Genomic DNA, 55,950 nt, shown 5'->3' with positions numbered 1-55,950 from the left:
TTGCAATGGAGATCCGGGAACTGCGCGAACCGGCGCCGCTGCAGCGCGCGGCAGGCTTCGACGCGCTCGCGAACGGCGGCCGACGCTTCGCCCTGCGGCAGCGCGAGAAAGTCTTTCGTGCGCAATGCTCCGACCTCGATGTGAAGGTCGAACCGGTCCAGGATGGGCCCCGAGATGCGCCGCATGTAGTTCTCCTTGGCGGGCAGCGTGCACGTGCAGCGGTCGGGGTCCGCATCGGAGGCGTGTCCGCAAGGACACGGATTCATCGCGCCGAGGAGCATGAAGCGGGCGGGCATGGTGGCGCGATCCTTCGCGCGCACCAGAGACACCTTGCCGTCCTCCAGCGGCTGTCGCAGCGCCTCCAGCGCCGCGTGCCCGAACTCCGGCAGCTCGTCGAGAAAGAGCACTCCTCGATGCGCCAGAGAGATCTCGCCCGGCCGCAGCGGCGATCCCCCGCCGATCAGCCCGGCCACCGAGATGGTGTGATGGGGGGCGCGAAAAGGGCGCGCGGGCATAAGGCCTTGCCCGGGCGTGAGCCGGCCGGCCACCGACCAGATGGATGTCGCCTCCACGGCTTCCTCGAACGAGAGCGCCGGAAGCAACCCGGAAAAGCGGCGGGCCAGCATGGTCTTTCCGGCCCCCGGCGGTCCGATGAAGAGAGCGTTGTGGCCGCCCGCGGCGGCCACCTCGAGCGCCCACTTCGCGGTCTGCTGCCCGCGCACGTCGGCCAGATCGAGCGCCGTCGCGGGCGCCGTCTCCTGCGGCGCGGTTGCGGGAGGGCGACCTCCCGTCCCGCAGAACGTCTCCGCTGCCTCGGCCAGCGTGCGGGCGCCGTACACGCGGATCCCTTGCACCAGCGCACCCTCCGGAGCGTTCTGCTCGGGCACGATCAGGCCCTCGAACCCGCGCTTGCGCGCCTCCAGCGCGACGGGCAGTACGCCGCGCACCGCCAACACCTCGCCGGAGAGCGCGAGCTCGCCGACCACCAGCGGCGTGCGCTCCGGCAACGGAGTCAGCCCCGCGGCAGCGAGGATCCCGAGCGCGATGGCGAGGTCGAAGCCGACCCCCTCCTTGCGCAGGTCTCCTGGAGCGAGATTGACCGTGATCTTCTTCTGCGGCAGCTGGTACCCGGTATTGCGCAGCGCGGTGAGGACGCGCGTGCGCGCGTCGTTGCACGCGTGGTCGGGCAAGCCGACCAAGTGGAACCCGGGTAGTCCCAGCGCCAGGTCCACCTGCACCTCGACGAGGCGCGCGCCGGCGCCGGCGATGGCCGCGCAGTAGAGCGACGAATGCACGGAGCGCGCTTCTGCGAACGGCGTGCCGTGCGCGCGCCAAAGGACGCCTCAGCAGGCGCGCTCGAAATGGGACTCCTGTTTCGAGCTGCTGGGCTCGAAACGAGACAGCCTCACCACCACCAGCGGCGATATCGCGGCACGTTGGGGGTGAACAGCACCAGCAGGAGGAAGCCGATCACGAACCCAGCACCTTGCAGCATCGGATGCCGCCGTGCCCCGAACGCCAGCAGCGCCGCCCCGACGAATGCCCCGGCCGCGACGGCCCCGGCGACGATTCTCGCGCGCGTCGTCGGCAGCATCGACAAGAGCCGGAAGCCGATCGGCGTCGCATCCGGCAACCCGCCGTTCGACCACCACCAGGAGAGGCGCGCTCGCTCGCGCTCGCCGACCTCCCGCGCCAGCGCCGCGCCCAGCAGACGGTTCTGCTGGAGAAGCTCCCGCTGCGTCTGCTCCCGGGCAGTGTGCTCGCCAGCGAGCTGCGCCTGCCGGTCCGCCCACAGCTTCTCGTTCCAGGCTCGGACGTCGTCTCCGGTGAGCGGACCCTGACAGTTCGTGCAGAGCTGCGCGTAGCGCGAGTTGTCCGCCTCGCACCGCGGGCAGCGCACGAAGGGCTGCTCCCCGAAGTCCCGCTGCAGGCCGAGAGTGGAGGGTTCGCCGGTGAAACGACCCGTCGTCGCCACTTCGTGGTGCGGCGCTTCCCCGGGCCGGCGTGGGCGCTCCAGGTTCAGAAAGCGCGTCAGCCGTCCAGCCATCAGCGCACGACCGCCAGGCGTTGGGCCGTGGAGGCCGGGCGCGTCCGGTTCTTCGACCACTCGCGCAGGCGGGAGATCTCCTCGCCCATGGTCGACGAGAGCGGAAACGCCTCCTGGACGGCCCGCATCACGTGCGCCTGGCGGAGCTCGGTGGACTCGTCGAACGCATAGTAGAGCCCGGCGATCACCGCCTGCTCGATCTCGGACCCGGAGAAGCCCTCGGCCGCCGTGGAGAGCGCGTCGAGGTCGAACGCCGCCGGGTCTCGCTGCCGGCGCGCGATGTGGATGCGGAAGATGTCCCGCCGCTCCGCCGCGCTGGGCAGGTCGATGAAGAAGATCTCGTCGAACCGCCCCTTGCGCAGCAGCTCGGGCGGCAGCGCATCGATGCGATTCGCCGTCGCGACCACGAAGACCGGAGCGGTCTTTTCCTGCAGCCAGGTGAGCAGCGATCCGAAGACGCGCGCGGAGACGCCGGAGTCGGTCACCGCGGCGCCGGCGTTTCCCGCGAGGCCTTTCTCGATCTCGTCGATCCAGAGCACCGTCGGCGCGACGCTCTCGGCGACGCGGATGGCGCGGCGCAGGTTCTCCTCGGAGGATCCGATGAGGGAGGAGAAGATCCGGCCCAGGTCCAGGCGCAAGAGCGGCAGCGACCAGACGGATGCGATGGCCTTCGCCGTCAGGCTCTTGCCGCATCCCTGCACGCCCAGCAGCAGAAGGCCTTTCGGCGCGGGCAGGCCGAACTTGCGCGCCGGCTCGCTGAAGGCGCCCATCCTGCCGTTCAGCCATCCCTTCAGCTCGTCGAGGCCGCCGACGTGCGCCAGCTCCTGCTCGACGTTGACGAACTCCAACAAGCCACTCTTGCGGATCACCTGCCGCTTCTCGTCGAGCACCAGGCGGATGTCGTCCCTGTCGAGCACGCCGTCGTTGGCGATGGCCTTGGCAAAGGCGTTTTCCGCCTCGCTCAGCGTCAGACCCTGCGCCGCCTTGATGATCTGCTCGGCCTGCTCCCGGGTCAGCTCCACGCGCGCCTTGTTCCCGCGGCGGACGACCGTGACGATCTCCTTCAGGAGCTGGTACAGGTCGCGGAACGAGGGAAGGGGAACGTCGAGAACCGAGACTTCCTTCTCCAGCTCCACGGGGATGGTGAGCACCGGAGCGAGCAGGATCACCGTCGTGAAGGTAGACTTGAGGTCCTGCGCCAGCTCGCGCATTCCCCGCACGACGGCGGCGCTGTCGAGAAAAGGGTGGAAGTCCTTCAGCACGACCAGCGACGGCTCGGTCAGCTTGCCGATGGCCGCGAGCGCCTCCACCGGATCGCGCGACTGCTCGCTGACGGCGACCGTGCGGCCTGCGGAGACGCGGCGCATCCCGCGCGTCACCGACCACTGCAACAGAGCCTTTCCGTGGGTCTGCGCGACGTCCTGCAGGATGGCGTCGAGGCGCTGCTCTTCCCAACTCACCAGGTAGATGAGCGGGTAGCGGGCGCGGATCAGCGTGTCCAGATCGGAGACGAACTTCGGCGTCCCGACGGGCGCGGATTCGAACGTCTCCACGGCCCGCGATTCTACCAGAAGATCAGAGTCTGTCCGCGGCGCGGCGCAGGCGTGCGGCGGCTTCCGGAACCTGGGCAAGCGGGAAGTCGAGATGCGTCACGGCGCGGATGCGGGTACCGCTGACGGCGTTGATCAGCACCCCTTCCTTTTTCGCCGCGTCGACCAGCGCCGGCGCGTTGGCGACGTCGGCGAGCAGGATGTTCGTCTCCGGGGCATGCCAGGAAAACGGAACGCTCTCCGCGAGCTTTCGGGCGCTCTCATGGTCCTCGGCAAGCCGCTGCAGATGATGGTCGAGGGCGTACATGCCCGCAGCGGCGAGCACCCCTGCCTGCCTCAACCCACCTCCGACGCGCTTGCGCAGGCGCCGCACCGCTTTCATCCGCTCGCGCGTGGTCGCCACCAGCGACCCCGCCGGCGCCCCCAGACCCTTGCTCAGGCAGACGGAGACCGTGTCCGCCTTCGCGCACCACTGCTGCAGCGGGATCCCGGTCGCCACGTGCGCGTTCCAGATCCGCGCTCCGTCGAGATGAACGGCGAGGCCGGCGGCACGCGCGACGCCGGCGACCGCCTCGAGCTGCGCGAGCGGCCAGATGCTTCCGCCGCCGCGGTTGTGCGTGTTCTCGATGGCGACCGCCTTCTGGCGGGGATCGTGGTCGCCCTGGCTCGCGCGGATGACCGCCTTCACAGCCTCGGCGGTGAAGATCCCGCGAGGTCCGTCGACGACCAGGCTCTGCACTCCCCACAAGGCGGAGATGGCTCCGCCCTCGTAGTTCACGACATGGCAGTGCCGGTCGCAGATGATCTCGTCGCCCATCCCCGCGAGCGACCCCAGCGCGATCTGGTTCGCCATGGTGCCGGTGGGCACCCAGACAGCCGCTTCCTTGCCCAGCATGGCGGCGACGCGGTCCTGAAGCGCGTTGATGGTCGGGTCTTCGCCATAGACGTCGTCGCCGACTTCCGCCGCCGCGATTGCTTTTCGCATGCCGGGTGTAGGGCGGGTCACGGTGTCGCTGCGCAGGTCGATGAAGTCCATTGGATGCTCCGCGCCGAGGCGCTCCGCCCGTCGCGGGCGGAGCCCGCTCCTCCGGGATGGGGCATGATAAACGCGGCTGCGGTGGCCCGCGAATCGAAAGCAGAGCGCGCGCGCAGGTTCGCACGGATCGTCCGCCGGCTGGAGAAGGAGATGCCGGAGGCGAAGATCGCCCTGGAGTACCAGGACGAGCTGCAGCTGCTCGTCTCGGTGATGCTTTCGGCGCAGTGCACCGACGCCGTCGTGAACCAGGTGACGCCGGCGCTGTTCGACCGCTACCCGACCGCTGCGCATTACGCGCGGAGCACGCCGGAGGTCATCGGCGAACAGATCAAGCGCGTCGGCCTCTGGCGGGGCAAGGCGAAGAACCTGCACGAAACGATGACCCGGATCGCCCGCGACCATGGCGGGCACATTCCCCGCAAGCGCGAGGAGCTGTGCGAGCTGCCGGGCGTCGGCTGGAAGACGGCGGGCGTGGTGGTGAACCACGCGTTCGGCACGCCGGCGCTGCCGGTCGATACGCACGTAGGCCGCGTCTCGCGACGGCTGGGCCTCACCCGCCAGGAGGATCCGCGCAAGGTGGAGCACGAGCTCTCCGCGCTCTTGCCGGAGCAGCTCTGGGGGCGCGCCCACCAGCTCCTGATCTGGCACGGGCGAAGGACCTGCGAGTCGCGGCGCCCTCATTGCTCGCGCTGCGCAGTCCTCGATCTGTGCCCGCGCCGCGGCGTCACGGAGAGCGACTGAAGAGCAATACGTCGTTTCCGTCCTGCAGCAGCGCTTCGTAGCGCGCCCATCCTCCTGGCGCCCGGGCCTCGTACCGGGACCAGGTCAGCACGGTCAGCGCCGAGTCGGAATCGGCGAAGCGATGGATGAACGATTCCACCGTCTGCCGCATCGGGCACTCGAGCTTGCGGCCTTCGGCGAGGATCGAGGCCGCCTGCAGCCAGGGGCAGATCTCTCCTGGATCCGGACTGCGCGCCGCCGCGATCACGTAGAGCAGGTCGGCCGGAAGGTGGCGCAGGATGCCCGCGGCGAGCCCGAGGACGTGGTGGGCAGGCGCTCGCGCGATGTCCGGCTCCGGCCCACAGGAGCCGTCGGCGCGGAAGGGGAGGGTGGCGGCCAATAGAGCGTCGTGCCAGAGGACGGCTGTGGTGAGCTGATCCGCTTTGACGTCGACGCCGTACACGTGGCGGTAGACGTCCGCGAGCGCGCGCGCATGGCGCAGCGTGGCGAGTGTGTGGACGGCGAGCCCACCTGGGTATCCGTGGTGGCCGCCTTCGCAGGAGCCGCCGGCGGAAGCGAGGAAGTCTCCTTTCTTTGGAGGCGGCAGCTCGAGCCGCGGGTCGTCGAGCAGCTTACGCGCCTCGCCGAGGTGGGAGTACGCCCACGCCTCAGGAGGTAGCCACGGAGCGAGCAGCAGCGTCTCGGTCGCGGACCGCAGCGCCGGGTCGCCGATCGCGGCGGCCTCCCGGCGAACCTCGAGGTACGCGCGGTAGGCAAAGGGGAGTCTGGCGGCGACCTCGCGCGCACGCGCCGCCGGAGTCTGGGCCGCCGCGAGCAGGAACAGGAGCGGAATTGTTGCCATGTGAACGCCTCGGGCTAGCGTAGTTAGCGATGCGGAACGGCCTTCGCGAGCGGATCGAATCCGAGCTGTCGGACGCCATCGAGTGCGGCCTCGCCACCGAGGAAGCCCTCGCGGAGGCGGCCGGACTTCTCACTGAGGCGGAGGAGCTCGTCTCGCGGCTGTCTGCTCCGCCGCGCCCGCGCCGCAAGCGCACCCGCAAGCGCCGCAAGGAATGCTAGCCGCTGCGGCACCGACGGCGCGGCTTTGTGGCTATGTCTTGAGGCTGTACACGTCATGGGATGCGTTCTAGAAGCGAACGCATGGCCCTCTACGCCTTCGTCGCGCTGAAGTACGAAGCTCCGCTCGAACGCATCCAGCAGACAGTGGACCGCCACCGGGCATATCTGCGCGAGCTCCTCGGCCAGGGAAAGATGGTCTGCTCGGGGCCATTCGTCCCCCGCGAGGGAGGCGCGCTGCTGCTCCGGATCGAAGATCGGTCGGAGATCGGCCCGCTGCTCGCGAAAGACCCCTACCACGTCGAGAACCTCGTCTCCGACACGATCTACGTCTGGGATCCGAACATCGGCCGGGAAGGTCTCGACTCGCTGGCTCCTCGCCCGCGCTGACCTGTCTGAACACGAAGTGCGCCACGGCGGGTTCGGCTTCCCACGTCTCTTCGCCGAACCCCGCGCCCGCCGTCACCGCGAAAATCATGGCGGGCAGCGCGGTCCGGTTTCCGGCGAGGTAGTGGTACGCGGGATCCCGGGCGACGCTTCGGGGCTCACGGCCGGCCAACGCGGGCGGCGAGCACCGGCCGTCCCGCCCACCCGGGCGGGACCACCAGCTCGAGCGCGCCCGCGGGCACCCAGCCGGTCAGTCCGTTTGCCAGCTTCACGCGCCTGAAGCCGGCTTCCTCGTCCTCGATCCCGACGGTGGTGCCCTCGTGGATCTCGAAGCGGCTGACGCTCCTCTCGGCAGGCCCTTCCCGCGCTGGAACGGCCTGCGCCACGACGACGGCGCGGCGCATCGCCAGATCGCGCCCGGCGACAGCGCCCCCGACGACGAGCGCCGACAGCAACGCCCCGCCGAAGCAGATCGCGGCGACCAGGCCCGTCCACGCCGGTGCGCGCACCAGGAGGCGAATCCCCAGCAGGACCCAGGCCGCCGCCCAGAGAACGACCAATGCAAAAGCGCCCTCGGGACCCGGGAGCGGCGCCAGCAGGCGCGCTACGGCCTGGCTTCCGCCTTCGTCCGAATCACCCTCGAGGCGGTCGACGTTTCCGCGGCGCACTTCGACGAGATCCACCCGGGCGTCGTCGTCGCCGGGCTCCAGGAACAGCGCGCGTTCGAAATGCAGCACCGCCAGCCCGCGCTTGCCTTGGCGTAGATAAGCGGCGCCCAGGTTGGTCTCCAGCTCCGTGGAGGCGACGCCTTCGGAGACGAGCGCCTCGTACGCCGCGACGGCGCGCGAGACGTCTCCGGAGAGATACGCGGCGTTCGCGTCGGCGAAAAGCTGCACGCCTCCCGCCTCCGCGGCGAGCAGCGCTGCGAGCAGCACCGTCAAGCGCTCCTCCGGTCCAGCTCGCTCAGCACCTGGTCGGCGCGTCCAAGCATCGCTTCGCGGGCGGGGGCGTCGCCGCTGCCCGGAGCGAACCGCGCCCGGTCGCAGTCGTCGAGGACGCGGACGAGCCTGCGAACGGTTTCCTCGGAGTGGCCTCGCCCGACCAGCGCCGAGGAGAGCTCCTCACGGGTGAGTCCCGCCGCCGCGACGCCCTGCTTGTCGGCGAGATAGCCGGTCACGGCCCGAGCGATCTCCGCATAGAACGCGACCGGCTCGCCCCGCTCCAGCAGGGCGCGCGCTCCGCGCAGGCGCCTCTCGGCGGCGTTTCGCGCCAGCCGGACGCGCCGGCGAGCCGGATCCACGTGCAGCATCCGCCGCAGGCCGGCGAACGCGAGGAACAGCGCAAGGCCGAACGGCGGCAATCCCAGGGCGGGCCAGAACCACGGGTCTGCCCACGGCGGTGTGGCGCGCTGCGTGGACCCCAGCCGCAGCCGGATCGGTCGCAGCCCGCCGCCGCCGAGCAGGTTCTGCGAGATCGGCTCCGCGGCCGGCTGGCCCACCTGCGCCGCCGAGATCCGCAGCGGGATGGCCTCGGTCCGCACCGTCCGATACTGCTTCTGGATGGGGTCGAAAACGTCCATCGCCAGTGGGGGAATCTCGACCGCACCGGTCCGCTCGGGAACGAGAAGCTGCTCGACGGTGCGCGTCCCGGTGATCACTCCGCGCTCGACCGACTGTTTGTCCGCGGTGGTGGCGTCGTACGCGCGCATGCCGGGGACGGCGGGAAGCCTGGGCAACCGCAGGTCGCGAATGTTGCCGCGTCCGCTCGCCACCAGGCGGAACGTGATCGGCTGTCCGACGGGCGCGGTGGACGGCTCCGCTGAAGCGGTGAGCGTCCACTGGCCTACGTTGCCGACGTCGAATCCGGCAGGCTTTCCGGGCGGCAGCGGCTGCACGTCGATCTGCAACGCCTGCGACGTGCGCCGGGAGCTGCCGCGCGAGAAGAGCATTCCGAAGCCCGTGAGCACCTGGACTTCGGCGGCCTCGATGGTGGCCTTCCCGGGTCGGAGCGCGAACAGCGCGCGCCGCCTCAACAGATATGCGGTGTACGGGACGCCGTCGAGGATGCGCTGCTCGGGGACGAGCTGCTGCGGGGCCTCGACGTCCTCGCTCCAGAAGCCGTCCAGGCGCGGGATCTGCAGCTTCTCGATGCTGCTCACGTTGGTTCGCGCGAGCAGGTAGAGCGAATACGAGATCTGTTGACCGACGAATGGCCGCTCGTTGTCCACCGCCGCCCGCAGCACCAGGTCGCGCTGCCCTGGATGCACGTCGGCAAAGGGATCGAGGTTGTCAGGGAGCCTGTCATCGGCGGAAGCGTCGGGCGACTGCGTGCCTCCGCGGGCGGCCTGGCCGGCGGGGACGACCCGGATCCGGATCCGCTCGGTCTGGAAGCTCTTGCCATGGAACTCGAGCCGCGCGGGCTCGATGCTGAGCTCGCCCACGCGCCTGGGCGTCAGCGCGAGCGAGGTGATCACCGTCCTGCGAAAGCTCGGCGCGCTGCTCGAGAGCGTAAAGGTCACCTGTTCCGAGTGCGACCGGCTGACGACGTCGAAGTCGGCGAACGCCGGCACCACGAGATCTCCGGTCTCCGCCTTCGAGGCGTAGGTGGCGGAGATCCGCAACGTCACGGTGCCGTCGAGGGCGATTTCCGTCGCGTCCGCCGTCGCGGACAGCTCCACCTCCGCCGCCGCGAGCGCGGGCAGCGCAAGGAGAAACGCCAGAGCAAACGCTTTACCAGTCCTTCTCGGGATCACTTCGCTTCCTCGCCTCCGTCTTCTTCTTCGCGAACCGCCAGATCTCCAGATTTTTTTCGCTCGTGCGCAGGGCGTCGAGCAACCGCTGCGCCTCGCTGCGATCGACCGGCTTGTCCTGGGCGGCCCGCGGGCCGGTCTGCGGCTGTGACTCGGGCTCCTTCCTGCCTTCCTGCTGCGCGGAGTCGTCCTGCCGCTGCTGCGCGTCGCTCTGCTTCTGTCGTTCGCCCGGGTCCTCCGGGCGCGATTGGTCCCGTTTCTGTGGAGCTTCGCCCTTCTGCGGCTCGGGCTTCGGTTGATCGCCCTGTCGCGGGGGTTGATCGGGTCGCGGTTGGCCGGCGGGATTCTGCCGCCGTTCCTGCTGCGTGCGCAGGAGCAGCTCGAGGTTCACCTTGGAGTCCGTATCCATCGGATCCAGCGCGAGGGCGGCGCCGTAGTGGCGGACGGCCTCCTCCGCATGACCCATCGCCTCGTTCGCGAGGGCGAGATGGTAGGCGGCCTTCGGCTTGAGGTCCGCATCTCCGCGCTGGAGGGCCTGCGTCGCCTCGCTGGCCGCTTCCGCTGCCTTCGATGGATCGAGCTTGAGGAGCACGGCCGCGCGGTCGAAGGCGAGGCGGGCATCTTCCGGCAACCGCGCGCGGGCGCGGTCGTATTCGCGCAGCGCGCCTTCGGGATCGTCCTGCGCGGCCAAGGCGTTTCCCTCGGCGACGTCGTCGTCCTCCCGCTCGTACAGGCGACGCGCGGAACGCGCGAGCGACTGCCGCAGCCGCGTGACGACGCCGGGGGGCTCGCTCTTCTTCGCCACGATCACCACGCGTTCCGGCGCGGCGAGCAGGACGGCGAGGAGGAGCGCGCTCATGCCGGCCTCCGCCGCAGCGGGCCCTCGCCGAGCGCAGCGGCGGCGCAGAGCAGCGCGAACGCCGGCCAGGCGAACCAGGCGTACTTGTCGTCGTACTGGACGGAGAGGCGCGACTCGATTTCGCCCTTCTGGATCTTCTCCAGCTCCGGCAGGAACTTCAGCACTCCGAGATCGGCGCCCGAAGCGGTGAGCAAGAGGCCGTTGCCGCGCGCGGTCAGATCGCGCAGGCCCGCCGCGTCGGTGCGGGTGAGGACGGTGCGGCCCTCCTTGTCCTTCTTGTAGCCGGTCAGATTGCCCTCGCGGTCGAGCACCGGGATGGGTTCGCCCTCCGCCCCCCCGACCGCCACCGCGAAGATGCGGATCCCGGCGTCGGCCAAGGCCGAAGCGGCGGCGATCGCATCGCCGCGGTGATCTTCGCCGTCGGTGATGAGCAGCACCGCCTTGCCCGCCTCGCCGCGCCCGCCGCCCTCGAGGACTTCCCGGGCTTCATAGAGAGCGTCCGCGATGGCGGTCCCCTGCGTGGCCATGCTGACGGGTGCCACGGCGCGCAGGAACAACCGGGCGGCGGAGTAATCGGTGGTCAGCGGGCATTGGATGAACGCGTCGCCCGCGAACACCACCAGGCCGACCCGATCTCCCTTCAGCCGATCGAGCAGCGCCGTCACTTCCAGCTTCGCGCGCTCGATCCGCGAGGGCTTCACATCGCGCGCCAGCATGCTGTTCGACGCGTCCAGCGCCACGACCAGATCGATCCCGGTGCGCTTCACCAGCTCCGTCCGCTCGCCACACTGCAGGCCGGCGGCGGCGACGAAGAGGAAGAAGAGTCCAAGCCCGAGCAGCGAACCCTTCGCGATGCCCTGGCTGGAACCGCCGCCCTGGATCACGTGCCCGAGTCGCGGACCCGGGACGAGCGCCGCGACGCGCTGCTGGCGCTGCCAGGATCGGACGGCCGCCAGCACACCGGCGATCAGCCCCAGGGGCGCAATCCAGAGCAAGAGCGGCGTGAGCACGCGGATGTGCTGGCCCAACAGGGTGGTCTGGATCCCCGTCATGGCGCCCCCTGCATGCGCGTGCCGCGCAGGGCGACGCCGAGAAGCCCGAAGAGCGCCGCCGGCACGAAGAAGCGCGCGTACCACTCGTCGTAGCGGGTGCTTCCTCCCACGTCGTAGATCTTGCTCTTCTCCAGGCTGTCGAGCACGTCGCTGAGGCCTCTCTCCAGCGATTCCTTGTCGGTCGCCGCGTAATAGGAGCCACCGGTGAGGTTGGCGATCTGCTGGAGCAGCTCGGGATTGACGTCGATCTCCACCGGCTCGTACGTGGTGCGGCCGAACAGATCGGTCCCGGTGGGATAAGGGACGCGGCCACCCTTGCCGATCAGGATGGTGAAGACCTTGATCCCGAGATCCTTGGCGATCCCCGCCGCCTGCAGCGGCGAGAGGTTGCCGGCGTTGTTGTCGCCGTCCGTGATGAGGATGATCACGCGGCTCTTCGCCTCGGATTCGCGCAGCCGGTTCACCGCCGTTCCCAGCGCGTTGCCGATGGCGGTGCCGTCGACGATTACGCCGGTGCGCACCTGATCGAGCAGCGACTCGAGCACCTTGTAGTCGAGCGTCAGCGGGCATTGGGTGTATGCCTCGCCCGCGAACACCACGAGCCCTATCCGGTCGTTCTGCCGCGAGGCGATGAAGCTCTTCAGCACCTCCTTCGCGACGGTGATCCGGTCCTTGGGGCGGAAGTCGGCGGCGAGCATGGAAGTGGAGAGGTCGAACGCGACGACGATGTCGATGCCTTCGACCGAGAGATCCTGCCGGCGGGAGGCCCGCAGCCGCGGTCCGGAGACGCCGATGCTGGTCAGCGCCACCGCAGCGAGGAGCAGCGCGCCCGGCAGCCACCAGAGCCGCGCCCAGGTGGACGGCGCGACGCTTCGGGCGCCTTCGCCGTCCGGCACCCGCAGCCGCGGCAGCGTGGTTCGCCTCCGCCGGAGCAGCCAGGCCGCCGGAGCGAGCGCGAGAAGACCGAGAAGCGCCCAGGGGTGCGCGAAGCTGAGCGCGCCCGAGGTCATGCGGCCTTCACCGGCAGCGATCGCAGCGGACGGGTGTGACGAATCACCGACTCGGCGAGGTCGATTCCGCGCAGGCACTCTTCCGGCGTCGGTTCCAGCTTCGCGAACTTGACCAGGTCTTCCCAGCGCAGCTGCTCGATGAGGCCGGCCAGATCGAGCCCGATCAGCCTGCGCCGCCGCAGCTCGGCGACGAACTCCTCGCTGGTGAGATCCAGGGCGTTGAACTGCAGCCGGGAGCCGAGGTAGGCGCGGACGATCTCCGAGAGAGCGAAGATCGCCGAGCGGCCCTGGCTCCGCGCCCAGGGGGCGTCGGCGCGGAGGGCCGCGAGTCGCTGCAAGGCGGCGTCGTCGAAAAGGATCTCGGGCAGCGCCTCCGGCTTTCGCTTCCGCCAACGCTCGAGCAGCCGCTTGCGCATCGCGATCAGGGCGCCAGCAACGGCGAGCGCGGCGAGCAGCCAGGCCCAGAGAAAGCTGCGGACGATCACCGGAACCGGTGGCTTCGGCCCGTGATGCGCGCGCTCGGGCGAGCCTTGGGCCTCCTCCGCCACCACGCTGCGAAACTTCAGGGGTCGTCCTCGCACGGACAGCTGCCGCGGCCCATCCGGACCGCTGACCGCCAGCTTGAGATCCGGGACCCGCTTGCCACTGCCCAGCTCCTCCCGGCGGGATTGTGGCGGGGGGGTCCCCGGAGGGACTGCGAGCGGCGCCGGGTCGACGGCCTCGAGCGAGTAGACGTCGCGCGCGTCGTGCTCCACGGCGATCCGGACCGAGACGTGCTCGCCGAGCGTGACTTCTTCGGGCTCCACGCGCAGCTCGAGCGCGAGGGGGGTGGCCTCGCCGACCGGCGCCGCCAGCGCGAGGAGCAGCGCCGCGATCATGCCGTGCGCCTCCGCGTGCGGGCGCGGAACAGCGCAGCGAGGGGAGCGACGTAGTCGTCGCCCGGGCGGACGCGCACGGCATCGAGCGAGAGGCGCCGGAACATCCGGTCGCGCGTCTCCACCCGCTCGCGCGCCCGCGCCTCGTAGGCGCGGCGCGTGCGGACATCGGAGAGATCCAGGAGCACCATCTCGCCGGTCTCGGCGTCCGCCACCGGCCAGAGCCCGCCGATCTGCGGCAGCTTCTCCTCCACCGGATCGCTCACCACCACCGGAACCACGTCGTGCCGGCGCGCCAGCACGGCCAGCGCGGCCTCGTATCCCCCGGCGAGGAAGTCGCTGACGACGAACACCACCGCGCGCCGTCGCTGCGCGGTGGTCAGATGGCCGAGCGCCGCGGCCAGATCGGTGCCCCGACCGCGCGGCCGGAACGCCAGCGTCTCGGTGATCAGGCGCAGGCCGTGCTTGATTCCGCGGCGCGGCGGGACGTAGCGCTCGATCCGGTCGGTGAACAGCAGCAGCCCCGCCCGGTCACCATTCTCCAGGGCGGAGAAGACCAGCAGCGCGGCGATTTCCGCGGCGACTTCCGCCTTGGCCTGCGGCGCGACGCCGGCGTCCTGCGAAGCGCTGCGGTCCACGGCGATCAGCGCCGTCAGCTCGCGCTCCTCCACGAAGACCTTGACGAAGGGCTCGCCCATCCGCGCCGTCACGTTCCAGTCGATGGAGCGGATCTCGTCGCCAGGCTGGTAGGGGCGGACTTCGGAAAACGCCATTCCGCGCCCCTTGAAGACGGAATGGTAGCCGCCGGCGAGCGTGTCCTGCACCGCGCGCCGGGTGGTGATCTCGATGCGCCGGATCCTGCGGATGAGCTCTGCGGGCGCCGCCATTCGAACTCACGGGACCTCGATCTTCTCGAGGATCTTCTGGATCACCTTCTCCGGCGTCAGGTTCTCCGCCTCCGCTTCGTAGGTGAGCGAGATCCGGTGGCGGAGCACGTCGTAGGCGACGGCCTTGACGTCTTCGGGCGTGACGAAGCCGCGGTGACGGAGGAAGGCGTGCGCGCGCGCCGCCAGGTTCAGGTAGATGGTCGCGCGCGGCGAGGCGCCGTACTCGATGGTTCCGGCCATGTCGTTGAGGCCGGCCGCCGGGGCGTCCCGCGTCGCCAGCACCAGGTTGACGATGTACTCCTTCACCTTGGGATCGATGTAGATGTCGCTGACGACCTTCTGCGCGCGCAGGAGCTGCTCGGGAGTCACGACCGCCGCGGGGCGGGGCAGCTCCCGGCCTGCGACCCGATCCATGATCAGCAGCTCCTCCTGCCGCGTGGGGTAGCCGACCTTCACCTTCAGCATGAACCGGTCGACCTGCGCCTCCGGCAGCGGATACGTCCCTTCCTGCTCGATGGGGTTCTCGGTCGCCAGCACGAGAAACGGGGCAGGGAGCGGGAACGTCTGGTCTCCGATGGTGACCTGCCTCTCCTGCATCGACTCGAGGAGCGCGGACTGGACCTTCGCCGGCGCGCGGTTGATCTCGTCGGCGAGGATCAGGTTCGCGAACAGCGGCCCCTTCTTCACCGTGAAGCTCTGCGTCTGCGGCTGATAGATCTGCGTGCCCACCAGGTCGGCCGGAAGGAGATCCGGCGTGAACTGGATGCGCTTGAAGGAGAGTTGGAGGCAGTCGCCGAGCGTCTTCACCGTCAGCGTCTTGGCCAGCCCGGGAACGCCTTCCAGCAGCACGTGCCCGCCGGTGATCAACCCGATCAGGAGCCGCTCGATCATCTGCCGCTGCCCGACGATGACCTGCGCGGCCTGCTGGATCAGCGCGTCCACGAACGCCGATTCCTGCTGGATGCGATCGTTGAGGAGGCGGATGTCGGTCGCAGGCTGGGCGCTCAAGGTGCCTTTCCTTTGCGGCTGCCGCAGGCTACCAGAACCCCCGGAGCCGACTAAACTTCCCGCTCACTTCGGGTCCCGCTCATTTCGGGTTCCGGAGCGCGTCGCAGGCCTGCGTTTCCCCGCCGTCGCACCCGCGCTGCAACAGCTCGCGTCCCTTCTTCTCGTCGATCCCGCTCTCCAGGAGGAGAAAGCCGTGGCCGGCACACCCGTGCGCCATGCCCGCATCGCACGCGTGCTTGAAGTAGACGATGGCGCGCACGGTGTCGTTCGTCCGCGCATAGAGGTCGCCGAGGTGCGCGTAGCCGACCGGATCCCCGAGATCGTCCGCCGCCTCCGCTAGCTGCTCCGCCCGTTCCGCATCGCCGGCGCGGTACGCGAGGGTGGCGAGATTCGAGCATGCGCGCGCGTCCCGCTTGTTGCAGGCATCTTCGAGCAGCTTCTCCCCGCGCAACGCATCCTGCGGCCCGCCGAGGCCGCGCATGAACAGCGCGCCGAGATTGCCGCAGGCCCGGGCCTGTCCCTGCTTGCACATCTTTTCCAGCTTGGGAATCGCGGTCCGCGGATTCGGCGCTTGCCCTTCGCCCACCGCGAGCGCGAAGGCGTCGTCCGCGCAACCGTCCTGGTTGTTGCCCTTGCACGCCTTGCGGAAGAGGTCGGCGGCGCGCGCAGGATCGCGCCGTACGCCAATGCCGTCGTGGATCCGTATGCCGAACTGGAGACAGTCGCCCGCGTTGCCGGCGTTGCACGACTTCTCCAGGTTCAAGGGGCTGACGACGGCGAGCAACAGCAGGGCGAGGACGGTCGGCGGCATGTTCTGGATCAATCCTCTGCGCTCATCTCGCGCGACCCCACCGATTCGTCGCTCACTTCCGCAGGCACGGAACCGTCCTCGGGAAAGAAGCGGTCCAGCGCTCGCCGCACGTCCTCTTCGGTGTGCAGATCGGGAGCGATCCGGCGGAACGCGAGCCCGCCGCGCCGGCCGCGCGTGTACCACAGCAGGTGCTTGCGCAGCTCGCGGATCGCCGCCAGCTCGGCCTCGCGCGTGTCGAGCGCATGGTGCTCGTGTCCTCCGTTGGGCCGGTACGGGCGCGCCCGCGGGGACCCGGCGGCGGGCACGATGCGGTGCTTGCCCTGCTTGTCCTCGATCGCCATGCGCACGTGGCGGAGGATGGTGGCGCGCCATTCCTGCACCGTCACCGGCGCCGGCGTCTCCCCGCGCTCGAGCGCGAGCAGCTCGCGGAAGATCCAGGGATAGCCGCATGCTCCGCGGGCGATACGCGCGGCGTCGGCGCCGGTCTCTGCGAGCATCCGCAGCGCCGCCTCGGCGGTGAACAGATCGCCGGAGCCCCAGACGGAGATCCCCACCGCTTCCTTGGTGCGCCGGATCAGGTCCCAGTCGGCGCGTCCGCGGTACATCTGCGCGCGCGTCCGCGGATGGAGGCCTACGGCCACGGCGCCGCCCTGCTCGCAGGCCCGGGCGATGTCGGGAGCGTTTCGCGCTTGATCGTCCCAACCGGCGCGGAGCTTGACCGTGACCGGCAGAGGAGCGACAGCAGCCGCGACGTTGCGGACCGTCCGCTCGACGAGATGCGGATCCTTCAGCATGGCGGCGCCGGCGCCGTGGCAGCAGACCTTCTTCACCGGGCAGCCCATGTTGATATCGACGGCGTCGATGGGGCCGTAATTCTCGACGGCGATGCGGGCGCCCGCGGCGAGCACCTCGGGATCGTGTCCGAAGACCTGGATGGCGAACGGCCGCTCCGACGCGGGCCGCTCGAGATAGCTGAGCGTCTGATCGCCGCCGTGCACGAGGCCGTGGCTGCTGATCATCTCCGTGTGCGCGATGGCGGCGCCCATCTCCCGGCAGAGTAGCCGGAACGGCCAGTCCGACACGCCCGCGAGCGGCGCGAGGAAATACCGATTCGGTAGCACCAGCGGTCCCAGCCGGACCGGCTGAATCGGACGGCAAGGGCCGGTCGCCGGCGCGCGCGGCTGTGCGCGGGCGGCAAACGGCGCGGCGTGGCTGAGCGCTTCCACTGACATCGCGCACGCTTGTATCGGCGGCCAGCCCGCAGAGCAAGGTTGTCCTTCGCGCCCGCCCTCTGGTAGCAGATCCGCCCCGTGCGCTCGTTGCTCCTCGTCTCGCTCGCGGTGGCCTGCGCCGCGCCGAAAGCGCCGGCCCCCGCGCGGGCCGCCGAAACGCAGCAGGCAGGGCCCGGGCCGGTCGATCGGGTGACCCTCGTCTTCTCGGCCTCGGTCGCCGGCCAGATCGTTCCCTGCGGTTGCGCGCCCGATCAGCGCGGCGGCCTTCCCCGCGCCGTGGCGCTGATGCAGAGCCTGCGAAGGTCCGATCCGAACCTGCTCTTCGTCGATGCGGGCGACCTCCTCTTCGAGAGCCCGGCGCGCCCGCCGGCGCAGATGCTGACGCAGCGGCAGCTCAAAGCGCGCACGTTGGCCAGGGGCGACCAGATGCTCGGAGCCGCGGCTCGCGCCGTCGGCGCACGGGACCTCGCGCTGGGCGCGCCGTTCGTCTCGGAGACGGCTCTGGGGGTTCCGCTGCTCGATGCAGGTGTCGCGCCGCTTCCCGGCGCCCGCGCGACGCTGATCGCCGATGCCGGACCGGTGAAGGTGGGCCTGTTCGCCGCCGGATTCGAGACGGATCCCGGGGCGACGATCGCAGCGCGCAGCCGCGGCTTGCGCGAGCAGGGCGCGCGAATCGTGGTCCTTCTCCTTCACCCGCGCGGAGCGAGCGCGTTCACCGCTGCGCAAGCGCTCCTTCCCGCGGCGCGGGCGGCCGGCGTCGATCTGGTCATCCTCGGCCGCCGCGACGATCCCGCCGCCGACCCGAACGCCAAGGATCCGGGTCTCCCGCCGCTGCTCGCGGTCGAAGGGCACGGACAGAGCCTCCTGCGCGTCGACGTCCATCTCGGCGATGGCCCGCCGGCACTTCTGCCTTCGCCGGAGGACCGCGAAGAGGAGATCAGGGGTCTCGATGCGCGCATCGAACGCTTTCGCGCGCAGATCCGGTCGGCGCCGCAGCGCCGCGATCAGCTGGAGGCGAAGATCCGCGAGCTGGAGGAGCGCAAGCGCGCGCTCACGGCGGCGCCCGCGCCGCAGCCGGCCGCGGGAACGTCGTGGGTGCGCGCCTCGTTCCTGCCTCTCACCGGACAGGTCGGGTCGGACAAGGATGCGCAGAAGCTCGTCGATGCCTACGACCACCAGGTGACGGAGCTCAATCTTGCGGAAGCGCAACGGCAGCCGGAGACCTGCCCGCCGCCGGCGAAGGGCGAGCGCGCTTTCCTCGGGGTCACCGGATGCGTCCAATGCCACGAGGACGCGGTCGCCTTCTGGACGCAGACCAAGCACGCCCGCGCATACGCCACGCTGGTCGCGGTCGAGAAGCAATACAGCCTCGATTGCATCCGCTGCCACGTCACCGGGTGGCAACAGCCGGGAGGCGTCTGCCGGATCGATCGCACCCAGCTCGGCGGGCCCGGCATCGAAGGAAAGGGAGTCGGGAGACGCGACGTGCAGTGCGAGGACTGTCATGGGCCGGGGAGCCATCACGTGAAGGACGCCGCGGGTGCGTTCATCCAGCGCGAGGTTCCCGACACTGCCTGCATGCGCTGCCACGAGGCCGCCAACTCGCCTCACTTCGACGACGCGAAATACCGCCCGTACATCGTCGGACCCGGACACGGCCACCCCCTGGCGAAGGGGGAGAAGGCGCATCCCAGGCCCGGCGGCCCAGCGCATGAGTGAGGAGACGTTGGCCGAGGCCCTCGAACGACATCCGGAGCCGCGCCGCCTCTGGCTCGCCCTCGCCTCGCAGCGCAAGCGTCTGGGGCTGGCGGCGCGCCGCGTGCTCGCGCAGGGAGGTCAGCTCGCGTTGCGCGGCGTCCCCGATCTCTCGCTCGATCTGCTGATGCGTCTCGCGCACGGAGCGATGCTAGCGCAGGGCGCCGAGAGCTGGACGGCGTCGCTCCACGGCTACCGCGTGCATCGCTACGCGTTCGCAGGACATGGGGTCGGACCAGCCGCCCTGCTCCTGCACGGACTGGGAGGGTCCGCCAGCTCCATCGCGCCGCTGGTACCCGCCCTCGTCCCGCGGTCGCCCCGCGTCGTCCTCCTCGAGCTGCCAGGCCACGGCCGCTCGCCGCAGCCCGCCAGCGGCCCGTTGAGCGCGCGCGAGTACGGGGCGGTGGTGATCGCCTGCGCCGAAGAGATGGCTCGCGAACACCGCGGCAAGGTCGTTTTGATCGGCAATTCGCTGGGAGGAGCGCTGGCGCTCTATGCCGCGCACGAGCGCCCCGATCTCTGCGCGGGCGTGGTGGGAATGAACCCCGCCGGCGCGGAGCTGTCCGACGAGGCGATGACGGCGCTGCCGCGCGCGTTCGACGACCCGAACCTGGGCGCGGCCCACATGGCGCGGCTGCTCTTTCACCGGACGCCGTGGCCCTTCTGGCTGGTGGCGCGCGATTTCGCGCGGCATTGGGGCACTCCGACCGTGCAGCGCATCCTCGACGATGCCCGCGCCGGCAACGATCGCTCGCTCGGTCTCGACGTGCTCACCGACATCCACGTGCCGGTGCTGATCCTCTGGGGAGCGCAGGATCGGCTGCTGCCGCTGCGCAGCGTGGAGGACTTCGCGCGGATCGCGGGCGCGCGGGTCGAGATGCTGCAGGGCTGCGGCCACATTCCCCAGCTGGAGAGACCTGCGCAGACGCGACGGGCCGTGGCCGCGTTCATCGACACGCTGAAATAAGCGCGCCGCGCCGGTGATTCTTGCTCCGGGCGCTGCCTCCGATGTGCGTCGGTGTGTACTTTGACAGAGCGCTCAGCGGCCAGTAGGAGGGAAAGGTTGCGCTCCGCGATCGCCACCGTGCTCGCAGCCGTCTTCGTGGCGTCCGCAGTGCGGGCGCAGGAAGACCCTTGGGGCGACAACGCGCGCGAGCCCGAGGCCGCGCGCGAAACCGAACAGAAGCCCGAGGACCAGAAGCCCGAGGATCTGTCCGACGACGACGCCGACGCGCAGGCGGAAGTGGAGAAGAGCGCGGCCGAGCTCGAGGCCGTGCGCAAGGCGGAGGAAAAGGCGGGGCTCGTCCCACAGGCTCCCGGCGCCGGACCCAGGGACGGCATCTCCGTCGGCCTCGACCCGACCGATCCGATCGCGCGCGATCTCTCCACCGCCCTCGGCACCGGCCTCGACGGCGCTCCTCTCGCCGACCCCGCACCGGCGGGCAGCGTCGCGGCGAAGATCCCCGAGCTGTTGGGAATCTCCGACGAGGAGCTGCGCGCCAAGTACGACATCCCCGTCGAGATGAACGACGCGGTGGTCGCCTATATCCGCTTCTTCCAGACCGACGCCCGCGAGCACTTCAGCAAGTGGCTCACGCGCAGCACCCGCTACATCCCGATGATGCGCAAGGTGCTCGAGCGGGAAGGCTTGCCGCTCGACACCGTGTACCTGGCGATGATCGAGAGCGGGTTCAGCGCCTACGCATACTCGTTCGCCAAGGCCGCCGGCCCCTGGCAGTTCGTGGTCGGCACCTCGCGACGGTACGGGCTGCTCACCGATTTCTGGGTCGACGAGCGGCGCGATCCGTACAAGTCGACCATCGCCGCTTCCAAGTATCTCAAGGAGCTGAAGGCGCGCTTCCACGGCGACTGGTACCTGGCCTGGGCGGGCTACAACGCCGGCGAGGGGAAGATCAGCCGCGCCATTCGCAAGGAGAAGACCACCGACTTCTGGCGCATGATGGGGCGCGGGCGGACGCTGCGAGCGGAGACGAAGCACTACGTCCCCAAGCTGATCGCGGCGGCGCTCATCGCCAAGCACCCCGAGCGATTCGGCTTCCACGTCGATTACGATCAGCCGCGCGACTTCGAGGAAGTGCGGGTGCCGGACGCCACCGACCTGCACGTGGTCGCCAAGGCGGCAGGGATCGCCTTCGAGGAGTTGCGGGACCTGAATCCTGAGCTGCGCCGGTTCTGCACGCCGCCGGGCGGATACACGCTGCGGCTGCCGCAGGCAAAGCGGGAATCGTTCCTCGCCGAGTACGAGAAGCTGGACGCGAAGGATCGGCTCAGCTTCACCGAGCACCGGGTGGAGAAGGGCGAGCCGCTGGGGAAGATCGCCCGCGCGTACGGCGTCACCGAAGCGGCCATCCTCCGCACCAACGGTATCCGCAGCTACAGGCAGATCAAGCCGGGCCGGATGCTGGTGATCCCGATGGCGGGCGCGTCGCGCGGGATGCTCGCCGGTTCGCAGCTCGAGGATCGACGTGCGCGGGGACGCATGCAGCTGCGCGCCGCCCCGCCGGATCCCGCGCCCGCCGCAAAGCGCGTCCCGGGAACCCTCTATACGGTCAAGGCCGGCGACACGCTCTGGACCATCGCCGCCAAGTTCTCCACGACGGTGGACAAGCTTCGCAAGCTGAATGGGCTGAGCGGCCGGCGTGCGCGGGCGCTGCAGGTCGGCCAGACCATCGCCGTCCGCGAGAGCTAGTCCCCAGGCAGCGCGCGGACCCCCGCGGCGCTGCGGGACAGCCGGCGCGACCCCGCGCCGGGGCTAGTCCCCAGGCAGCGCGCGGACCCCCGCGGCGCTGCGAGACAGCCGGCGCGACCCCGCGCCGGGGCTAGTCGCGGTCAGCGCAGCCTGGCGAGCGCATTCCGGGCGTTGCGTGTGAAACCGTCCTCTTCCTTGTAGAGGCGCAGGAACCCAGTGAGGTGCGTGCGCGCGCGCTCCGCATTGCCCAGCGCGTAGTCGCTCATCCCGGCGTGGTACAGCGCCTGGAAATGAGCTGGCCACGACTCGAGGACGAGATTCATGATCGGCGCGGCGGCGATATCGTCGCCTGCGTCGGCTACCGGGTGGCCCAGGTCGAAGACGATTCCCGCGGCGCGCCAGCGTTCCTGCTCGGGAACGAGGGCGAGCGCGGAACGCGCCTCGCCGATCCGGCCCGCCAATGCCCAGCAGCCGGCGACATAACCCGTGCCCTCCCATCCGGACGGGCCCGGCCGCCTCGCCATGAGCTGCGCCACTTCCACGGGATTGCAGAACGGCTTGGCCATCGCGAACCACTGTCGTGGCGAAGACGGAGCGCCAGTCGCGTGGGGCGACGCCGTTCGGACCACGGGCGCAGAGGCTGCGGCGGGTGCGGAACCGCGGACGAAGGACAGCGCCGTCATCGCTACGCCGGCGGCAGCGAGCAGGGCGAATCGCGGCCGGACGGCTCGGGACGGCGCCGGATCCTCCAGGGCGGCGAGCGACGCCGGTGCGCTCTGCATCCGTCTCTCGCGCCGCGGCTGCACGAGGCCCGCGATCCATCCACGCAGGGGCGCGTCGCGAGGCACCCGCAGCGTCATGTCGCTCGAGAGAAGCTCGGAGGGCGGCTTCCCCGTGGCGGCATGGAGCAGCGTCGCTCCCAGCGCGTAAAGGTCGCTGGTCGCGTCCACCGTGCCGCCGAGCTGCTCCGTCGGCATGTAGCCGAATGTGCCGACCAGCGTCGAGCCGTAGGTGTGCGTTCCGGAGAGCTGCCGGGCGCTTCCGAAGTCGACGAGGACGATCTCGCCGCCCGGCCGGACGATGAGGTTGTCCGGCTTGATGTCCCGGTGCAGCACCCCGAGCTTGTGCAGGTACAGGAGCACCCACAGCACCTGTCCGGCGACGTCGCGCAGCTCCGCCTCGGGAAACGGCCCGCGGCGGATCCGCGCCGAAAGCGGCTCGCCTTCGATGAACTCGGCCGCGAGGTACAAGCGCAGATGGACGCCCTCGCCTTCGGAGAAGCTGTCGACGTAACGAGGGATGCGCGGGTGGTGCAGCGTCTTGAGGGTCGCCGCCTCGCGCTCGAACGCGTCGATCTGCTGCGCGCCGGGAACGCTGGCGAACTGCAGCTCCTTGAGCGCGACGATGGCTCCGTCCGGGGATCGCGCGCGGTAGACGCGCCCGTGATCCGTCTGTGCCAGGACCTTCTCGACGGCATAGCCGCGCGGAGCAAGAGCGACGCCGCAGAAAGCGCAGCGAGAATCGGTGCCCGCTCTTCCACAACCGGCGCACGCGCCCATCGTTCCCCGCAGTCGAGCGCCGAGTGTAGCATCGCGATCCGAACCGGCCGTTCACCCCACCACGGGCAATGCTGTAGGCATCGCGTGCCGCGTGTAGGCCGGCTGCGCGCCTCACCGGCGCTTCGCGGCGCCTTCGAGCAGTCGCGCTTCGTCGATCACCCCGCGCTCGTGGCGGCCGCGCATGACTTCGCCGCCCGGATCGCGCGCGACGACCTCGAAAACGTAGAGGCGCCCGTTGCGGCCGGTATAGGTAGCCTGCGCCTCCACCCATGCGCCGACGGGCGTGGCCGCAGTGTGCTTCACGTCGACGACCACGCCCACCGAAAGCTGGCCTCGGCCGCACTCCGCCTTGAGCAGGTGTCCGGCGGCGAGCTCGAGCAGGGCGATGCACTTCGTCGTCGCGAACACTGGCGGAAAATCGTCGCCGGTGATCGGCTTCAGCGCGGCGGCGGTGTCCGCGTCGGTGACCGTGTAGCGGAACTTGAAGGTCGCGCCCGGCTGCATCACTGCTCCGAGAGGAGGAGCTTCAGCTCGCGGATGCGGCGGGTGATCTCGTCGCGCGGCTTCTGCCGGTAGGATTCTGGCAAGAGCTCTCGCGAGGTGCACTCGCTGACCGCGACCAGGGTCTGCAGCTCTACCTCCAGCGGATAGCTCGGCGGGACGAAGTCCGCGAACGTCTCGCGCAGATCGGTCGCCGTGACCTTCTCGCGGCGGTCGGTGACCGCGCGCAGCCTGGCGCGGACCAGAGCGGCCTCGATGTCGGCGCCGGACATCTTCGGCAGGTCTGGCGGCAGGACGGCGGTGATTTCGCCGTCGAAGTTCACCTTCGCCTTGCGAGCCATCGTCTTCACCAGCTCGACGCGCTCGTCGTGCGACTCCGGGTAGAAGAGGGCGAGGTGCTCCTCCGCGCGCCCCTGCCGCTTGAGATCGACGGGGAGCAGGTCGGGCCGGGAAGTGAGCAGGAACCAGACGATCTTCCCGCGGAACTCGGTGTTCCCCATGAAGGTCGCAATCTGGGAGAACACGCGGGCGCTCGTGCCGCTGTCGCCCTGCGCGTTCCGGTTGCCGAGGAAGGCGTCCGCCTCGTCGACGATCACCGCCACCGGCCACATCGCCTTCAGCAGGTTGAAGATCTTCTCCAGGTTCCCTTCGGTGACCCCCTGCCACTGGGAACGGAAGTTGAGGAACTTGACGCAGGGAATGCCGATTTCGCCGGCGAAACAGGTGGCGAGGAACGTCTTGCCGGTTCCGATAGGTCCGGCAATGAGGAACCCCATCGGGACCACGTCGCGCTTGCCCGACTGGATAGCCTTCGCCGCTTGCCGCAACAGCTGCTTCGCCTTGCCATGGCCGGCCACCATGTCGATCGAATGCGCGGGCTCGATGAACTCGAGGAGCCCGTGGCACTCCGCCTGGATGATCTCCTTCTTCTTCTCCTTCAGCCTCGCAACCGTCAGCCGCGGGCCTGCGATGGCCTCGGTGAGCACCCGATCGAGGGCGACGCGCGACATGCCCGCGGTCATCTGGCCGAGGGCTTCCGCGTTGACCTCGGAGATGTCCGCCCGCTTCTTGCCGGACTGGGCGATCTTCCACTCCACGTACTCGAAGCGCTCCTTCTCGTCGGGGAGCGGCAGCTCGATGGACGCGGCGTAGGGATTCCGCCCCAGGCGCGGATTCAGCTCGGCGAGATTCTCGGCGATCAGGCAGACGGAGAAGTCGGCGGTGAGGAACTGCGGATCCTGCGCCCACTTCACCAGCGTCACCAGCGAGTAGCGGTCCTCGCCCGGCATGTACCCGAGATCGCCGGCCGGGGCGACGGTCTCGGCGAAATCGATGATCACCGCGAGGCTCTTCCCGTCGGCGATGCGGACGCGGGCGTACGACTCGAGCAGCGGAAAGGCGCGGGCGGGGTCCTTGGGCACCGCTTTGGCGTAGTCGGTCCCGAACAGGGTGTCGTAGCCGGCCACGGCGCCCATGAAGTCCTTCTGCATCTCCGGCGTCGCGAGCCGGATGCCGCCGGAGCGGTCGTAGAAGACGACGAGATCGCGGGTGCCGAACAGCTCGTCGGCGAGGAAGCTGCGCAGCGAGACGAAGCGGCGGCCGCCTTTGCCGTCATCCGCAGGCTGCAGATCGCGGACGGCGCCGTGCAGGATGAACGTGGAGATGGTCTTCGTGTAGTACCGCTCGGCGAGCATGCGCGCCCAGGCGGGAAACGACGCCAGCGGATCGGACGAGAGCGAACGGGACTTCCTCGGCATGGCGTCCTTTCTTAACCTTTCGCGCCCCGCTGCGCAGCGGACGGTATCACGAGGCAGTTTCGAGCTTCCGCTCCGGCATGAAGTAGAGGGCGGGAATCAAGAGGTAGATGCCGAAGGAGATCCAGATCGAGACGTATGCGAGCGGAACGGCGCTCGCGTAGAGGCCGGCGGTGAGGAGATTCTTGCGCTGCTGCTGCCGGTGCGCTTCCTGGTTCGCGGGATCGGCGCGGCGGGCGACCGCGCCGCGCAAGAGGAAGAACCCGAACCCGGCCAGCGCCAGGTTCGAACCGTAGACGCCGACGGCCAGCGGCGAGCGAGGGTTTTCGCCCAGAAAGGCGGTGGAGAACGGGATCAGCGACATGGCGAAGAGGAGGGCGTTGTTCCACCAGAGCAGCGGCGCGTCCACGGCGCGGATCGCATGCAGCAGATGGTGGTGGTTGACCCACATGATCGCGACGACCAGGAACGACAGCGCATAGCTGAGGAAGACGGGCGCCTGCGCAGCCAGGGCGTGGGCGCTCGCCTCGTGTGGCGCTTTCAGCTCCAGCACCATGATGGTGATGATGATGGCGATGACGCCGTCGCTGAATGCTTCGAGGCGGCCCCGGCCCACCCGTCGCAACTAACACAGAATGGGCGAGCTACTCCTTGCTCCACCCTTCGACGAGGTCATCAGGGGTCTTCTGCAGATCGCCGGGTGTCATTCCGGGGGAAACGCCGGTGCCGCTGCGCTCCCGGTTCTCTTCGAGCCCACCGCTCCGCTGCACGCCTGCCGGACCGCCGCTCTCACCCGGTCCGGCGAGGCCCTCGACGTCGCCGCCTCGCGGCGTGTTCCCGCCTGAATCGCCGACATCCCGGTGTGGCTTCGCCGCCCGCGCCCTGCGCTTGTCGCTGTCGCTCATCCACGGACGCTGCGGACGCGTCAGCTCTCGGTCAAGGCCTTTGCTGGATCGAGGCGCGCCGCGGCGCGGGCGGGAAGGAACGCGCCCAGCAGGGCGGCGAGCAGGGCGACGCCGAGGCCGACGGCGACATGCCCGGGCTGGAAGGAGAAGAACGTCGTCGGCTTGAAGGGGAAGTCCGGCAGCCCGGTGCGCGCCAGCCGATCGAGCAGCGCCGCTGCAATGCGCGCCAGCGCGACTCCCACGGCGCCCCCGGCCAGGCCCGTGGCCGCTGCTTCCACCAGGACGACGGCCGCGACGTCGCCGCGGGTCGCTCCCACGGCGCGGAGCACGCCGATCTCGCGCGTCCTCTCGCGCACGCTGGCATAGAACGCCTGCATGGTGTTCACCGCTGCGAGGCCGGTGATCAGCGCGGCGAGCAGCGACAGCGCAAGGGTCACGAGCTCCACCGCGGCCCCGATCTGCACGGCGTAGCGGCGCTCGGTGTCGTCGATCTCGAGGCCAAGCTTTCGCACCGCGGCGGCGAGGTCGGTGACTTCGTCGGCGTTCTGGGCGCGGACCAGGACGCTCGAATACGTGTCGGCGTCGGCGCCGTACTTGCGGTTGATCCGTTGGATGGCTGCAAGCGGCATCGAGACGCCCGCCAGCGTCGCCCGTTCGGAGAAGCCGACCACCAGCATGGAAGTGTCCTGGGGATTCGGCAGCGTGCGGGAGGTCATGAAGCTGCGGCCCAGCTCGACGGGGAGCTGGAAGCCGATCAACATCGAGTCGGTCAGCCGCGGCAGGTTTCGTTGGGGCGCGAAGACCTTGTTGTAGAGCTCCAGCAGCCGCCGGTTGATGACGACGGGGATGGGTTGCGACTCGCCGCGGTCGTCGAACGGCATGCGCGCATCGGGGCCGACCAGCTCAGGCATCAGCCCGGTCGCGACGACCTCCAGACCCACGCGCATCTCGCGCCCGAAGAACGTGCCGTTGTAGCGGCTCACGGCGGGAATCCGGAGCTGCATCTTCGGATAGACGGCAGCGACCCCACGGACGGCGCGCAGGCGCCGGACGGTCGCCTCGTCGATCTTCTGCTCGCCGAGCAGGCTTCCGATGGCGAGTTGCGGGACGACCACTTCGACCTCCCGCGTGCTCACCGGGAACACGTCGTGGACCACGTCCTGCAGGCCAGTGCCCAAGGCGAGGAAGAAGACCAGGCAGCCCGTCCCCAGAGCGACGCCTCCGGCGCTGACGGCGAGCGCACCCAGCTCACGGACGAGGTTGCCACGGGCCAGCCGGATGAGCTTGCCCACCCTCATTCCGTCTCCATCGACTCGGCGCCCTCGGTCTGGAGAACGCCTTCGCGCAGCACGAGGACGCGGTTCGCGGCGTGCGAGACGCGCGCCTCGTGCGTGACGATCAGGAGCGTCATCCCCTCCCGATGGAGCTGACGGAAGAGATCGATCACGCCCTGTCCGGTCTTCGCGTCGAGGTTTCCGGTGGGCTCGTCCGCGAGCAGCAAGGGCGGCCGCGCGAGCAGCGCGCGGGCGATGGCGACCCGCTGGCGTTCGCCGCCGGAGAGCGCCACCGGGCGGGCGCGTTCCTTGTCCGCGAGGCCGACCCGCTCGAGCGCCTCCCGCGCCCGCCGCTCCGCGTCGGGGACGCCGTCGCCGAAGAAGTCGGGCAGAAGCACGTTCTCCAACGCGCTGAGTGACGGCAACAGGTTGAAGCTCTGGAAGACGAAGCCGATCTGCGTATGGCGGAGCGCCGCCAGCTCGGCGTCGGTCACCGCGCGCAGATCGCAGCCGAGGACGTGCGCCGTGCCGTCGAACTCGCGGTCGAGGCCGCCGAGCAGGTGCAGGAGGGTGCTCTTTCCGCTCCCGCTCTGGCCTTCGACGGCAACGAACTCGCCCCGCTGCACCGTCAGGTCTACGCCGCGCAGCAGCTCCTGCGCGGGAAGTCCCGGTTCCCGCGCAGGGTACCCCTTGGTGACGCCGCGGAGCTCGATCGCGCTCATGGAGCGACCAGCTCGACGTCGAGCGTGCCTCCGAGGCGATCGGCAAACGACTCGGCGGCCATCGACAGGCGGACGGTCCGGAGCGGCTCGATCACCTGTCCGACGATGGAGCGCGCGACGTACGCCTGCGGCCCGCTGCCATATGCGCCGTCGGGCAGCGTGCGCAGCGCGGATGCGAGCTTGCCGAAATCCACGCGCACAGCGGCTCCGCCGCTTTCGTACAGCGCGGCTGCTTCGGGGTTCGCCGAGCGCGGAGTGCGCCGGAGCTCGTCCGGGCGGAGAGGACCGCCGAGCAGATATGCGACCGGCTTGCCGTCGATCTCGCGGACGCCGAAGCGTGCTCCCCTGCCAGCCGCGTAGGTCGCCTGGAAGTCGTCGCCGGTTCGTTCTACGCGGGCTCCAAGATCGGGCAGGGTCCTCGCGATCCGGCCGAACGCCTTGAGCAAGCGCGGGCGGTCGGTCACCTCCGCGAGCGCGACCAGCTGGACGGTGTCGAACGGGCTCTTGCGACGCCAATCGAATCCGTAGTCGATGGCCTCGCCGATGTTCACGCCGCGAGCGACCCCGAGCGACGCCGCCACGCCGGGCGCGAGCGAGGCGAACACTTCCGCATCCGCCCCGTGGAGGCGGTCGAGGACGGCCGCCAGATCCGGATCGCCGCGCAGCGAATCGAGGAGCTTCGCCGGCGCCACGCCCAGGCGCGCCCGCAGCGGGGCATCCGCCGGCAGCAACTCGACCAGCGGCGCGCCGCCCCCGGGGAGCGCCGCCTGCGCCTTGCGCGCATCCGCCTCGGGAAGCTGCGCAAACAGTCGCGAGGCGGCTCCTTGCTGGGAGGCTTGCAGCGACACGGCCACGTCGCCGGGCAGCGTCCTCGCCGTGTACCGCCGCGGCATCCCGCTGCCCGCCGGGGCCCAGCCGACGAAGTCCTGCGCCCCGAGCCGATTGCGCGCGGCCGCCAGACCCGGGTCGCGCGCGAGACTCTGCTCGGGCTGCCGGGCGCCGGCCTCCGCGATGGAGGCCGCCGGATCGCGGGTGCGCGCGAACAGGCCGTATCCGCGCACCACGGAGACGGCGACCCGCGTGCCGCCTCGCTCGAAGAGGGTGGCGGACTGCGACTGTCCTTCGGCGCGCGAAAAGCCACCTCGATCGACGAGAAGCCGCTGCATCGTCTGCAGGAACAGGTCGGGCTTGCTCACCGGGAGGGCAGCAATCAGCTCGGCGCGCGGCTGCGCCTCGAAGAAGGCCACGGCGGCGGCGCGATCCGGATCGAAGCCGGCCGAAATCAGCCCTTCGCGGGCCAGCGGATCGAATCCGAGCTGCGCCGCGGCGACGCGGCGCGCCTCTCCGAGCTGTTCGCCGCCGGGCAGCGACGAGGCGCGGTCGATGAGCGCGGCGAGGTGCCGGGCAACGGCGCCGAGCGGCGCAGTGACGACCGCGGCGGCGGGATGCAAGGGCAAGAGCTCCTCCGCCGCGTTCGCCGTCGTAGTGCCGCCGCAACGCGAGCAGCCCGCCGCGGCGAGGAGGAGCAGCGCGCAGCCGTACGAACATATCGGAAGAGCTCTCATGGCCGGAGCCGGCGAATGTCCGCGCTCAAACATAGCCGCAAAGCCGCACCTTTCGGTGCGACAACGGCTACGGTCCCCGGCGCGAACGCATCATGCGCTGGAACCTCGGATTCCTGCTCATGGACCACAAGTAGACGCCCTCGAGCGCGGCGACCCCGAGAAGCAACGGACCGGTGAAAGGCAGCGCGGCCGCCGCCACCACGCCGACGCCGAGCCCGATCAGGTTCGGCTTCATCAGGAAGGCGTCCTTGACGTAGCTGTCGTCCATCGCCGGTTACGACTTCACGCCCTCGCGGCTGCCCAGCGTCTTCTGCCCTTCCGGCGTGGACGCAGGCGCCTCCATCCCCATCTCCTGCTTGAACTGCTTGAGCAGCTCGTTGGCGCGGATCTTCTCCGCCTCCTCCTCGATCTTCATCCCCTGCGTGTCGACGTTCGACATCGCCATGTCCATGCGCGCTTCGTTGACGGCCGTGCGCTCCTGGATCTTCTGCAGCATCTCGTCGTGCGTGGCATCGATGCCAGCGACCTGGAAGCTCTCCATCGCGTCCGCCACCTTGCTCTGCCACTTGGCCCGGCGGGCGTCGCGGAGCGCCTGCATGGCGTCGTTGGTCTTGCGGTCCTTCTCGCGCATGAAGGCCTGCTTCACCTGCATGGCCTTGTCGAAGGCCTGCCGCGCCGCCATCAGCTGCTGCTCGTTGCGGTTGAGCGCCGACTTCACCGTCTGGAGCTGCGTGGCATACGTGGTGGCGATGTCGTCGCGATTGGCCTGGATGGCGGCCTTCACCTTGGAGGTCAGCTCGGCGACGTCGTTCCTGTACTTCTGGTTCTCCTTGTCGAGCAGCGTGACGTTCGCCTTCACCATGGCGATCGACTCGTTCATCTTCGGGACCTGGTCGTTCAGGTCGCGGATGTTCTGCTCGAGGATCAGCTCGGGATCTTCGGCCGCGGAGATCATCCAGCCGAACATCGAGCGAAACGCGCGCTTCATGCGCTGCCACATAGCGAAGCCTCCAGAGGGTCGGCCCCTCAAAGCATAGCTTGAGATCGGTGGCAAGGAACGGCTATTTCGCGGGCCGGATGTCGATCGGATGCCAGGAACCGGAAGAGGTCTTCCCCGACTGGGCGCGCGACTTCGGCCGCGCGGCGCCCCTGGAGCTGGAGATCGGACCGGGCAGGGGAGCGTTCGCGCTGGACCACGCCGCGCGCCACCCGGACATCGATCTGGTGCTGATCGAAACGCGCCGTTCGGATTGCGAGCTGATCCGCGCGCGGGCGCAGAAGCGCGGGCTGCGGAACGTGATGGTGCTGCAGGGCGATGCCAGGCTGCTTGTGCCGCGCATCTTTCCTCTGCGTTCGCTCGCCGCCTTGCACGTGCAGTTCCCCGACCCTTGGTGGAAGAAACGGCATCGGAAGCGCCGCATGGTCGACGTGGACTTCGCGATCCGGATGCGCGAGCTGCTCGCGCCCGGAGCCATCGTGGACTTCCGCACCGACGTGCCGGCGTACGCGCGGGAAGGCGAGCAGACCTGGCTCGAAGCGGGATTCGAGAAGCTGCCCGACGAGCGTCCCGAAGTACTCTCGACGCGCGAGCGGCGCTATGCCATCGGCGGCCAGCGGGTGTTTCGGGCGCGCTTCCGAAACCCCGAGGGCAATCTCCGCCCGATTCAAACCGGACGGACCGGGCGGGAGTGGCAGGACATCCGGCGCAAGTAGTAAGGAGGGTCATGCTCGCGGTCGCGGAAGGCATTGTTTCGCCCCTGGCGCGCTGGGAAAGCTTCTACGTGATCGTGGGTTCCTCCGGGGCAGCGCTGACGGGTCTGCAGTTCGTGGTGATCACCCTCATGTCGGAGGGGAGCAGACCGACCGGGCCGGCGACGATCCGCGCCTTCGGCACCCCGACCATCGTGCACTTCTGCGCCGTGCTGCTCGTGTCGGCGATCGTGAGCGCGCCGTGGACGGCGGTCTCGAACGCCGGCGCCGCGCTGGCGGCTTGTGGGCTTTTGGGACTCGCGTACGCGCTCCTGGTCGTCCGGACCGCTTCGAGGCAGACCATCTACAAGCCGGTGCTGGAGGACTGGATCTGGCACGGCGTGCTTCCGATCATCGCCTACGCGTCGCTCTTGGTTGCCTCGATGGTGGTCCGCCACCAACCCGCGCCTGCCCTCTTCGCGATCGGCGGGTCGGCGCTCCTCCTGCTCTTCATCGGGATCCACAACGCCTGGGACGCCGTCACGTACGTCGCGATCGATCGCCCTGAGAACGCGAAGGCTTCGAAAGATCAGAGGTAGAGAACCACATGCTGCTCGCCGTATTGCTGGCAGTGGATGCCGCGCTGCAGCCGTTCGTCAAGGTGGAGGCGGCGGCGCTTGCCCTCGAACACGTCCGGATCATCGACGGCACGGGCGCGCCGCCGCGCGAGGATCAGACGCTGTTCATCGCCGGCGGAAAGGTCGTGGCGCAGGCGCCGGGCGGCGCGCAGCGGATCGATCTGACCGGCCGCACGGTCATGCCCGGCCTGGTGGGCATGCACGACCACCTGTTCTATCCGATGGGCGGCGCGATCTTCGGCGAGATGGCGTACAGCTTCCCCCGGCTCTACCTGGCCGCGGGCGTGACCACCATCCGGACCGCGGGGAGCGTCGAGCCGTACACCGATCTCGAGATCAAGAAGGCCATCGACGCCGGCAAGGCGCCGGGACCGTCGATCTGGATCAGCGGTCCCTACCTGGAAGGGCAGGGATCGTTCGCCGTCCAGATGCATGCGCTGCGCGGTCCGGACGACGCGCGAAAGTTCGTGAGCTTCTGGGCGGACCAGGGAGCCACCTCGTTCAAGGCCTACAACACGCTCACCCGCGCAGAGCTGGGCGCCGCCATCGAGGCGGCGCACAAGCGCGGCCTGAAGGTCACCGCGCATCTCTGTTCCATCGGGTTCACGGAAGCGGCCCGCCTCGGAATCGACGACCTGGAGCACGGGCTGCTCGTCGACACCGAGTTCTTTGCGGCCAAGAAGCCGGACCAGTGCCCGAACCCACGCGAGGCGCTGGCGGAGCTGGCGAAGATGGACGCGGGCGATCCGCGTCTCGCGCAGCTCGTCGCGGAGCTGGTGAAGCGGAAGGTCGCCATCACTTCCACACTCGCCGTCTTCGACGCATTCACCGAGGACGGTTTCCGGCGCGCGCTGACGCCGGCGGTACTCGAGGCAGTCTCGGGTGATACCCGCGCGCGCCTGCTGCAAGCGCACATTTCCCGCGATCCGGCGATCTGGCGCTCGGCGATGAAGCTGGAGATGGCGTTCGAGCGAGCGTTCGCCGAGGCCGGCGGCCTCCTGATGGCCGGGTGCGATCCCACCGGAAATGGCGCGGTGCTCGCCGGCTATGGCGACTGGCGGGACGTCGAGTTGCTCGTCGACGCGGGGTTCACGCCGGTCCAGGCGCTGAAGATCCATTCGCTCAACGGGGCGATCTGGCTCGGGCAGCAGGACCGCATCGGATCGATCGCGCCGGGAAAGGACGCCGACCTGGTGGTGGTGCAGGGCGATCCTTCGAAGAACATCGCCGAAATCGAGAAGGTCGAGATCGTCTTCAAGCAAGGCGTCGGATACGATTCGCAGAAGCTGTTCGACTCCGTGCGCGGCGTGGTGGGGATGCGATGAGGGTGCTGCTGCTCGCCGCGCTCTGCGCCTGTACCTCGCCGCAGCCTCCGCCTGGAAGCGCCGGACCCGCGGAAGCCGTCCAGGATCTCGCGGCCGCGCTCCAGAAGGGGGATACCGCCACCGCATGGTCTCTGCTCTCGACGAGGACGCAGAGGGATGCGGACGCGGTGGCTGCGCGCGCCCCCGGCCGGGCAGACGCCGGTGCGGAATCCGGCCGCGCCATGCTCTTCACCAGCGCCCTTCCCGGGCGCGCCGTGGAAGCGCAAGTCGTCAGCCAGACGGGCGACTCGGCCGAGGTGCGAACAGCCGACGACGGCGGCGGCCACATCTATCGCGTGGTGAAGGAAGCGGGGCGCTGGCGCGTCGACCTCGACCTGCCGCGTTGATATCTTTGCCGGCAAGGAGACGGGAATGGCGGACCTCTTGCACCCGACGGAGACGGAATCGGAAGACGCCCCGGAGACGCCGTTCGACCCGGGAGAGTTCGAGGTCGCCATCGCGGCCAACGATCAGATGGAGGCACAGCTGCTCATCTCCGCCTGCGAGCACGCGGGGATCCCGGCGATTTTGCAATCGCCGCGAAGCGGGCCGGTGGGAACCATCGCGTCTCCCGTGGACGGCTTCAACATCCTCGTGCCGCGCCGCGACCTTGCGCGCGCCCGCCAGCTGCTGCAGGAGCGGAAGGAGGCGCTGGAGGAGGATCCCGACGGAGCCGCCAAGGCCGCGGAAGACGAAGAGGCGCAGACCGAACCGCACTGACCGTTTCCGGGACGACCCGTCCGGATCGCAGCCATCGCTGACGAATGTCCTCCAGGCCCACGTGACCTGCGCGGCGCTAGCGCGAGGCGGTCTGGATTCTCGATACTCGCCGGGAGGCGTCGAGCGGACGCGCCAGCGCGACGCCGATCACCTTCCACTTCTTGTATTCGCCCTGCCGCTGCACGAATGCGTCCAGCGGCTCGTCGATCACGGCCTTGCCCGTGCTCGCGTGACGCACCACCAGCCCGGAATCGCTCCGGACCACGAAGCCCATGTGGGTGATGCGCACGACGCGATTCGGGTCGTGCTCGCGCACGACCATCAGGATGCTGCCCGGAGAGATATCCTTCGCGCGCTTCTCCACCTTGTCGAGCGGCAGGTACCGGACCTTGTACTTGCCGTCGGGCACGTTGGCGGGGATGAGCCGCTTGAGTCCCGGCACCTGCGTCCATTGGGACTTGTCCAGGATCAGCGTCTCCGCCGGCGCGCGCCGGTCGAGCGCAGGCACTTCGTCGGCGAGATACCCCTTGCGCGCGTTCGCCGGCAGCCACTGCGCCTCGGTGAAGTGGTTGCGCGACTGGAAGCTGGGCTTGCCGTCCGCATAGCGGATGTCGTCGAGGATCGCCTTCGCCTGATCGAGGCTGCGCCCGTTTGCCATCGCGAGGACCGTCTCGACGTAGGTCTGGCAATCCACGCCGTCGGTGCGGAACCGCGGCCCGGGCTCGGGCCCCTGCTCGCCGTCGCCCAGCGGCAGATCCGTATACGGCACGCCGACGAAGAGGCGGCTGAGCGAATCTATCCGTTCCGGGAAGGGAAGCCGGTGCGCCTCGGCGATCTTCGCGTCGAGCTGAGGGTCGGTCATCTCCAGGACCGGAGCGCTGGAGAGAAGGGCGGCGAGCAGGGCAGGGATCATCGGCACTAATGGTAGGGGGCCGGGAGGCCCGGTTCAAGCAAAGAACTAGACAGGGATCGGACCCCGGGATACCAAAAAATACGTTGGCATGGCGCGGCACAATTCTGGCCTGCCTGCTTCTCGGTTGCGGGCCCGTGACGGCGACGAGCGTCATCGACGACGCGTCGTTGGCGGTCGTCCGTGCCCGGGCAGCTGACGCCGACAGATTTGCGCCCTACGAGGCGACCCTCGCCGAGCTCTACCTGACGAAAGCGCGCGAGGAGCAGGGCCACGCGCGCTACGCGGATGCCCGCGCGCTCGCCAACGAGGCGCTCCGATACGCGGGCGCGGCGGCGCGGAAGGCAAGCGACAACCGGGCGGCGCCGGCGGCAGGTTCCGCGGCGGTCCCGAAGCGGTGATGAGGAACCTCGCGCCATTGGCGTGTGGTCTCGCTGTCGCGTGCGCGAGCGGGTCCGCCTTGCGCCAGCGCGCGGACGCGATCGGGCAGGACGTGAAGTCCGCCAGGGACCTCAACGCGGCTGCCTGCGCGCCGCGCGAGATCGCCACCGCCGAAGCGAACCTCCGCTTCGCTCAACTGGCGCTCGATCAGGGCGACTCGCCGCGCGCCGGAGCACACCTGGACACGGCGGCGCCCGCCGCCCGCGACGCCCTGGCCAGAAGCCGCGACTGCGGCAATACCAAAGTCGCCGTCCGGAAGCCGGCCGACCCGCAGCCTGCGACGCTGTCGGTGAGCGCGAAGGATACAGACGGCGACGGCGTGCCCGACGTCGACGATCTCTGCCCCGACGTCCCCGGTCCCGCCGAGCACCGCGGCTGCCCGGTCTTCACCGACCGCGACGGTGACGGCGTGGCGGACGACATCGACCGCTGCCCGGAGCTGGCGGGTCCCAAGGAGAATTTCGGCTGTCCCTGGCCCGACCGCGACGGCGATCGCGTCGCCGACAAGGACGACCGCTGCCCCGACGAGCCGGGAACGCCCGAGAACCAGGGGTGCCCGCGTCGGACCGCGCTGATCGTGATCCGCCGCGACCGCATCGAGCTCAAGCAGCAGATCCACTTCCAGCCCAACCGCGCGAAGATCCTCTCCGACAGCTTCGACGTGCTCCGAGAGGTCGCCCAGGCGATCAAGGACGCGCCCGTCGCGGTCCGGATCGAGGGCCACACCGACAACGTCGGCAAGCGGAAGGAGAACATCACGCTCTCGCAAGCGCGCGCCGACGCGGTGAAGGAATACCTGGTTCAGGAGGGCGTCGAATCCAAACAGCTCAAGTCCGTCGGATTCGGGCCGAAGCGACCCATCGCGCCGAACGCGACCAAAGCCGGCCGCACCCTGAACCGCCGGGTCGAGTTCCGGATCGAGGACAGAAGTTGATTATTTTTGGCGGTACGTGATCCGGCCGCGCGTCAGATCGTAGGGGGACAGCTCGAGCTTCACCCGGTCGCCGGGCAGGATGCGGATGCGAAACTTGCGCATCTTCCCGCTCGCGTACGCCAGCACCGAGTGCTTGTTGTCGAGCTCGACGCGGTAATTGCCTCCCGCGAGCTCTTCGCGCACGGTGCCTTCGACTTCGATGCCGGCTTCTTTTTCAGACATTCTGCGGCGTTCTACCCTGCCTTGGGCGCCGCCGCCAGAACTTCAGGGGCCGCCTGGTCGGCGAATTGCTTGAAGTTCTCGTTGAACAGCTTGGCCAGATGGCGCGCCTTCTCGTCGTAGGCGGCCGTGTCGGGCCAAGTCTCGCGCGGCGTGAGCACCGAGGCGGGCACGCCGGGCGCATCGTCGGGGACGTCGAATCCGAAGATCGGATCCTTCGAGAACTTCACCTGATCGAGCTTGCCGTCGAGCGCCGCGTTCAGCAGCGCGCGGGTGTGCTGGATCGACATGCGCCGGCCAATTCCGTAAGGGCCGCCGGTGAAGCCGGTGTTCATCAACCAGACGCGCGTCCCGTTCTTCGCGATGTTCTGCGTGAGGAGCTTGCTGTACACGGTCGGATGCAACGGCATGAACGGCGCGCCGAAGCAGGTGGAGAACGTGGCCTGCGGTTCCTTCACGCCGATCTCGGTGCCCGCCACTTTCGCCGTGTACCCGGAAAGGAAGTAATACGCCGCCTGCGCCGGCGTCAGTCGCGCGATGGGCGGAAGGACCCCGAACGCGTCGTAGGTGAGCATCACCACGTTCCTGGGCTGACCGCCCATTCCCGATTTGGAAGCGTTGGGGATGTACTCGATGGGGTAGCAGGCGCGCGTGTTCTCCGCCAGCGTGCCGTCGTCGAAGTCCACCTCGCGCGTCTGCGGGTCCATCACCACGTTCTCGAGCACGGTCCCGAACATCCGGGTCGTGGCGTAGATCTCGGGCTCGGCCTGGGGAGAGAGGCGGATGACCTTCGCGTAGCAGCCGCCCTCGAAGTTGAAGACCCCGCCGGAGCCCCATCCGTGCTCGTCGTCGCCGATCAGCGTCCGCCGTGCGTCGGCGGAGAGCGTCGTCTTGCCGGTTCCGGAGAGGCCGAAGAAGACGGCGGTATCGCCCTGCGGCCCGATGTTCGCACTGGCGTGCATCGGCATGGTGCCCTTCCCGGGCAACACGAAGTTCATCAGCGAGAAGGCGCTCTTCTTCATCTCGCCCGCGTACTCGGTGTTTGCGATCAGCGTCAGCTTGCGCTGGAAGTCGACGAGGATCGAGGTGGGCCCGTGGGTGCCGTCCTCCTCCTTGGAAGTCTGGAAGCCGGGAAGATCGATGATCGTGAACGGGTCGGTGACGCCGTCGTATTCGCCCGGCTTGGCCGGCAGCAGCATGGTGCGGATGAACAGGTTGTGCCAGGCGTACTGCGTGATGACGCGCACCGGGATGCGGTGCTCGGGATTCGTGCCGACGAACGCGTCGAGGACGAAGACCTCGCGGTCCTCGAGGAACTTCTTCATCTTCTCGAAGACGCCGTCGAACTTCTCCTGCGGGAACGGCTTGTTCACCTTGCCCCACCACACGCTCTTGTCGGTGGCGGCATTGCGGACGATGAATTTGTCGTTCGCCGCGCGACCGGTGTGCTTTCCGGTGAGGACCACCAGCGCCCCGCCGAGCGCGACTTTCCCCTCTCCGCGCCGGACCGCTTCCTCGAAGAGCACGGGGGAGGGAAGGTTCCAGTTCGCCTTCTTCACACGGATGGAACCGATCTGGTTTCGCGGTTCGGGCATTGCGACTCTCCGGTCAGCGCGGGCCGGTGGAAGTAGCACACGCTGCGTTGAATCGGCAATCGGGGCACCGCTCCTGGCCGCAGGCGCTGTCGGAAATCAGTACGGCAATGGGCCAATCGGGACGGGGGCTTTGCCTACTTTCGATAACGAAAAAGAGCCGATAAGCTGCCGCGGCTCGCAGCGATCGGGTGCGGTCATCCCGGACAGATGCGCAAGATCTGCGACGATCCGACGCGGGTCGGCCCCGCGGGCACGCAGAGCCGAGAGCGAGAGCGGCCGGTCGCGCTTGGAAAGCCGCTCTCCGCCCGGCGTGACCACCAGTGGCGCGTGGGCCCAGCGAGGCTCGCGATGGCCGAGCAGGCGGTGGAGAAGGATCTGGCGGGCGGTGGACGACACGAGATCGGCTCCGCGCAGGACCTGCGTGATGGCCATGGCGCCGTCGTCCACGGCGACGGCAAGCTGATAGGCAAAGACTCCGTCGCCTCGGCGCAGCACGAAGTCTCCGACCAGCTGCTGGGTATCGAACGTCTGGTCCCCGAGGATCTCGTCGTGGAACGACAGCGGGCCGGGCGGAACGCGCAGGCGCAACGAAGGGGCGCGCGTCCGGCAGCGCTCGTCGCGTTGCGCGCGGGTGAGCGAGGCGCAGGTGCCGGGATAGCGCGGCCCTTCGTCGCCTTGCGGCGCGCTGGCAGCGGCGATCTCGGTCCGCGAACAGAAACATTCATACACGTGGCCGCGCAGTTTGCGCAGGGCGTCCTCATAGAGATCCGTGCGTCGCGACTGGAAGATCGGTGGGCCGTCCCAATCGAGCCCGAGCCACGCCAGCTCGTCGAGCTGGCGCTCGGCCATCCCCGCGCGTACGCGCGGGAGGTCGATGTCCTCCACGCGCATCGCGTACTCGCCGTCTGCCTGTCGTGCCCACAACCAGGAGAGCAACGCGGTACGCGCGTTGCCCAGATGCAGCTCGCCCGTGGGGCTCGGAGCGAATCGTCCGCGCTCGTTGAATCGTCCGCGCTCGTTCATCGTCTAACCGCTCACATCGCTCAGGAAAAGCATGAACACGGATGTTCTGTCGACACGGCAGGTGGCCACGCTGCTCGGCGTGGGTGAGGCGACCGTCAAACGCTGGGCGGACGCCGGGGAGATCGATTGTTTTCGGACGCCGGGCGGTCATCGCAAGTTCCGCCTCCGCGACGTGACCGCGTTCGTGCAGAAGCGCCAGTATCAGGCGGCGGGTCCACTGCCCTCGGCGCTCCCGCAGGGAGCGGAAGAGCCCGGTGAGGAAGCGACCCGACAGTTCGAGCAGGCGGCTCTTCGCGGCGACGCCGCGGCCCTCGTCGCCCAGCTCGCCGGAATCCGGCTGCGTGGATATTCGCTGCCGCAGCTCTTCGACGAGGTGGTGGCGCCGGCCCTCCACAAAGTGGGGAAGAAGTGGGCGGAGGCGCAGCTCTCCATCGCCGAGGAGCATGTCGCCTCGCAGGCCGTGATCGACGCGGTGGCGAGATCGCAGCCTCTGGCCGAGCCTCCCGGCGAGCCGGTCCGATCCGACCGCGGGACCGCCATCGTCGCCGCCGTGGCCGGCGAGCTGCATGACATCGCTGCGCGCATGGCAGCCTGCCTTCTGCGGGCCCAGGGATTCGAGGTGCTCGCACCGCTGGCCCAGACCCCGGCTCGCGACCTCGCCGATCTGATCCTCCGCGCGCGCGGCGCGATCGTCGCTCTGAGCAGCACGGTGAGTGGAGAGGTCGGCGAGCAGGTGGCGATGGCGGTGGCCGCGACACGGCAGACGGGCGGAAGGGTCGTCGTCGGTGGAGATGGAATGCGCAAAGCGCGCCTGCCGGCGGAGGCGAAATTGCTCGCATCGATGCGCGAGCTGGACGCCGAAGCGCACGACGCGGGCCGTCGCCGGGCCCGAGGCTGACTCGCTGTACAGCCCCGGCAGCGAGCTGTGCTATGACCCGCCGCTCGCGTTGCGCGGAAGAAGGCGTTCGATGAGCGACAAGCCGGAAGAACAGCAGCGGAAGCGGCAGCCCTCGTTCGAGGAGGTCCTCCAGGGCGTTTCGACCGAGGAGCCGAAAGCGGCGCCGAAGCCGCCGAAGAAGGCCACGCAGCCGACGTTCGAGGAGATCCTCGAGTCGGCACGGCCAACATCCGACCCTTCCCGGCCACCGGCGGCGGAGCGGAAGAGCCGGCCTCCACGTCAGAAGGAAGAGCGCAAGATGCCCATTGTCGTGCGCAAGCCGACTCTGGGAGCGCCGGCGCCTTCCGAGCCGCCTGCCGCCGCGGCGGAGGCCGCGGAAAGGCCCGCGTCCAAGCCGACCGACGATCCCGGGTCGGTCTACGCGCAACCCTCGCCGGAGGAAAACGCCGACTTCGCGGCGCTGTTCGCGGAGACCGAGCAGCAGAAGCCGGGGAAGCTGCGCGTCGGGCAGAAGATGTCCGCGCGCGTGGCCCACCTGGGCGCTGAAGTGGCCTTTCTCGATCTGGGCGGAAAGGGCGAAGGGATCATCGATCTCCGCGAGCTGCGCAACGACAAGGGCGACCTGCTGGTGCACGCCGGTGAGACCATCGAGGGATATGTGCTCTCGCTCACCGAGGGCAACGTCGTGGTCACGCGCACCGTGCCGAAGGGAGCGGGCCGCGAGATCGTGCAGCAGGCGCTGGACTCGAAGATCCCCATCGAAGGGCTGGTGACCGGGCAGAACAAGGGCGGCCTGGAAGTGGATCTCGGCGGGCTGCGCGGATTCGTGCCCGCCTCGCAGGTGGACCTGAGGTTCGTCGAGGACCAGTCGCAGTTCGTCGGGCAGCGCCTCAGGTTTCGTGTCACCGAGATCCGCGGCGGAAACGCCATCCTCTCGCGCCGGGCCCTCCTGGAAGAGGAGCGAGCCGCGCAGGCGGCGGAGCTGCGCAAGCGGCTCGAGGTGGGCGCGCAGATCGAAGGGACCGTCACCTCGGTGCGCGACTTCGGCGCCTTCGTGGATCTGGGCGGCCTGGAAGGGCTGGTCCACGTCTCCGAGCTGTCCCATGCCCGCGTGGCCCACGCGCAGGACGTGGTGAAGCCCGGCCAGCGCGTCAAGGTGCAGGTGCTGCGGATCGAGAAGGACGACAAAGGACACGACAAGATCGCTCTCTCCCTTCGCGCTCTCGAGCAGGATCCGTGGGACGCAGCCCGCCCGCAGTTGAAGGAAGGAGCAAGGCTCTCGGGCAAGGTGGCGCGCCTGCAGCCTTTCGGCGCGTTCGTCGAGCTGTTCCCCGGCGTGGACGGGCTGGTGCACGTCTCCGCGCTCTCCGACCGGCACGTGCAACACCCGCGGGACGTCGTCAAGGAAGGGGAGACCATCCAAGTCCAGATCGAGTCGGTCGACGACGCGCAGAAGCGGGTGGCCCTCCGCCGGATCAGCGAGGACGAAGCGCAGGGGAAGGAGAGCGCGAAGCCGGAAAAGCAGAAGCGCGCCCGCGTCGGCGACGTGGTGGATGCCACCGTCGACAAGTGCGAACCCTTCGGCGTCTTCGTCCACTGGGACGGTGGCAAGGGGCTGGTGCCCAACGCCGAGCTGGGCACGCCGCGCGGGAGCGACAACAAGAAGACCGTGCCGCCCGGAACGCAGTTCAAGGCGCAGGTCGTCGACCTCGACGATCGGGGGCGCTACCGGCTCTCGCGCACCGCCGCGGAGCGCGCGGAAGGCGCGTCCGACTACCGCGAGTACCAGCGGCAGATGAACAAGAAGATGCCGCCGGGAAAGGGCTTCGGGACGCTCGGCGATCTGCTGCGCGCCAAGCTGGAGCAGACCGAGGATGAGTGATCAGCCGAGTTTCTTTCGGAGCGCCGCCTCCACCGAAGGCCATTCCGAGGCGAGGATCGTGTAGTAAGCCGTGTTGCGCGGCTTGCCGTCCACTGCGGGCTGGAAGGCACGGAGGATGCCGTCGAAGTGGGCGCCGAGCCGCTCGATGGCTCGGCGCGAGCGCGTGTTCCGCTCGTCCGTCTTCAGCGTCACGCGGAAGCAGCGCCAGGTCTCGAACGCATGCCGGAGGAGCAGCAGCTTCGCTTCGGTGTTCACCGCGGTGCGCTGGACGCGCTCGGCGAGCCAGGTGTAGCCGATCTCCGCCGCGTCCAGCACGTCCTCGCCGTGGCGCGGATCCCTTCCTTCCGGCCATTCCCAGCGCTGCAGATCGAAGAGCCGGGTGGAGCCGACCAGCTCGCCGGAAGGCAGGCAGATCGCGAACACCAGGGCGGTCCGGCGCTCCATCTGCGCCAGCGCATTCTCGACGTAGTGCTCGGCCCGCTCGGGCGCGGGAACCATGGCCCACTCGAACGTCCGACGGGGACCGGCTGCGAGCGAGCGCAGTGCGGGAACGTCGTCCCGCGAAAGCGGTCGCAGCATCACGAACCTGCCCTGCAACGTGACCGATTCGATCATGGGCAGAGCTCGTCGCGCATCCAGACGTGGAGGGGCGCGTAGGCGCGCGCAGCGGACTCGGCGCGGTCGAGCGCTTCCGGTCGGTGAAGCCACGAGGCCGGCTTCGACCGCTTGACCACGGCGAGCCCTTTGAAGCGAGAGAGCTCCGCGTAAGGTCCTTCGGGGTCGAATCCGCGCGCGGGTCGCTGCAGCTTCTCGGAGATCTCCAGCTTCAGCCCGCCCTCCTTCGCAGCGTCGAGCGCGGACTCCAGCCGCGCTGCGGAGGCCGGAGCGTGCAGGAGCTTGCGCCACCGATCGAGGCGCGCATCCTCGAACGAGTAGATGCCGCCGCCGAACATCACTTCGGCGGCGGACACGTGCAGGTACACGCCGGGCGCGTCGTGTTTCTCGGCCCCGTCCCAGAGCAGCGCGGCGACGTGCGTCTTGTAGGGACGCTTGTCGCGCGAGAAGCGGATGTCGCGGTTCAACCGGTAGAGGCTTCCGCCGACTCGAGGGACGAAGACGAGGCCGGGTATCACGTCCTTCAGACGATCGGCGAGCGTTGCGCACCACTCCAGCATCGCCGGAACGATCTGTTGGTCCCAGACGGAGCGGTGCGCTTCGAACCAGTCCCGGTCGTTGTGGTCGGAAAGGTCGCGCAGGAACGCGAGGCCGCTCTCGGGAAAGCCCGCGAAAGCCATCCGGCCGACTCACCTCGGACAGTTGCGCAGCAGGTTGAAGTAGTCCTCCTCGTTGCGCGGCTCCTTCGGCTCCTTGACGCTGATCCCGCGGATGACTCCGTCCTTGTCGACCACGAACGTGCCGCGCTTCGCATATCCGGTCTCGCCGAGGAAGACGCCGAACTTCTGCGCCACGTTGCCCTTGGGATGGAAATCCGAGAGGAGCGTCGCGCTCAATCCTTCGTCCCGCTTGAACGCGCGCAGGCTCCAGCGATTGTCGACGGAGATGCCGATCACCGCCGCGTTCTCCCGTTCGTATTCCATCCTGCGGGCACCGATCTGCTTCAGCTCCTGCGTGCAGATGGGAGAGAACGCTGCCGGGAAGAAGACGATCACTACGTTGCGCCCGCGGAAGCTCGAAAGGCGCGTAGGCTTGCCTTCCTCGTCGAGCAGCTCGAAGTCCGGCGCGACTTCTCCGACCTGAAGCATGGGGCCTCCGGATGCGCGCCCTCTTCGCAGGGTTTGACCGCGCGTGCAAGCCCGGCGCGGGCGGACGGGCGCGCGCTTGCTGCATTTCGCGACTCCGGCCGCAGTCTTAGGCGCAACGAGCTCTCGATCCGCCGCGCCGAAGCCGTGCGCCGCGTTCTCGTGCAGCGGGGCATTCCGGAGAAGCGGGCGATGGCAGTGGGACTCGGTGAAGCTCAGCCCGTGGCGACCAATGCGACCGTGAGGGGCAGGGCGAAGAACCGCCGGGTCGAGCTGCGGATTGCGATGGTCAAGGAGTAGGAGGCGGCCACGAGGGCTTCCCGGGCCGCCTCGCCGTCGCAACCTTCCCGTCGGGGGTGCGAGCATGCCGTCGGATGCGAGAACGCTGTTGCGAATCGGGTATGGGCTGGTGCCCATCGTCGCGGGCGCCGACAAGTTCACCAATCTTTTGGTGGACTGGGACAAGTATCTGAGCCCGGAGGTGGAGCGCCGCCTGCCGGTCGACGGACGAACGTTCATGCGCCTGGTCGGTCTGGTGGAGATCGCCGCCGGGCTTCTCGTGCTGCGGCGGCCGCGCGTGGGGGGCGCGCTCGTGTCCGGATGGCTCGCGGCCATCACCGGTAACCTGCTCTCAACGGGCAAGTACCTGGACATCGCCGCTCGCGACGCGTTGCTCGCGGTAGGCGCGGCTGCCTTGGCGATGATGCCGGAGCGACCTGGAGTGAAGGAGCGGATGCCCATCCCGGAGCGGCGGATGCGGATGGATCCGGTCGGGACGATCCCCCAATCGGTACACTAGAAAAAGATTAAAAACTTGGCTCGTTTGGCGCCCCTGGCGGTTGATCCGAAGACTTGATCAACCCGGCCCTTGCACCTGAACTGATGTTTAGCTAGATCGATCAGGCCGTGACACTGCCCGCGCGCCGCCTGCCCAGGGACCTCCACGCCCTCGAGGAGCTGCTTCGCGACGGCCAGGTGCGCAGGGCGCCGGCGCTCTCTCCTCGCGTGCCGCGGCCGCTGCCCACGGGGTTTCGTGCCCTCGATGCTGCGCTCGGAGGAGGACTTGCGCGGGGGCAGCTTCACGAGATCGTCGGCCCCGCCGGCGCAGGGGGAACGGCGCTGATGCGCGCCGCTCTCGCTTCGGCAACGCGCGCCGGGGAGAACTGCGCGCTGATCGATCCCGGCGATTCCTTCGATGCGTCGCCGCACGGCATCGATCTCGACCGCCTCCTCTGGGTGCGCCCGCGCGATCCGGTGCAGGCGCTGCGCACCGCCGAAGTCGCGCTGGAGGCGCGCTTCGCGCTGGTGGCGCTGGACCTCGGCGACGTCAGCGTCCTCCCGCCGCCGAAGCAGCCGCGCGGCATCATCCAGGTGGTCCGATTCGAGAAGAAGTCCTTCTCCCCGGGCGCATCGCCGTGGGCGCGGCTGGCGCGGCGGGCGGAGAAGCACGGCGGCGTCCTCCTGGTGCTGGCGCGGGCTCCGCAGGCCGGAACGTTTGCCACCGCCACCATCGAATTGGAGCGCGGTCGCGCGCAGTGGGAAGGCAGTCCAGGCGATCCAGGGCGGTTTTTGCGGGGCATGCAGGCGGTGGGCGCGGTGGCGCGGCACAAGCGGATGCCGCCTTCACCGCCGCTGCCCATCCATCTGCCGCTCGAGCCGGGATGACGGTGGCCGATGAAGATCGCCTGCCTCTGGGTTCCCGACCTTCCGCTCGTCGCCGCCCTGCGCGCGGAGCCGCAGCTCTGCTCCCAGCCGCTCGCCGTGGTCCAGGCGGGACGCGATCTCGGCGGGCGCGCGCATGTGCTCGGGGCGACGCCAGCGGCCGACGGCGTCGGAGCAGGGCAGACGCTGGCGGAGGCGCGCGCGACGTGTCCGCGGCTGCTCACGCGCGAGTCGTCGCCCGAGCGGGAGAGGGCCGCGGCCCAGGCGGCACGCGAGGCGGCAGCCGCGGTGTCGCCTCGCGTCGAGGAGGCGGCGCCCGGACTCGTCTACCTCGACGTAGCGGGGCTGGAATCGTTGATCGGGGACGACCGCGCGGTGGCTCGCGCGCTGGTGGCCGCCGCGGAGCACGTCGGGCTTCGCGCTGCGGTCGGCTTCGGTTCGAGCAAGGCGGTCGCCCGGCTCGCGGCGCGGGCGGCTTCCGCCGACCTGACGCTGGAGGAGACGCGGTGGGGCGCCGGCGGAGGAGCATTTCTCGTGGTCGCGGCCGAGGAGCAACGCGAGTTTCTCGCCGCGCTGCCGCTGCATGCGCTGGAGCTGCCCGACGAGCTGTTCGAATCGCTGCGCCGCTTCGGCCTGCACACGCTCGGTGAAGTCGGTGCTCTTCCGCCGGGTCCGCTGGCGGCACGGCTCGGGCCCGAAGCAGGGCTGCTGGCGCGGTTGGCGCGAGGGGAAGACGCATCTGCGCTGGTGTCGCGCGAGGAGCCGGAACGGTTCGAGGAAGGAGAGGAGCTGGAGTGGGACGCCTCTTCGGTGGAGCCGTTGCTGTTCGTCTGGAAAGCGCTGCTCGATCGGCTGGCGCAAAGGTTCTCTGCGCGCGGGCTGATGGCGCGGGAGATGGATCTGCAGCTGCGGCTTGCAGACGGCTCCTGGGATGAGCGCGCGCTGGATCTTGCGGCGCCTACACGCGAGGCCGCCGCCCTTTTGCAGCTGCTGCGGCTGTCGGTCGAGTCGCGTCCGCCCATGGCCGGCGTGCGCGCCGTGCGGCTTTCGGCGGTTCCCACGCGCGAAGTGCTCGAGCAGATGCCGCTCTTCGGACCGCGCGCCGCCAGTCCGACCCAGCTCGCAACCGCGGTGGCGCGGCTGTCCGCAATGGTCGGGCCCGACCGGATCGGCCGGCCGCATGCACCAGATCGGTGGGCGCCCTTCGCCGCGGAATGCGGCAAGTTCGCGCCACCTCCGCCGCCGCGGATCGCGGTTCCGGGAGAGATCGAGCTGTCGCTCGCCGCGCGAGCGCTGCGCCCGCCGCGCACGGCGGAGGTGCGCTGCGACGATGCCGGCACGCCGCTGCTGGTCATCGGCGAGGGCGCCCTGGGCGGGCGGGTGGTCGCCAGCGCCGGCCCGTGGCGGACGGTCGCGGAATGGTGGACCGACGCGCCGCTCGCGCTCGACGCGTACGACCTGGAGTTGGCCGGAGGGCTCCTGATCCGGGCGGCACGCGAGCTGGCCACCGGCACCTGGCGGATCGAGGCGGTCTATGACTGATCGGCTGACGACTGATCGGCTGACGACCGCGGCGCGAGCAGGCGCACGAAGCACCGCCAACTGCCCGGAAATTCTCAGGGATGCCTCGGACTCGCCCCGGGGCGAGTCGACTGGTGAACACTTGAACTCGCCCCGGGGCGAGTTGGGAAGTGAACACTTCAACTCGTCCCGGAACGAGCTCGCTGGAGGCTCGCCGTGAAACGGCCTTCCCGCGAGGAGCGCAGGGCAAGGGCAAAGCGCGAGGTGGCGCGGGGCGATCCGCGCAAGTCGCACGATGACTGTCCCATCCAGCTCGCCATCGACGCGCGCCGGCCGCCCGAAGCGCAGCTCTCGCCGTTTCCGCAGGACGATCTGGTGGACACCCCGGCCCCGCGGCCCTCACTCGTTCCGTTTGGCGTGCTCTCGGGCGACGAGGGCGCGAACGCGATCGATACAGTCAGGGGTCCGCGTGCCCCGCCCGTGATCAGTGTATCGCGCCGGTCCGACATCTCCTGCGACTACGTCGAGCTCCATGCCCGGAGCGCGTTCTCGTTTCTCCGCGGTTCCTCGTTGCCGGAGGATCTCGCGCACGCCGCGGCCGCCGCCGGACATGCCGTCTTCGGTCTCGCGGACGTCGGCGGTCTGTACGGCATCCCCCGCTTCCATGCGATCGCCCGCCGCCAAGGAGTCCGGCCGCTGGTCGGCGCCGAGCTCGACGTCGAGGGCGCCGGCCGGGTGGCGCTGCTCTGCGAGGATCGCCCGGGATACAAAAACCTCTGCCGGCTGCTGACGCTCGGCCACGCCAAAGGGGGAAAGGACGCGTGCACCGTCACTGCCGCGGAACTCGCCGACTTCCGGCAGGGGCTGGTCGCGCTGAGCGCGGGCAAGCCGCAGCACCTGATGGTCCTCGCCGCCCACCTCGGGACCGAGCGGCTCTTTGCCGAAATCCGGCGCGACCTCGATCCACGCAGCGAGCGCGAGAACCGCAGCCGGATCGACGCCGCGCGGGCGCGAGGGCTGCGGATCGTCGCCGGATCCGGGGTGCGCCACGCGGCGCCGCAAGGGAAGCCCTTGTTCGACGCGCTCACCTGCATCCGCCTCAAGACGACGCTGGACGAAGCGGGCCGGCGCCTCTCGCGCAACGCCGAGCGGCACGTCCGCTCCCCGCCCGAGGTGGCCAGGCTGTTCCGGGATCTGCCGGAGGCAGTCCGCCGGACGCGCGAGATCGCGGAGCGCTGCGCCTACACCCTCGACGATCTCGGGTACGAGCTGCCCGAGCCGCAGTTCCTGCATGCCGCCTCGCTCGACGGCGAGCTGTGGCACCGCACCATGGACGTCGCGCCGAAGCGGTACGGAGGCCCGGGCAGCTCGCGATGGCCGAAGGCCGTGGCGCAGCTCGAGCGGGAGCTGGCGCTGATCGCGAGGCTCGGGCTCGCAGGGTATTTCCTCATCGTGCACGACCTCGTGCTCTTCTGCGGGCAGGAGAACGTGCTCGTGCAAGGGCGCGGATCGGCGGCCAACAGCGCCGTCTGCTACGCGCTGGGGATCACCGCGGTCGATCCGGTGGGGATGAACCTGCTCTTCGAACGCTTCCTCTCCGAGGAACGGACCGACGCAACCGGGCACAAGGCGTGGCCGGACATCGATCTCGATCTTCCCAGCGGCGACCAGCGCGAGAAGGTCATCCAGCACGTCTACCAGCGCTACGGAGCGGTGGGGGCGGCGATGACCGCCAACGTGATCACCTACCGCGCCCGCTCCGCCTCGCGGGAGATCGGCAAGGTCCTCGGACTCCCGCAGGAGGAGTTGGACCGGATCTCGAAGCTGCTCCCGCAATTCGAGTTCATCACCGACTACGATTCGCTCCAGCACCGGGCGCGCGAGGCGGGGCTCGCCACCGGCGACAGGCGGGTGGCCTTGTACCTCCAGCTCTGCCAGCAGATCGCCGGCCTGCCGCGGCATCTCGGCCAGCACTCGGGCGGGATGGTCATCGCCCGCGGGCGGCTCGACGAGATCGTTCCGCTCGAGCCCGCCTCGATGCCCGGCCGGGCGGTGGTGCAGTGGGACAAGGACGACTGCGCCGATCTGGGCATCATCAAGATCGACCTGCTCGGGCTGGGGATGATGGCGGTGCTCGAGCAGGCCATTCCGCTGGTCCGCGGACACGAAGGCGTCGAGCTCGATCTGGCGCAGCTTCCGCCCGACGACCCCGGTGTCTATCGGCTGCTGCAGACGGCGGACACCATCGGCGTCTTCCAGGTGGAGTCGCGCGCGCAGATGGCCACGCTGCCGCGCATGCGCCCCGACCATTTCTACGACATCGTGGTGGAGGTGGCGATCATCCGGCCCGGACCGATCGTCGGGCAGATGGTCAACCCGTACCTGGAGCGGCGCGCCGGGCGGGAGAAACCCTCGGTGCCCCATCCGTCGCTCTGGCCGGTGCTGAAGCGGACGCTCGGGGTGCCGCTCTTCCAGGAGCAGCTCATGCGCATCGCCATGACCGCGGCGAACTTCACCGGCGGCGAGGCCGACGAGCTGCGGCGGGCCATGGGCAGCAAGCGCAGCGTAGAGCGGATGAAGCACATCGAGGAGCGGCTGCGCGCGGGAATGACGGCGAACGGGATCGCGCCCAAGGCGCAGGACGAGATCGTGCAGAGCATCACCTCGTTCGCGCTCTACGGATTTCCCGAGAGCCACGCGGCGTCGTTCGCGCTGATCGTCTACGCCAGCGCGTACCTCAAGGTGCACCATCCGCAGGCGTTCTACGCGGCGATGCTCAACTGCTGGCCGATGGGCTTCTACAGCCCTGCCACGCTGGTGAAGGACGCGCAGCGGCGCGGGGTGCGGGTGAAGCCCATCGACGCGGCCCGCAGCGATTGGCTGTGCACGCTGGAGCGGACCGGACCGGAGGAGGAGCTGCGACTGCGACTCGGGCTGCGGTACGCGCGCGGGCTGCGGGAGACGGTGGGAAAGAAGATCGTCGAGGAACGCGCCCGCGCGCCGTTTGCGAGCATCGCCGATCTGGCGGCGCGGACGAGGCTGCGCCGCGACGAGCTGACCGCGCTGGCGGAGATCGGCGCGCTCGCCTCGGTGCCCATGCACCCCGGAGGGGCGCTGCCCACCCGGCGGGCCGCACTCTGGCAAGCGGAGGCCGCCTCACGGCGAGGTCCCGGCCTCTTCGCCCGAATCGAGCCACGCGAGGATCTGATGTCGGACCCCTCTGCCAACATGGTAGCCGGTGGGACAGGTCTCGCGCCCCAGAAGCCACTCGCGCCCGAGAGGCAGCGGGAGGGCGCGCTCCTCGCGCACATCAATGCGCATCCGCGGGAGCATGCGTTGAAGGCGCTGCGGACCTTCGGAGAGGAAGTCCGCGGCGAGCAACCACTGCCGGGGCGAGTCGAACCGCCGCCCGACCGCGGCCGCAGCCCGCTCCCCGAGATGGACCTGCGCGATCGCATCGCCGCCGATCTGCGCGGCACGGGCATGACCGTCGGTCCGCACCCGGTCGCGCTGGAGCGCGAGCGCCTGCGCGTCCTCGGCGTCCACTCCGCCGCCGAGCTCCCCACGCTGCGCCGGAGTCGCCGGGTGCGGGCCGCGGGGCTCTGCATCGTTCGCCAGCGTCCCGGCACGGCGAAGGGGTTCGTCTTCCTCTCGCTCGAGGACGAGACCGGCATTTCCAACATCGTCATCGACCCCCCGACATTCGAGAAGAACCGCCGCCCCATCCTCGCCAGCTCACTGCTCGTCGTGGAGGGACGCCTGGAGACGTACGACGGCGTGACCAGCGTCAAGGGTGACCGCTTCTGGGGCCTGCACGAGGCAATCGAGTACGACATCCGCTCGCACGATTTTCATTGATCGCGTGTTCCGGGCGCCGCCCTTGGTGGCCAGGCATGCCGGAGGCTGCCAATGCGTGCGCATTCCAAACGATCTGGAACTGCGTTGACCGCGCCGGCCTCGCATGCGAGACCGCGCCGGTGCTGCATGCCCTTCTTCTCGACCTCGACGGCACGCTCGTCGACACCCCCCAGGCGATCGTCGACGTCGCGCAAGGCACCCTCGCCGCGCTGGGCCTTCCACCCGCGGATCCGCAGGCGATCAAGGACACCATCGGGCTGCCGCTTCCCGTCGCGCTGGCGCAGCTGATCGGCACTGGCCCCACCGGCGCCGCGGAGGCCGTCGAAATCTACCGCGTCCTTTGGCGGACGCACGTCACGCCGCGCATTCCGGGCCTGCTCTATCCCGGCGTGCGCGAAGGGCTCGACGAATTGAAACGGGCGGACTTCCGTCTGGCCGTCGTCACCGGCAAGGCGCAGGACGGCGCCGACTCCACCGTCGCGGCGGCGGGCCTTCGCCATGTCTTCGACGTCGTCCTCGGCTACACCAGCGTCGCGAGCCCCAAGCCCGCGCCGGACATCGCCCTGCTCGCGCTGGAGAAGCTCGGCGTCAGCGCGGCCGCCACGGTCATCGTCGGCGACTCCACGCACGATCTGGAGATGGCGCAAAGGGCGGGCATCCGCTCGATCGCCGTCACCTACGGCGCCCAGCCGGAACCCCTCCTGCGGTCCGCGGCGCCGACCTGGGTTGCACACTCCTTTGCGGAGGTGGTGCGCATCGCGCGGAAGCTCGCTACTCTCGGAACGCCATGACCATCGCCAGCGTGAATCCCGCGACCGGGGAAACCGTCAAGACGTTTCCACCCGACTCCGATGCAGTCATCGAGCAGAAGCTCGAGAAAGCCGCCGCCGCGGCCGGGCGGTGGAGACGGACCAGTTTCGCCGAGCGCAGCCAGCGGCTCGCCCGCGCCGCGGCGCTGCTCGAGCAGCGCAAGGACGCTCTCGGCCGCCTGATGACGCTGGAGATGGGAAAGCTGCGCAAGGCCGCCATCGCCGAGGTCGAGAAGTGCGCCAACGGCTGCCGCTACTATGCGGAGAACGCCGAGCGCCACCTCGCTCCGGAGCCCGTCCAGACCGACGCGCGCCGGTCCGAGAAGCGGTTCCAGCCACTCGGCCCGGTGCTCGCCGTCATGCCCTGGAACTTCCCGTTCTGGCAGGTCTTCCGTTTCGCCGCTCCGGCCCTCATGGCTGGGAACGTCGGCCTGCTCAAGCACGCGAGCAGCGTTCCGCAGTGCGCCCTCGCCATCGAGGAGATCTTCCGCGACGCCGGCTATCCCGAGGGGTGCTTCCAGACGCTCCTCGTCGGCAGCGAGAAAGTGAAGAAGATCGTCGAGGATCCCCGGATCGCCGCCGCCACCCTGACCGGCAGCGACGGGGCGGGCCGCAGCCTTGCAACTACCGCCGGCGCCCACTTAAAGAAAACGGTCCTCGAGCTCGGAGGAAGCGATCCCTTCGTCGTGCTTCCCAGCGCCGATCTCGACAAGGCCGTCAAGGTCGCCATCACCGCCCGCGTCCAGAACGCCGGCCAGAGCTGCATCGCCGCCAAGCGCTTCATCGTGCACGAGAGAATCGCCCCCGAGTTCGAGAAGCGCTTCGTCCAGGGAATGCGGGCGCTCAAGATCGGCGACCCGCAGGACGACGCGACAGAGGTGGGCCCGCTCGCCTCCCGGCAGGTCCTCGAGGACCTGGAAAAGCAGGTGCGCGGCGCCCGCGAGCAGGGCGCGAACGTGGCCTGCGGCGGCCGGCGCCTGGACCGCCCCGGCTTCTTCTTCGAGCCTACCGTCGCCCTCGAAGCCAAGGGGACCAAGGTCTGGGAGGAAGAGGTCTTCGGCCCGGTCGCCGCGGTGGTACGCGCGAAGGGGCTCGACGACGCCATCGCGCTCGCCAACGACACGCAGTTCGGCCTGGGCTCGGCCGCCTTCACCCAGGATCCGAAGGAGATCGATCGCCTGGTGGACGAGCTCGACGCTGGGCAGGTATTCATCAACGGCATGGTGAAGAGCGACCCGCGGCTTCCCTTCGGGGGCATCAAGGCCTCCGGCTATGGCCGCGAGCTGTCCGAAGAGGGAATTCGCGAGTTCACGAATACGAAGACGGTCTGGATCGGTTGATCGGTCGCCCGGCACGCGGCGTGCCCGGGTGCCGAAGCCGGCCGTGACGGAGACCCGAGTGGCGACGATCATCACCGAGGAGTGCATCAACTGCGGAGCCTGCGAGCCCGAGTGTCCAAATCAAGCCATCACGCAGGGTGAGGACATCTACGTCATCGACCCGGCCCTCTGCACCGAGTGCGTAGGCTTCCACGACGAGGAAGCTTGCGCCGCGGTCTGTCCGGTCGACTGCTGTGTTGTCGATCCGACGAATCCGGAGACGGAGGCGGACCTTCTTGCCCGGGCGCAAAAGCTTCATCCCCAAAGGAATTTCCCGGCGATCGCTGCGCTCCCGGCGCAACTGTCCCGGTTCCGACGCCCGACGGCCTGAGCCGACCGCCGCCCCCGCCGATTGGCTTGGGGGCCGCGGCGCCGAGTGTTAGCGTTCCCGAATCCGGGAGGGAATGCTTGCGCCCCCGCACACCCGTCTTGTTCGCGGCGGTCCTGCTCGCTGCAGCCGTTGCACGGGCGGCGGCAGTCGAGTTGGACGATCCGGCGGCGCGGCTGCGGGCGACGCGTGACTGGTCTGGCGACGACGTCGCCGGCCGGGCGCGGATTCTCGACGCGGCGCAGAGAGAGAGGGACCGGTACGCGATCGGCCAGGGCCGGCCCCTTTCGGGCGCGAAGCGGCTCTCTGCAGCGTCGAGCAGCGCGTTCGTGAACCTCGGTCCGACGCGCGCCAACTACGCGGTGAACGGCGACAGATATACAGAGATCGACTCCGGGCGTGCCCGCCGTATCCTGGCGCACCCGATGGACCCCGACGTCCTTTATTTCGCCACTGCGGGTGGGGGGGTCTGGAAGACATCCACTGCAACCGCACCGGTGGTCCTCTGGGAACCACTCACTGACGCCATCGGCACCACCGCGGTCGGTACGCTCGCGATGGACCCGTCGAATCCAGACATCCTTTTCCTTGGATTCGGCGATCCATTCGACGTGCGGCAGCCAGGCATTACCCGCAGCACCGACGGCGGGGGCACGTGGTCGACCCCCGCGGCTGTGGCGGCCACATACACGATCGGGGCCACCACCCGGACGCTGACCGCGGGCGCGGTGACGGACATCAAGGTGGATCCGCGAAATAGCGCCGTGGTCCTGGCGACAACCGACGCGGGCCTGTTCCGGAGCACCGACGGCGGCGCCGGCTGGTTCCACGTACCGCTCATCGTTTCCGGCGTCTCCCGCGCGTACTACATGTGGAGCCTGGCCTTTGCCGGAAGCGACACATGGCTGGCCACTGGACAGGCGGTGGCGGACATCACCGCACCGCCGACGGCCGACGCCGGCGGCTCGCTCGTCCTCTTCCGCTCGACGGACGACGGCGCCACATGGACCCTTGCCAGCGCTGCGCTTCCCGGCGGGGACGCGAGCGCGCAGCTTGCCGGGCGCGCCACGTTGGCGACGGCGGAGAGCACGGTACCGGATTCCGCCAGCGCACGGATTTACCTGCTCGCAGCCACCGTCGACGGCGGTGCGCAGCTCGATCTCTTTCGCAGCGACGATGGAGGGCTGAGCTTCCAGGCCTTGCACGTCAACGCGTCGCGGCGGCCGGAGAACCCGAACCCGGACGCGATGTCCCTCGATGTTCTCGGCGTGCAGGCCTGGTACAACCAGGCGCTTCTCGTCGACGCCGCGAATCCCGACGGTGTCTTCATCGGCGGCCAACTGGCGATCATCCGCTCCCTCGACGCGGGTCGGACGTGGTCCGTCCTCTCGGACTGGCTGCCGAACAACTCCGCGAACGCGAACATCGATCGCGCGTACGTCCACGCCGACCTGCACGCGTTCGCCGTCGGGGCGGACGGCCTCTTCTACGCGGGTTCCGATGGCGGCATCTCGGTGTCGCCGAACGCGCTCTCCTCGCCTGCGAAGGACGTCATCTTCACCAGTGCGCACAACGAGGGTCTGATCACGCACCTCGCCTACAGCGTAGCGTGTGCTCCCGAATCGTGGCCAGACTCCCCGGCGACGAAGGGCTTCGTCGCGGGAGGCCTGCAGGACAACGGCACCAGGGTCCGGCTCGGCGAAACGACCGTGTTCAACCAGGTGCTCGGCGGAGATGGGATCGGCTTGGCGGTCAGCGCGACGACGCATGTCGATGCCACGCTGCAGGTCGAGGTGCCGGACAACTTTTTCGCGTCCGTCGCCGGCGGTCTGTACAGGAGCACCGACGGTGGACAGACGTTTGCCCGGTTCACCTCCGGCCTCGCGCCGCTTCCGTTCTTCGTCCGCATCGTCCGCGCCGGCGCGACGCCGGAACAATTTCTCACGTTCAGCGGCCAGCCCGCCGGAGTCTATCAGTGGAGGAGCGGGACGCAGTCGTGGACGAATGTGTCCGGTATCCTGCACTGGCAGGACTCGAATCGGAACACGACCGGATTCATCACGGTGGACGGCACGACGATCGGACTGCGCAACCTCGCCGCTCATCCGGGTAGCACGCAGGTGTGGGCCGCAGTGTCGAACCGGTATGCGTACATGACCAACGACGGGGGGTCGCACTGGCTTGTCGGTATCCAGCAGCGCCCCCAGGGGTCCGCAGGCGGCACATATCTACTCTCCAGCATCGAGTTCGACCCCCGCGACGCCAGCGGGCGGAC

Annotated in this window: 54 protein-coding genes and 1 pseudogene (2 of these 55 only partly in view); 24 read left to right on the top strand and 31 right to left on the bottom strand. The window is 69.5% G+C overall.

Annotated elements, in window-relative coordinates:
• The 4 genes from E6J58_12285 to E6J58_12270 form a co-directional block, all read right to left on the bottom strand.
• Nucleotides 1–1,295, bottom strand: the 5' portion of a protein-coding gene (locus E6J58_12285; GenBank protein TMB37386.1) for an ATP-binding protein. The gene continues 331 nt to the left of window position 1, outside the view; the window shows 1,295 of its 1,626 coding nt (coding positions 1–1,295); the start codon lies at nucleotides 1,293–1,295; the stop codon falls past the left edge of the window.
• Nucleotides 1,296–1,405: 110 nt separating this feature from the next.
• On the bottom strand, nucleotides 1,406–2,047 hold the full coding sequence (locus tag E6J58_12280) for a hypothetical protein (protein TMB37385.1): 642 nt from the start codon (nucleotides 2,045–2,047) through the stop codon (nucleotides 1,406–1,408).
• A complete protein-coding gene (locus tag E6J58_12275; GenBank protein TMB37384.1) occupies nucleotides 2,047–3,600 on the bottom strand; it encodes an AAA family ATPase in 1,554 nt (517 codons plus the stop codon). Before E6J58_12275 ends, E6J58_12280 begins: the two co-directional genes overlap by 1 nt.
• Nucleotides 3,601–3,622: 22 nt before the next feature.
• Nucleotides 3,623–4,633 (bottom strand): aminotransferase class I/II-fold pyridoxal phosphate-dependent enzyme, encoded by a 1,011-nt coding sequence (locus E6J58_12270; GenBank protein TMB37383.1) that lies wholly within the window; start codon nucleotides 4,631–4,633, stop codon nucleotides 3,623–3,625.
• 63 nt (nucleotides 4,634–4,696) lie between these two features.
• Between E6J58_12270 and nth the strand changes: the two genes are divergently transcribed.
• Entirely contained in the window at nucleotides 4,697–5,374 is a 678-nt protein-coding gene (nth, locus tag E6J58_12265; protein TMB37416.1) for an endonuclease III, read from the top strand.
• On the opposite strand, the gene E6J58_12260 is transcribed toward nth, so the two are convergent.
• Complete coding sequence (locus tag E6J58_12260) at nucleotides 5,358–6,215, bottom strand: hypothetical protein (GenBank protein TMB37382.1); 858 nt, start codon at nucleotides 6,213–6,215, stop codon at nucleotides 5,358–5,360. The genes nth and E6J58_12260 overlap by 17 nt on opposite strands.
• 29 nt (nucleotides 6,216–6,244) lie before the next feature.
• Between E6J58_12260 and E6J58_12255 the strand changes: the two genes are divergently transcribed.
• Together E6J58_12255 and E6J58_12250 are read left to right on the top strand one after the other, a co-directional pair.
• Entirely contained in the window at nucleotides 6,245–6,433 is a 189-nt protein-coding gene (locus tag E6J58_12255; protein TMB37381.1) for a hypothetical protein, read from the top strand.
• Nucleotides 6,434–6,514: 81 nt separating this feature from the next.
• Nucleotides 6,515–6,820, top strand: coding sequence for a hypothetical protein (locus tag E6J58_12250; protein ID TMB37380.1), 306 nt, complete (start codon nucleotides 6,515–6,517; stop codon nucleotides 6,818–6,820).
• Between the two features lie 155 nt (nucleotides 6,821–6,975).
• On the opposite strand, the gene E6J58_12245 is transcribed toward E6J58_12250, so the two are convergent.
• From E6J58_12245 to dusB, 9 genes are all read right to left on the bottom strand, one after another.
• Nucleotides 6,976–7,758, bottom strand: coding sequence for a hypothetical protein (locus tag E6J58_12245; GenBank protein TMB37379.1), 783 nt, complete (start codon nucleotides 7,756–7,758; stop codon nucleotides 6,976–6,978).
• Nucleotides 7,755–9,911, bottom strand: a complete 2,157-nt coding sequence (locus tag E6J58_12240) for a hypothetical protein (protein ID TMB37378.1) — start codon at nucleotides 9,909–9,911, stop codon at nucleotides 7,755–7,757. The genes E6J58_12245 and E6J58_12240 overlap by 4 nt, the downstream gene beginning before the upstream one ends.
• Nucleotides 9,912–10,421: 510 nt before the next feature.
• Nucleotides 10,422–11,477, bottom strand: a complete 1,056-nt coding sequence (locus E6J58_12235) for a VWA domain-containing protein (protein TMB37377.1) — start codon at nucleotides 11,475–11,477, stop codon at nucleotides 10,422–10,424.
• Nucleotides 11,474–12,487, bottom strand: a complete 1,014-nt coding sequence (locus tag E6J58_12230; protein TMB37376.1) for a VWA domain-containing protein — start codon at nucleotides 12,485–12,487, stop codon at nucleotides 11,474–11,476. Before E6J58_12230 ends, E6J58_12235 begins: the two co-directional genes overlap by 4 nt.
• Nucleotides 12,484–13,365, bottom strand: a complete 882-nt coding sequence (locus tag E6J58_12225) for a hypothetical protein (GenBank protein ID TMB37375.1) — start codon at nucleotides 13,363–13,365, stop codon at nucleotides 12,484–12,486. Before E6J58_12225 ends, E6J58_12230 begins: the two co-directional genes overlap by 4 nt.
• The gene (locus tag E6J58_12220; protein ID TMB37374.1) at nucleotides 13,362–14,249 is read right to left on the bottom strand and encodes a DUF58 domain-containing protein; all 888 of its coding nucleotides are present in this window, start codon (nucleotides 14,247–14,249) and stop codon (nucleotides 13,362–13,364) included. Before E6J58_12220 ends, E6J58_12225 begins: the two co-directional genes overlap by 4 nt.
• 6 nt (nucleotides 14,250–14,255) lie before the next feature.
• Nucleotides 14,256–15,257 (bottom strand): MoxR family ATPase, encoded by a 1,002-nt coding sequence (locus E6J58_12215; protein TMB37373.1) that lies wholly within the window; start codon nucleotides 15,255–15,257, stop codon nucleotides 14,256–14,258.
• Nucleotides 15,258–15,336: 79 nt separating this feature from the next.
• Nucleotides 15,337–16,068: a sel1 repeat family protein gene (locus tag E6J58_12210; protein TMB37372.1), complete on the bottom strand. Its 732-nt coding sequence runs from the start codon at nucleotides 16,066–16,068 to the stop codon at nucleotides 15,337–15,339.
• 8 nt (nucleotides 16,069–16,076) lie between these two features.
• Nucleotides 16,077–17,300: a tRNA dihydrouridine synthase DusB gene (dusB, locus tag E6J58_12205; GenBank protein ID TMB37371.1), complete on the bottom strand. Its 1,224-nt coding sequence runs from the start codon at nucleotides 17,298–17,300 to the stop codon at nucleotides 16,077–16,079.
• 78 nt (nucleotides 17,301–17,378) lie between these two features.
• Here dusB and E6J58_12200 point away from each other — a divergent pair, with 78 nt between their 5' ends.
• The 3 genes from E6J58_12200 to E6J58_12190 all read left to right on the top strand — a co-directional run bounded on the left by E6J58_12200 (nucleotide 17,379) and on the right by E6J58_12190 (nucleotide 21,765).
• Entirely contained in the window at nucleotides 17,379–19,019 is a 1,641-nt protein-coding gene (locus tag E6J58_12200) for a hypothetical protein (GenBank protein TMB37370.1), read from the top strand.
• A complete protein-coding gene (locus tag E6J58_12195; protein ID TMB37369.1) occupies nucleotides 19,012–20,022 on the top strand; it encodes an alpha/beta fold hydrolase in 1,011 nt (336 codons plus the stop codon). Before E6J58_12200 ends, E6J58_12195 begins: the two co-directional genes overlap by 8 nt.
• 96 nt (nucleotides 20,023–20,118) lie before the next feature.
• Nucleotides 20,119–21,765, top strand: a complete 1,647-nt coding sequence (locus tag E6J58_12190) for a LysM peptidoglycan-binding domain-containing protein (protein TMB37368.1) — start codon at nucleotides 20,119–20,121, stop codon at nucleotides 21,763–21,765.
• A gap of 140 nt (nucleotides 21,766–21,905) precedes the next feature.
• Here the strand turns inward: E6J58_12190 and E6J58_12185 are convergent, their stop codons facing one another.
• The 10 genes from E6J58_12185 to E6J58_12140 all read right to left on the bottom strand — a co-directional run bounded on the left by E6J58_12185 (nucleotide 21,906) and on the right by E6J58_12140 (nucleotide 31,045).
• Nucleotides 21,906–23,324: a serine/threonine protein kinase gene (locus E6J58_12185; GenBank protein ID TMB37367.1), complete on the bottom strand. Its 1,419-nt coding sequence runs from the start codon at nucleotides 23,322–23,324 to the stop codon at nucleotides 21,906–21,908.
• Nucleotides 23,325–23,435: 111 nt separating this feature from the next.
• Nucleotides 23,436–23,828, bottom strand: coding sequence for a thioesterase (locus E6J58_12180; GenBank protein ID TMB37366.1), 393 nt, complete (start codon nucleotides 23,826–23,828; stop codon nucleotides 23,436–23,438).
• The gene (locus E6J58_12175) at nucleotides 23,828–25,582 is read right to left on the bottom strand and encodes an ATP-binding protein (protein TMB37365.1); all 1,755 of its coding nucleotides are present in this window, start codon (nucleotides 25,580–25,582) and stop codon (nucleotides 23,828–23,830) included. Before E6J58_12175 ends, E6J58_12180 begins: the two co-directional genes overlap by 1 nt.
• Nucleotides 25,583–25,628: 46 nt before the next feature.
• Nucleotides 25,629–26,204, bottom strand: coding sequence for a DUF1211 domain-containing protein (locus E6J58_12170; protein TMB37364.1), 576 nt, complete (start codon nucleotides 26,202–26,204; stop codon nucleotides 25,629–25,631).
• A 19-nt stretch (nucleotides 26,205–26,223) separates the two neighbouring features.
• A complete protein-coding gene (locus E6J58_12165; protein ID TMB37363.1) occupies nucleotides 26,224–26,484 on the bottom strand; it encodes a hypothetical protein in 261 nt (86 codons plus the stop codon).
• Between the two features lie 20 nt (nucleotides 26,485–26,504).
• Complete coding sequence (locus E6J58_12160; protein ID TMB37362.1) at nucleotides 26,505–27,782, bottom strand: ABC transporter permease; 1,278 nt, start codon at nucleotides 27,780–27,782, stop codon at nucleotides 26,505–26,507.
• Nucleotides 27,779–28,480: an ABC transporter ATP-binding protein gene (locus E6J58_12155; protein ID TMB37361.1), complete on the bottom strand. Its 702-nt coding sequence runs from the start codon at nucleotides 28,478–28,480 to the stop codon at nucleotides 27,779–27,781. Before E6J58_12155 ends, E6J58_12160 begins: the two co-directional genes overlap by 4 nt.
• Entirely contained in the window at nucleotides 28,477–30,045 is a 1,569-nt protein-coding gene (locus E6J58_12150) for a hypothetical protein (protein TMB37360.1), read from the bottom strand. The genes E6J58_12155 and E6J58_12150 overlap by 4 nt, the downstream gene beginning before the upstream one ends.
• A gap of 67 nt (nucleotides 30,046–30,112) precedes the next feature.
• Entirely contained in the window at nucleotides 30,113–30,313 is a 201-nt protein-coding gene (locus E6J58_12145) for a hypothetical protein (protein TMB37359.1), read from the bottom strand.
• A gap of 6 nt (nucleotides 30,314–30,319) precedes the next feature.
• The gene (locus E6J58_12140; GenBank protein ID TMB37358.1) at nucleotides 30,320–31,045 is read right to left on the bottom strand and encodes a PspA/IM30 family protein; all 726 of its coding nucleotides are present in this window, start codon (nucleotides 31,043–31,045) and stop codon (nucleotides 30,320–30,322) included.
• Nucleotides 31,046–31,122: 77 nt separating this feature from the next.
• On the opposite strand from E6J58_12140, the gene E6J58_12135 reads away from it, so the two are divergent.
• From E6J58_12135 to E6J58_12115, 5 genes are read left to right on the top strand one after another with little or no spacing between them, the layout of a single operon-like run.
• Entirely contained in the window at nucleotides 31,123–31,758 is a 636-nt protein-coding gene (locus E6J58_12135; GenBank protein ID TMB37415.1) for a tRNA (guanine-N7)-methyltransferase, read from the top strand.
• A gap of 11 nt (nucleotides 31,759–31,769) precedes the next feature.
• The gene (locus E6J58_12130; GenBank protein TMB37357.1) at nucleotides 31,770–32,333 is read left to right on the top strand and encodes a hypothetical protein; all 564 of its coding nucleotides are present in this window, start codon (nucleotides 31,770–31,772) and stop codon (nucleotides 32,331–32,333) included.
• Between the two features lie 8 nt (nucleotides 32,334–32,341).
• Complete coding sequence (locus E6J58_12125) at nucleotides 32,342–33,697, top strand: amidohydrolase (protein ID TMB37356.1); 1,356 nt, start codon at nucleotides 32,342–32,344, stop codon at nucleotides 33,695–33,697.
• Nucleotides 33,694–34,083 carry a hypothetical protein gene (locus tag E6J58_12120; GenBank protein TMB37355.1) on the top strand — a complete coding sequence of 130 codons (390 nt, stop codon included), beginning with the start codon at nucleotides 33,694–33,696 and terminating at the stop codon, nucleotides 34,081–34,083. The genes E6J58_12125 and E6J58_12120 overlap by 4 nt, the downstream gene beginning before the upstream one ends.
• Before the next feature lie 25 nt (nucleotides 34,084–34,108).
• Complete coding sequence (locus E6J58_12115) at nucleotides 34,109–34,456, top strand: DUF2007 domain-containing protein (GenBank protein ID TMB37354.1); 348 nt, start codon at nucleotides 34,109–34,111, stop codon at nucleotides 34,454–34,456.
• A gap of 76 nt (nucleotides 34,457–34,532) precedes the next feature.
• Here the strand turns inward: E6J58_12115 and E6J58_12110 are convergent, their stop codons facing one another.
• On the bottom strand, nucleotides 34,533–35,369 hold the full coding sequence (locus E6J58_12110; GenBank protein ID TMB37353.1) for a DUF1460 domain-containing protein: 837 nt from the start codon (nucleotides 35,367–35,369) through the stop codon (nucleotides 34,533–34,535).
• 134 nt (nucleotides 35,370–35,503) lie between these two features.
• On the opposite strand from E6J58_12110, the gene E6J58_12105 reads away from it, so the two are divergent.
• A complete protein-coding gene (locus E6J58_12105; protein TMB37352.1) occupies nucleotides 35,504–35,767 on the top strand; it encodes a hypothetical protein in 264 nt (87 codons plus the stop codon).
• Nucleotides 35,767–36,741 (top strand): OmpA family protein, encoded by a 975-nt coding sequence (locus E6J58_12100; GenBank protein ID TMB37351.1) that lies wholly within the window; start codon nucleotides 35,767–35,769, stop codon nucleotides 36,739–36,741. The genes E6J58_12105 and E6J58_12100 overlap by 1 nt, the downstream gene beginning before the upstream one ends.
• On the opposite strand, the gene infA is transcribed toward E6J58_12100, so the two are convergent.
• The 3 genes from infA to gluQ form a co-directional block, all read right to left on the bottom strand.
• A complete protein-coding gene (infA, locus tag E6J58_12095) occupies nucleotides 36,742–36,963 on the bottom strand; it encodes a translation initiation factor IF-1 (protein ID TMB37350.1) in 222 nt (73 codons plus the stop codon).
• Nucleotides 36,964–36,974: 11 nt separating this feature from the next.
• Nucleotides 36,975–38,555, bottom strand: a complete 1,581-nt coding sequence (gene pckA / locus E6J58_12090) for a phosphoenolpyruvate carboxykinase (ATP) (protein TMB37349.1) — start codon at nucleotides 38,553–38,555, stop codon at nucleotides 36,975–36,977.
• A gap of 96 nt (nucleotides 38,556–38,651) precedes the next feature.
• On the bottom strand, nucleotides 38,652–39,578 hold the full coding sequence (gene gluQ, locus E6J58_12085; GenBank protein ID TMB37348.1) for a tRNA glutamyl-Q(34) synthetase GluQRS: 927 nt from the start codon (nucleotides 39,576–39,578) through the stop codon (nucleotides 38,652–38,654).
• 31 nt (nucleotides 39,579–39,609) lie between these two features.
• Between gluQ and E6J58_12080 the strand changes: the two genes are divergently transcribed.
• Nucleotides 39,610–40,476, top strand: coding sequence for a helix-turn-helix domain-containing protein (locus E6J58_12080; GenBank protein TMB37347.1), 867 nt, complete (start codon nucleotides 39,610–39,612; stop codon nucleotides 40,474–40,476).
• Nucleotides 40,370–42,358, top strand: coding sequence for a S1 RNA-binding domain-containing protein (locus E6J58_12075; protein TMB37346.1), 1,989 nt, complete (start codon nucleotides 40,370–40,372; stop codon nucleotides 42,356–42,358). The genes E6J58_12080 and E6J58_12075 overlap by 107 nt, the downstream gene beginning before the upstream one ends.
• Here E6J58_12075 and E6J58_12070 read toward each other — a convergent pair whose 3' ends face one another.
• Genes E6J58_12070 through E6J58_12060 form a run of 3 tightly spaced genes read right to left on the bottom strand, consistent with a single transcriptional unit; the run spans nucleotide 42,359 to nucleotide 44,121 of the window.
• Complete coding sequence (locus E6J58_12070; GenBank protein TMB37345.1) at nucleotides 42,359–42,973, bottom strand: GNAT family N-acetyltransferase; 615 nt, start codon at nucleotides 42,971–42,973, stop codon at nucleotides 42,359–42,361.
• Complete coding sequence (locus E6J58_12065; protein ID TMB37344.1) at nucleotides 42,970–43,653, bottom strand: DUF2461 domain-containing protein; 684 nt, start codon at nucleotides 43,651–43,653, stop codon at nucleotides 42,970–42,972. Before E6J58_12065 ends, E6J58_12070 begins: the two co-directional genes overlap by 4 nt.
• A gap of 9 nt (nucleotides 43,654–43,662) precedes the next feature.
• A complete protein-coding gene (locus E6J58_12060) occupies nucleotides 43,663–44,121 on the bottom strand; it encodes a peroxiredoxin (GenBank protein ID TMB37343.1) in 459 nt (152 codons plus the stop codon).
• On the opposite strand from E6J58_12060, the gene E6J58_12055 reads away from it, so the two are divergent.
• From E6J58_12055 to E6J58_12015, 9 genes and pseudogenes are all read left to right on the top strand, one after another.
• Nucleotides 44,113–44,418, top strand: coding sequence for an OmpA family protein (locus E6J58_12055; GenBank protein ID TMB37414.1), 306 nt, complete (start codon nucleotides 44,113–44,115; stop codon nucleotides 44,416–44,418). The two genes, E6J58_12060 and E6J58_12055, sit on opposite strands and share 9 nt — an antisense overlap.
• A gap of 64 nt (nucleotides 44,419–44,482) precedes the next feature.
• Complete coding sequence (locus E6J58_12050; GenBank protein ID TMB37342.1) at nucleotides 44,483–44,917, top strand: hypothetical protein; 435 nt, start codon at nucleotides 44,483–44,485, stop codon at nucleotides 44,915–44,917.
• Nucleotides 44,918–45,012: 95 nt separating this feature from the next.
• Nucleotides 45,013–45,783, top strand: coding sequence for a hypothetical protein (locus E6J58_12045; GenBank protein ID TMB37341.1), 771 nt, complete (start codon nucleotides 45,013–45,015; stop codon nucleotides 45,781–45,783).
• A gap of 9 nt (nucleotides 45,784–45,792) precedes the next feature.
• Entirely contained in the window at nucleotides 45,793–47,322 is a 1,530-nt protein-coding gene (locus tag E6J58_12040; protein TMB37340.1) for a DNA polymerase Y family protein, read from the top strand.
• Nucleotides 47,323–47,517: 195 nt separating this feature from the next.
• Nucleotides 47,518–51,159 (top strand): DNA polymerase III subunit alpha, encoded by a 3,642-nt coding sequence (gene dnaE / locus E6J58_12035; GenBank protein ID TMB37339.1) that lies wholly within the window; start codon nucleotides 47,518–47,520, stop codon nucleotides 51,157–51,159.
• Between the two features lie 35 nt (nucleotides 51,160–51,194).
• Nucleotides 51,195–51,950 (top strand): HAD family hydrolase, encoded by a 756-nt coding sequence (locus tag E6J58_12030; GenBank protein TMB37338.1) that lies wholly within the window; start codon nucleotides 51,195–51,197, stop codon nucleotides 51,948–51,950.
• Nucleotides 51,947–53,308 carry an NAD-dependent succinate-semialdehyde dehydrogenase gene (locus tag E6J58_12025; protein TMB37337.1) on the top strand — a complete coding sequence of 454 codons (1,362 nt, stop codon included), beginning with the start codon at nucleotides 51,947–51,949 and terminating at the stop codon, nucleotides 53,306–53,308. The genes E6J58_12030 and E6J58_12025 overlap by 4 nt, the downstream gene beginning before the upstream one ends.
• Nucleotides 53,309–53,366: 58 nt before the next feature.
• A complete protein-coding gene (locus E6J58_12020; protein TMB37413.1) occupies nucleotides 53,367–53,678 on the top strand; it encodes a YfhL family 4Fe-4S dicluster ferredoxin in 312 nt (103 codons plus the stop codon).
• A gap of 77 nt (nucleotides 53,679–53,755) precedes the next feature.
• Nucleotides 53,756–55,950, top strand: a pseudogene (locus E6J58_12015) (exo-alpha-sialidase); it runs 130 nt beyond the window's last position.

The organism is Deltaproteobacteria bacterium (genome assembly GCA_005879535.1).
Classification (GTDB): Bacteria; Myxococcota; Myxococcia; order Myxococcales; family 40CM-4-68-19; genus 40CM-4-68-19.
Note: the sequence above shows the minus strand (reverse complement) of the source record. Positions and strands in the feature narration are given on the sequence as shown.

What these genes read in the sequence shown, in the direction of transcription:
- E6J58_12120 (TMB37355.1), top strand. Translation starts at nt 33,694, where the DNA reads ATGAGGGTGCTGCTGCTCGCCGCGCTCTGCGCCTGTACCTCGCCGCAG.
- nth (TMB37416.1), top strand. Translation starts at nt 4,697, where the DNA reads ATGATAAACGCGGCTGCGGTGGCCCGCGAATCGAAAGCAGAGCGCGCG.
- E6J58_12185 (TMB37367.1), bottom strand. Translation starts at nt 23,324, where the DNA reads ATGGGCGCGTGCGCCGGTTGTGGAAGAGCGGGCACCGATTCTCGCTGC.
- E6J58_12280 (TMB37385.1), bottom strand. Translation starts at nt 2,047, where the DNA reads ATGGCTGGACGGCTGACGCGCTTTCTGAACCTGGAGCGCCCACGCCGG.
- E6J58_12225 (TMB37375.1), bottom strand. Translation starts at nt 13,365, where the DNA reads ATGATCGCGGCGCTGCTCCTCGCGCTGGCGGCGCCGGTCGGCGAGGCC.
- E6J58_12030 (TMB37338.1), top strand. Translation starts at nt 51,195, where the DNA reads ATGCCGGAGGCTGCCAATGCGTGCGCATTCCAAACGATCTGGAACTGC.
- dusB (TMB37371.1), bottom strand. Translation starts at nt 17,300, where the DNA reads ATGTCAGTGGAAGCGCTCAGCCACGCCGCGCCGTTTGCCGCCCGCGCA.
- E6J58_12135 (TMB37415.1), top strand. Translation starts at nt 31,123, where the DNA reads ATGTCGATCGGATGCCAGGAACCGGAAGAGGTCTTCCCCGACTGGGCG.
- E6J58_12100 (TMB37351.1), top strand. Translation starts at nt 35,767, where the DNA reads ATGAGGAACCTCGCGCCATTGGCGTGTGGTCTCGCTGTCGCGTGCGCG.
- E6J58_12165 (TMB37363.1), bottom strand. Translation starts at nt 26,484, where the DNA reads ATGAGCGACAGCGACAAGCGCAGGGCGCGGGCGGCGAAGCCACACCGG.
- E6J58_12195 (TMB37369.1), top strand. Translation starts at nt 19,012, where the DNA reads ATGAGTGAGGAGACGTTGGCCGAGGCCCTCGAACGACATCCGGAGCCG.
- E6J58_12060 (TMB37343.1), bottom strand. Translation starts at nt 44,121, where the DNA reads ATGCTTCAGGTCGGAGAAGTCGCGCCGGACTTCGAGCTGCTCGACGAG.
- pckA (TMB37349.1), bottom strand. Translation starts at nt 38,555, where the DNA reads ATGCCCGAACCGCGAAACCAGATCGGTTCCATCCGTGTGAAGAAGGCG.
- E6J58_12255 (TMB37381.1), top strand. Translation starts at nt 6,245, where the DNA reads ATGCGGAACGGCCTTCGCGAGCGGATCGAATCCGAGCTGTCGGACGCC.
- E6J58_12140 (TMB37358.1), bottom strand. Translation starts at nt 31,045, where the DNA reads ATGTGGCAGCGCATGAAGCGCGCGTTTCGCTCGATGTTCGGCTGGATG.
- E6J58_12155 (TMB37361.1), bottom strand. Translation starts at nt 28,480, where the DNA reads ATGAGCGCGATCGAGCTCCGCGGCGTCACCAAGGGGTACCCTGCGCGG.
- E6J58_12025 (TMB37337.1), top strand. Translation starts at nt 51,947, where the DNA reads ATGACCATCGCCAGCGTGAATCCCGCGACCGGGGAAACCGTCAAGACG.
- E6J58_12050 (TMB37342.1), top strand. Translation starts at nt 44,483, where the DNA reads ATGCCGTCGGATGCGAGAACGCTGTTGCGAATCGGGTATGGGCTGGTG.
- E6J58_12040 (TMB37340.1), top strand. Translation starts at nt 45,793, where the DNA reads ATGAAGATCGCCTGCCTCTGGGTTCCCGACCTTCCGCTCGTCGCCGCC.
- E6J58_12260 (TMB37382.1), bottom strand. Translation starts at nt 6,215, where the DNA reads ATGGCAACAATTCCGCTCCTGTTCCTGCTCGCGGCGGCCCAGACTCCG.
- E6J58_12130 (TMB37357.1), top strand. Translation starts at nt 31,770, where the DNA reads ATGCTCGCGGTCGCGGAAGGCATTGTTTCGCCCCTGGCGCGCTGGGAA.
- E6J58_12110 (TMB37353.1), bottom strand. Translation starts at nt 35,369, where the DNA reads ATGATCCCTGCCCTGCTCGCCGCCCTTCTCTCCAGCGCTCCGGTCCTG.
- E6J58_12125 (TMB37356.1), top strand. Translation starts at nt 32,342, where the DNA reads ATGCTGCTCGCCGTATTGCTGGCAGTGGATGCCGCGCTGCAGCCGTTC.
- E6J58_12145 (TMB37359.1), bottom strand. Translation starts at nt 30,313, where the DNA reads ATGGACGACAGCTACGTCAAGGACGCCTTCCTGATGAAGCCGAACCTG.
- E6J58_12230 (TMB37376.1), bottom strand. Translation starts at nt 12,487, where the DNA reads ATGACCTCGGGCGCGCTCAGCTTCGCGCACCCCTGGGCGCTTCTCGGT.
- E6J58_12270 (TMB37383.1), bottom strand. Translation starts at nt 4,633, where the DNA reads ATGGACTTCATCGACCTGCGCAGCGACACCGTGACCCGCCCTACACCC.
- E6J58_12235 (TMB37377.1), bottom strand. Translation starts at nt 11,477, where the DNA reads ATGACGGGGATCCAGACCACCCTGTTGGGCCAGCACATCCGCGTGCTC.
- E6J58_12070 (TMB37345.1), bottom strand. Translation starts at nt 42,973, where the DNA reads ATGATCGAATCGGTCACGTTGCAGGGCAGGTTCGTGATGCTGCGACCG.
- gluQ (TMB37348.1), bottom strand. Translation starts at nt 39,578, where the DNA reads ATGAACGAGCGCGGACGATTCAACGAGCGCGGACGATTCGCTCCGAGC.
- infA (TMB37350.1), bottom strand. Translation starts at nt 36,963, where the DNA reads ATGTCTGAAAAAGAAGCCGGCATCGAAGTCGAAGGCACCGTGCGCGAA.
- E6J58_12075 (TMB37346.1), top strand. Translation starts at nt 40,370, where the DNA reads ATGGAATGCGCAAAGCGCGCCTGCCGGCGGAGGCGAAATTGCTCGCAT.
- E6J58_12160 (TMB37362.1), bottom strand. Translation starts at nt 27,782, where the DNA reads ATGAGGGTGGGCAAGCTCATCCGGCTGGCCCGTGGCAACCTCGTCCGT.
- E6J58_12210 (TMB37372.1), bottom strand. Translation starts at nt 16,068, where the DNA reads ATGCCGCCGACCGTCCTCGCCCTGCTGTTGCTCGCCGTCGTCAGCCCC.
- E6J58_12220 (TMB37374.1), bottom strand. Translation starts at nt 14,249, where the DNA reads ATGGCGGCGCCCGCAGAGCTCATCCGCAGGATCCGGCGCATCGAGATC.
- E6J58_12065 (TMB37344.1), bottom strand. Translation starts at nt 43,653, where the DNA reads ATGGCTTTCGCGGGCTTTCCCGAGAGCGGCCTCGCGTTCCTGCGCGAC.
- E6J58_12115 (TMB37354.1), top strand. Translation starts at nt 34,109, where the DNA reads ATGGCGGACCTCTTGCACCCGACGGAGACGGAATCGGAAGACGCCCCG.
- E6J58_12175 (TMB37365.1), bottom strand. Translation starts at nt 25,582, where the DNA reads ATGCCGAGGAAGTCCCGTTCGCTCTCGTCCGATCCGCTGGCGTCGTTT.
- E6J58_12150 (TMB37360.1), bottom strand. Translation starts at nt 30,045, where the DNA reads ATGAGAGCTCTTCCGATATGTTCGTACGGCTGCGCGCTGCTCCTCCTC.
- E6J58_12080 (TMB37347.1), top strand. Translation starts at nt 39,610, where the DNA reads ATGAACACGGATGTTCTGTCGACACGGCAGGTGGCCACGCTGCTCGGC.
- E6J58_12250 (TMB37380.1), top strand. Translation starts at nt 6,515, where the DNA reads ATGGCCCTCTACGCCTTCGTCGCGCTGAAGTACGAAGCTCCGCTCGAA.
- E6J58_12180 (TMB37366.1), bottom strand. Translation starts at nt 23,828, where the DNA reads ATGCAGCCGGGCGCGACCTTCAAGTTCCGCTACACGGTCACCGACGCG.